This window comes from Streptomyces sp. NPDC030995, assembly GCF_055571215.1.
Genome location: NZ_JBVIFS010000037.1, coordinates 1 through 56,635, shown reverse-complemented (window position 1 = coordinate 56,635; position 56,635 = coordinate 1). Strand labels below are relative to the sequence as shown.

At 71.6% G+C, this 56,635-nt stretch carries 48 protein-coding genes, 1 tRNA gene and 4 pseudogenes (1 of these 53 cut by a window edge); 31 read left to right on the top strand and 22 right to left on the bottom strand.

The genetic code is table 11. The features are described 5' to 3' along the window. From ACZ45T_RS33970 to ACZ45T_RS33960, 3 genes are all read left to right on the top strand, one after another. Window positions 1–815 carry the 3' portion of a DUF1206 domain-containing protein gene (locus ACZ45T_RS33970; protein ID WP_468447981.1) on the top strand. Its footprint begins 49 nt before the window's first position, so only the last 815 of its 864 coding nucleotides appear in the window; its start codon lies beyond the left edge, outside the window; its stop codon occupies window positions 813–815. Window positions 816–1,301: 486 nt separating this feature from the next. Then, window positions 1,302–1,646 (top strand): hypothetical protein, encoded by a 345-nt coding sequence (locus tag ACZ45T_RS33965; RefSeq protein WP_468447980.1) that lies wholly within the window; start codon window positions 1,302–1,304, stop codon window positions 1,644–1,646. A gap of 183 nt (window positions 1,647–1,829) precedes the next feature. After that, window positions 1,830–2,219 carry a hypothetical protein gene (locus ACZ45T_RS33960; RefSeq protein ID WP_468447979.1) on the top strand — a complete coding sequence of 130 codons (390 nt, stop codon included), beginning with the start codon at window positions 1,830–1,832 and terminating at the stop codon, window positions 2,217–2,219. A gap of 634 nt (window positions 2,220–2,853) precedes the next feature. Here the strand turns inward: ACZ45T_RS33960 and ACZ45T_RS33955 are convergent. Beyond that, on the bottom strand, window positions 2,854–4,974 hold the full coding sequence (locus tag ACZ45T_RS33955; protein ID WP_468447978.1) for a SpoIIE family protein phosphatase: 2,121 nt from the start codon (window positions 4,972–4,974) through the stop codon (window positions 2,854–2,856). A gap of 482 nt (window positions 4,975–5,456) precedes the next feature. On the opposite strand from ACZ45T_RS33955, the gene ACZ45T_RS33950 reads away from it, so the two are divergent. From ACZ45T_RS33950 to ACZ45T_RS33925, 6 genes are all read left to right on the top strand, one after another. Continuing rightward, the gene (locus ACZ45T_RS33950) at window positions 5,457–5,660 is read left to right on the top strand and encodes a cold-shock protein (RefSeq protein ID WP_010982331.1); all 204 of its coding nucleotides are present in this window, start codon (window positions 5,457–5,459) and stop codon (window positions 5,658–5,660) included. A 223-nt stretch (window positions 5,661–5,883) separates the two neighbouring features. Beyond that, a complete protein-coding gene (locus ACZ45T_RS33945; RefSeq protein ID WP_468447977.1) occupies window positions 5,884–6,093 on the top strand; it encodes a hypothetical protein in 210 nt (69 codons plus the stop codon). A gap of 14 nt (window positions 6,094–6,107) precedes the next feature. Then, window positions 6,108–6,755 carry a hypothetical protein gene (locus ACZ45T_RS33940; protein ID WP_468447976.1) on the top strand — a complete coding sequence of 216 codons (648 nt, stop codon included), beginning with the start codon at window positions 6,108–6,110 and terminating at the stop codon, window positions 6,753–6,755. 530 nt (window positions 6,756–7,285) lie between these two features. Beyond that, the gene (locus ACZ45T_RS33935; protein ID WP_468447975.1) at window positions 7,286–8,617 is read left to right on the top strand and encodes a chloride channel protein; all 1,332 of its coding nucleotides are present in this window, start codon (window positions 7,286–7,288) and stop codon (window positions 8,615–8,617) included. A gap of 76 nt (window positions 8,618–8,693) precedes the next feature. After that, entirely contained in the window at window positions 8,694–10,316 is a 1,623-nt protein-coding gene (locus tag ACZ45T_RS33930) for a phospholipase D-like domain-containing protein (RefSeq protein ID WP_468447974.1), read from the top strand. Between the two features lie 107 nt (window positions 10,317–10,423). Further along, window positions 10,424–11,869, top strand: coding sequence for a glyceraldehyde-3-phosphate dehydrogenase (locus ACZ45T_RS33925; protein ID WP_468447973.1), 1,446 nt, complete (start codon window positions 10,424–10,426; stop codon window positions 11,867–11,869). A gap of 79 nt (window positions 11,870–11,948) precedes the next feature. Here ACZ45T_RS33925 and ACZ45T_RS33920 read toward each other — a convergent pair whose 3' ends face one another. The 3 genes from ACZ45T_RS33920 to ACZ45T_RS33910 form a co-directional block, all read right to left on the bottom strand. Further along, window positions 11,949–13,139, bottom strand: a complete 1,191-nt coding sequence (locus ACZ45T_RS33920; RefSeq protein WP_468447972.1) for an MFS transporter — start codon at window positions 13,137–13,139, stop codon at window positions 11,949–11,951. Between the two features lie 10 nt (window positions 13,140–13,149). Then, window positions 13,150–14,184, bottom strand: coding sequence for an NUDIX domain-containing protein (locus ACZ45T_RS33915; protein ID WP_468447971.1), 1,035 nt, complete (start codon window positions 14,182–14,184; stop codon window positions 13,150–13,152). 82 nt (window positions 14,185–14,266) lie between these two features. Then, a complete protein-coding gene (locus tag ACZ45T_RS33910) occupies window positions 14,267–14,938 on the bottom strand; it encodes a LysE/ArgO family amino acid transporter (protein ID WP_468447970.1) in 672 nt (223 codons plus the stop codon). A 69-nt stretch (window positions 14,939–15,007) separates the two neighbouring features. On the opposite strand from ACZ45T_RS33910, the gene ACZ45T_RS33905 reads away from it, so the two are divergent. The 7 genes from ACZ45T_RS33905 to ACZ45T_RS33875 all read left to right on the top strand — a co-directional run bounded on the left by ACZ45T_RS33905 (window position 15,008) and on the right by ACZ45T_RS33875 (window position 22,351). Continuing rightward, a complete protein-coding gene (locus ACZ45T_RS33905; RefSeq protein WP_468447991.1) occupies window positions 15,008–15,925 on the top strand; it encodes a LysR family transcriptional regulator ArgP in 918 nt (305 codons plus the stop codon). A 10-nt stretch (window positions 15,926–15,935) separates the two neighbouring features. After that, window positions 15,936–16,328, top strand: coding sequence for a TOBE domain-containing protein (locus ACZ45T_RS33900; protein ID WP_468447969.1), 393 nt, complete (start codon window positions 15,936–15,938; stop codon window positions 16,326–16,328). Between the two features lie 139 nt (window positions 16,329–16,467). Next, window positions 16,468–17,550, top strand: coding sequence for a magnesium/cobalt transporter CorA (gene corA / locus ACZ45T_RS33895; protein WP_468447968.1), 1,083 nt, complete (start codon window positions 16,468–16,470; stop codon window positions 17,548–17,550). A gap of 170 nt (window positions 17,551–17,720) precedes the next feature. Then, entirely contained in the window at window positions 17,721–18,554 is an 834-nt protein-coding gene (locus ACZ45T_RS33890) for a chitosanase (protein WP_468447990.1), read from the top strand. Window positions 18,555–18,881: 327 nt separating this feature from the next. Beyond that, window positions 18,882–19,235 carry a DUF805 domain-containing protein gene (locus tag ACZ45T_RS33885; RefSeq protein ID WP_468447967.1) on the top strand — a complete coding sequence of 118 codons (354 nt, stop codon included), beginning with the start codon at window positions 18,882–18,884 and terminating at the stop codon, window positions 19,233–19,235. Window positions 19,236–19,438: 203 nt separating this feature from the next. After that, window positions 19,439–21,658: an NADP-dependent isocitrate dehydrogenase gene (locus ACZ45T_RS33880; RefSeq protein ID WP_468447966.1), complete on the top strand. Its 2,220-nt coding sequence runs from the start codon at window positions 19,439–19,441 to the stop codon at window positions 21,656–21,658. A gap of 156 nt (window positions 21,659–21,814) precedes the next feature. Beyond that, the gene (locus ACZ45T_RS33875; protein WP_468447965.1) at window positions 21,815–22,351 is read left to right on the top strand and encodes a GNAT family N-acetyltransferase; all 537 of its coding nucleotides are present in this window, start codon (window positions 21,815–21,817) and stop codon (window positions 22,349–22,351) included. Between the two features lie 37 nt (window positions 22,352–22,388). On the opposite strand, the gene ACZ45T_RS33870 is transcribed toward ACZ45T_RS33875, so the two are convergent. From ACZ45T_RS33870 to ACZ45T_RS33855, 4 genes are all read right to left on the bottom strand, one after another. Next, window positions 22,389–22,850 carry a hypothetical protein gene (locus ACZ45T_RS33870; RefSeq protein ID WP_468447964.1) on the bottom strand — a complete coding sequence of 154 codons (462 nt, stop codon included), beginning with the start codon at window positions 22,848–22,850 and terminating at the stop codon, window positions 22,389–22,391. Between the two features lie 142 nt (window positions 22,851–22,992). Beyond that, window positions 22,993–25,242 (bottom strand): terpene synthase family protein, encoded by a 2,250-nt coding sequence (locus ACZ45T_RS33865; protein WP_468447963.1) that lies wholly within the window; start codon window positions 25,240–25,242, stop codon window positions 22,993–22,995. Window positions 25,243–25,255: 13 nt separating this feature from the next. Then, window positions 25,256–26,668, bottom strand: coding sequence for a family 2B encapsulin nanocompartment shell protein (locus ACZ45T_RS33860; RefSeq protein WP_468447962.1), 1,413 nt, complete (start codon window positions 26,666–26,668; stop codon window positions 25,256–25,258). A gap of 79 nt (window positions 26,669–26,747) precedes the next feature. Then, entirely contained in the window at window positions 26,748–27,773 is a 1,026-nt protein-coding gene (locus ACZ45T_RS33855) for a polyprenyl synthetase family protein (protein WP_468447961.1), read from the bottom strand. A 253-nt stretch (window positions 27,774–28,026) separates the two neighbouring features. Between ACZ45T_RS33855 and ACZ45T_RS33850 the strand changes: the two genes are divergently transcribed. Continuing rightward, window positions 28,027–29,442 (top strand): tetratricopeptide repeat protein, encoded by a 1,416-nt coding sequence (locus ACZ45T_RS33850; RefSeq protein ID WP_468447960.1) that lies wholly within the window; start codon window positions 28,027–28,029, stop codon window positions 29,440–29,442. Between the two features lie 7 nt (window positions 29,443–29,449). On the opposite strand, the gene ACZ45T_RS33845 is transcribed toward ACZ45T_RS33850, so the two are convergent. After that, the gene (locus ACZ45T_RS33845; protein WP_468447959.1) at window positions 29,450–30,577 is read right to left on the bottom strand and encodes a family 2 encapsulin nanocompartment cargo protein terpene cyclase; all 1,128 of its coding nucleotides are present in this window, start codon (window positions 30,575–30,577) and stop codon (window positions 29,450–29,452) included. A 272-nt stretch (window positions 30,578–30,849) separates the two neighbouring features. Here ACZ45T_RS33845 and ACZ45T_RS33840 point away from each other — a divergent pair, with 272 nt between their 5' ends. The 3 genes from ACZ45T_RS33840 (at window position 30,850) to ACZ45T_RS33830 (ending at window position 35,487) form a co-directional block, all read left to right on the top strand. After that, window positions 30,850–32,268: a family 2B encapsulin nanocompartment shell protein gene (locus ACZ45T_RS33840; RefSeq protein ID WP_468447958.1), complete on the top strand. Its 1,419-nt coding sequence runs from the start codon at window positions 30,850–30,852 to the stop codon at window positions 32,266–32,268. Between the two features lie 245 nt (window positions 32,269–32,513). Continuing rightward, window positions 32,514–34,130: a glycoside hydrolase family 71 protein gene (locus ACZ45T_RS33835; protein ID WP_468447957.1), complete on the top strand. Its 1,617-nt coding sequence runs from the start codon at window positions 32,514–32,516 to the stop codon at window positions 34,128–34,130. Window positions 34,131–34,275: 145 nt separating this feature from the next. Further along, window positions 34,276–35,487 carry an aminotransferase class V-fold PLP-dependent enzyme gene (locus tag ACZ45T_RS33830; RefSeq protein WP_468447956.1) on the top strand — a complete coding sequence of 404 codons (1,212 nt, stop codon included), beginning with the start codon at window positions 34,276–34,278 and terminating at the stop codon, window positions 35,485–35,487. Window positions 35,488–35,508: 21 nt separating this feature from the next. Here the strand turns inward: ACZ45T_RS33830 and cobF are convergent, their stop codons facing one another. Further along, the gene (cobF, locus tag ACZ45T_RS33825) at window positions 35,509–36,261 is read right to left on the bottom strand and encodes a precorrin-6A synthase (deacetylating) (RefSeq protein WP_468447955.1); all 753 of its coding nucleotides are present in this window, start codon (window positions 36,259–36,261) and stop codon (window positions 35,509–35,511) included. A gap of 18 nt (window positions 36,262–36,279) precedes the next feature. On the opposite strand from cobF, the gene ACZ45T_RS33820 reads away from it, so the two are divergent. Genes ACZ45T_RS33820 through ACZ45T_RS33805 form a run of 4 tightly spaced genes read left to right on the top strand, consistent with a single transcriptional unit; the run spans window position 36,280 to window position 39,575 of the window. Then, on the top strand, window positions 36,280–37,035 hold the full coding sequence (locus ACZ45T_RS33820; RefSeq protein WP_468447954.1) for a (Fe-S)-binding protein: 756 nt from the start codon (window positions 36,280–36,282) through the stop codon (window positions 37,033–37,035). Beyond that, window positions 37,032–38,501: a lactate utilization protein B gene (locus ACZ45T_RS33815; protein WP_468447953.1), complete on the top strand. Its 1,470-nt coding sequence runs from the start codon at window positions 37,032–37,034 to the stop codon at window positions 38,499–38,501. The genes ACZ45T_RS33820 and ACZ45T_RS33815 overlap by 4 nt, the downstream gene beginning before the upstream one ends. After that, entirely contained in the window at window positions 38,498–39,178 is a 681-nt protein-coding gene (locus tag ACZ45T_RS33810; RefSeq protein ID WP_468447952.1) for a LutC/YkgG family protein, read from the top strand. The genes ACZ45T_RS33815 and ACZ45T_RS33810 overlap by 4 nt, the downstream gene beginning before the upstream one ends. Before the next feature lie 4 nt (window positions 39,179–39,182). Further along, window positions 39,183–39,575, top strand: coding sequence for a VOC family protein (locus ACZ45T_RS33805; RefSeq protein WP_468447951.1), 393 nt, complete (start codon window positions 39,183–39,185; stop codon window positions 39,573–39,575). A 30-nt stretch (window positions 39,576–39,605) separates the two neighbouring features. Here ACZ45T_RS33805 and ACZ45T_RS33800 read toward each other — a convergent pair whose 3' ends face one another. Next, window positions 39,606–39,995, bottom strand: coding sequence for a DUF309 domain-containing protein (locus ACZ45T_RS33800; RefSeq protein ID WP_468447950.1), 390 nt, complete (start codon window positions 39,993–39,995; stop codon window positions 39,606–39,608). A gap of 202 nt (window positions 39,996–40,197) precedes the next feature. Here ACZ45T_RS33800 and ACZ45T_RS33795 point away from each other — a divergent pair. The 3 genes and pseudogenes from ACZ45T_RS33795 (at window position 40,198) to ACZ45T_RS33785 (ending at window position 41,715) form a co-directional block, all read left to right on the top strand. After that, window positions 40,198–40,271, top strand: a tRNA-Pro gene (locus tag ACZ45T_RS33795). Between the two features lie 377 nt (window positions 40,272–40,648). Further along, window positions 40,649–40,921: pseudogene (locus ACZ45T_RS33790) on the top strand (zinc ribbon domain-containing protein YjdM); the annotation flags it as partial. Window positions 40,922–41,046: 125 nt separating this feature from the next. After that, complete coding sequence (locus ACZ45T_RS33785) at window positions 41,047–41,715, top strand: helix-turn-helix domain-containing protein (protein ID WP_468447949.1); 669 nt, start codon at window positions 41,047–41,049, stop codon at window positions 41,713–41,715. A gap of 54 nt (window positions 41,716–41,769) precedes the next feature. Here the strand turns inward: ACZ45T_RS33785 and ACZ45T_RS33780 are convergent, their stop codons facing one another. The 3 genes and pseudogenes from ACZ45T_RS33780 to ACZ45T_RS33770 all read right to left on the bottom strand — a co-directional run. Next, a complete protein-coding gene (locus ACZ45T_RS33780; RefSeq protein WP_468447948.1) occupies window positions 41,770–42,459 on the bottom strand; it encodes a response regulator in 690 nt (229 codons plus the stop codon). Between the two features lie 93 nt (window positions 42,460–42,552). Further along, a complete protein-coding gene (locus ACZ45T_RS33775; protein ID WP_468447947.1) occupies window positions 42,553–42,831 on the bottom strand; it encodes a hypothetical protein in 279 nt (92 codons plus the stop codon). Window positions 42,832–42,875: 44 nt separating this feature from the next. Beyond that, a pseudogene (locus ACZ45T_RS33770) lies at window positions 42,876–43,067 on the bottom strand (regulator); the annotation flags it as partial. A 210-nt stretch (window positions 43,068–43,277) separates the two neighbouring features. On the opposite strand from ACZ45T_RS33770, the gene ACZ45T_RS33765 reads away from it, so the two are divergent. Next, window positions 43,278–44,168, top strand: a complete 891-nt coding sequence (locus ACZ45T_RS33765) for a potassium channel family protein (RefSeq protein WP_468447946.1) — start codon at window positions 43,278–43,280, stop codon at window positions 44,166–44,168. Between the two features lie 68 nt (window positions 44,169–44,236). Here ACZ45T_RS33765 and ACZ45T_RS33760 read toward each other — a convergent pair whose 3' ends face one another. The 5 genes and pseudogenes from ACZ45T_RS33760 to ACZ45T_RS33740 form a co-directional block, all read right to left on the bottom strand. Further along, window positions 44,237–46,807, bottom strand: coding sequence for a wHTH domain-containing protein (locus tag ACZ45T_RS33760; protein ID WP_468447945.1), 2,571 nt, complete (start codon window positions 46,805–46,807; stop codon window positions 44,237–44,239). Between the two features lie 48 nt (window positions 46,808–46,855). Continuing rightward, a pseudogene (locus ACZ45T_RS33755) lies at window positions 46,856–46,924 on the bottom strand (hypothetical protein); the annotation flags it as partial. Between the two features lie 37 nt (window positions 46,925–46,961). After that, window positions 46,962–48,674 (bottom strand): annotated as a pseudogene (locus tag ACZ45T_RS33750) (caspase family protein); the annotation flags it as partial. Beyond that, window positions 48,671–49,045, bottom strand: coding sequence for an effector-associated constant component EACC1 (locus ACZ45T_RS33745; protein WP_468447944.1), 375 nt, complete (start codon window positions 49,043–49,045; stop codon window positions 48,671–48,673). The gene ACZ45T_RS33745 and the pseudogene ACZ45T_RS33750, both read right to left, overlap by 4 nt. 229 nt (window positions 49,046–49,274) lie before the next feature. Beyond that, window positions 49,275–49,865, bottom strand: coding sequence for a cysteine hydrolase family protein (locus ACZ45T_RS33740; RefSeq protein WP_468447943.1), 591 nt, complete (start codon window positions 49,863–49,865; stop codon window positions 49,275–49,277). Between the two features lie 151 nt (window positions 49,866–50,016). Here ACZ45T_RS33740 and ACZ45T_RS33735 point away from each other — a divergent pair, with 151 nt between their 5' ends. Then, a complete protein-coding gene (locus ACZ45T_RS33735; protein ID WP_468447942.1) occupies window positions 50,017–51,018 on the top strand; it encodes a GlxA family transcriptional regulator in 1,002 nt (333 codons plus the stop codon). A gap of 31 nt (window positions 51,019–51,049) precedes the next feature. Beyond that, window positions 51,050–52,264, top strand: coding sequence for a glycosyltransferase (locus tag ACZ45T_RS33730; RefSeq protein WP_468447941.1), 1,215 nt, complete (start codon window positions 51,050–51,052; stop codon window positions 52,262–52,264). Window positions 52,265–52,369: 105 nt separating this feature from the next. Here the strand turns inward: ACZ45T_RS33730 and ACZ45T_RS33725 are convergent, their stop codons facing one another. Genes ACZ45T_RS33725 through ACZ45T_RS33715 form a run of 3 tightly spaced genes read right to left on the bottom strand, consistent with a single transcriptional unit; the run spans window position 52,370 to window position 55,345 of the window. Next, a complete protein-coding gene (locus tag ACZ45T_RS33725) occupies window positions 52,370–53,209 on the bottom strand; it encodes an ABC transporter ATP-binding protein (RefSeq protein ID WP_468447940.1) in 840 nt (279 codons plus the stop codon). Between the two features lies 1 nt (window position 53,210). Further along, window positions 53,211–54,284, bottom strand: coding sequence for a FecCD family ABC transporter permease (locus tag ACZ45T_RS33720; protein ID WP_468447939.1), 1,074 nt, complete (start codon window positions 54,282–54,284; stop codon window positions 53,211–53,213). Next, window positions 54,281–55,345, bottom strand: a complete 1,065-nt coding sequence (locus ACZ45T_RS33715) for a FecCD family ABC transporter permease (RefSeq protein ID WP_468447938.1) — start codon at window positions 55,343–55,345, stop codon at window positions 54,281–54,283. Before ACZ45T_RS33715 ends, ACZ45T_RS33720 begins: the two co-directional genes overlap by 4 nt. A gap of 145 nt (window positions 55,346–55,490) precedes the next feature. On the opposite strand from ACZ45T_RS33715, the gene ACZ45T_RS33710 reads away from it, so the two are divergent. Then, complete coding sequence (locus tag ACZ45T_RS33710; RefSeq protein WP_468447937.1) at window positions 55,491–56,507, top strand: ABC transporter substrate-binding protein; 1,017 nt, start codon at window positions 55,491–55,493, stop codon at window positions 56,505–56,507. Window positions 56,508–56,635 lie beyond the last annotated feature (128 nt).

The window sequence follows — 56,635 nt, the reverse complement described above, 5'->3', positions numbered from 1 at the left end:
CGCGGGGTGTGATCTACGTACTGGTGGGGCTGCTGGCCGTGCAGATGGGTTTCGGCGGCGACAGCGGCAAGGAGGCCGACCGGTCCGGCGCGGTGCGGACCATCGGCGAGCAGCCGTTCGGCCGGGTGCTGCTGTGGGCGCTGGTGGTGGGGCTGGCGGCGATGGCGCTGTGGCGGCTGTCCGAGGCCGCGTTCGGGCAGGCGGTGACGGGCGGCGATAAGTGGACCCGGCGCCTGGGCTCTTTGGGGCTGGCGGTCTTCTACGCCGTGATCTGTATCGGGGTGGTGCAGACCGCGCTGGTGGGCGGGTCCGCCGGTGGCCGTCCCGGCGATGAGACGTCGAAGGATTACACCGCCAGGGTGCTGACCTGGCCCCTCGGGCGGGTCCTCGTCGGCGTGGTCGGAGCCGTCCTGGTCATCGTCGGTGTGGTGATCGTGGTCCGCAGCCTGATGCGGAAGTTCGAGGAGAATCTCCGGACGGACGAGATGAGCCCGACGACGCGGCGGGTCGTCGCGGGGCTGGGCATCGTCGGCGGCGTGGCGACCGGCGTGGTCGCGGCTGTGGCCGGGCTGTTCGTCCTGCTGGCCGCCGTGCAGTTCGACCCCGCCCAGGCCAAGGGCATGGACGAGACGCTGCGTTCGTTCGCCGCCACACCCGCCGGGCCCGTCCTGCTGATCGCCGCGGCGGTCGGACTCCTGCTGTTCGGCCTCTACTCGTTCTGCGAAGCCCGCTGGCGAAAGGCTCCTGAGCACGGCGCCTCGGCAGAGCAGCCGACCGAGGTCCCGGGCTCGGAGACGCGCCCCAGTGCGCCCTAGCGAGGGCATCTCGTCTGATGCCGTGAGCCGGTTGTCTCCGTTCGGGCGCTTGCGCAGCGCGATCCGCCGCTCGCGGGCCGGGCGCAGGTGGGGGTGGGGCAGCGATATCGACCTGTGGCAGCTTTCGTTGGGGTTCGCGGCGCTCGGGTTCCTGACGCTGGTGCCGCTGCTGATCGTTGTGTCGGCGGCCGATCCGGCGAGCGGGCGGGGGTTCGCGCAGTGGCTGGGAGACGGGCTCGGCGTCTCGACGGCCGCCAGGGGGGAGGTCGAGCGGTTGTTCGCCCTGCCGGGCCAGGCATGGCGGACTACGACGGCGTTCGGCCTCGCCGTGCTCGCCGTGTTCGGTCTGTCGTTCGGGGCGGCGGTGCAGAGCGGCTACGAGAAGATCTGGGATCTGCCCCCGGCCCGCTGGTGGGCCAGGTGGCGACACGTGATGTGGCTCGCCGTCCTCATCGGGATCCTCTTCCTGTCCGCGATCACACCCCTGTGGCGGGATTCCTCGGCCGCGGGGTGGTCACTGTGGTCAGCGGCACCCTGTTCTTCTGGTGGTCCCAGCGGCTCCTGCTCGGCGGCCGCATCGCCTGGGCCACCCTGCTGCCCGGGGCCGTCGCCACCATGCTCGGACTGCTCGGCCTCAGACTCTTCTCCAGACTCGTGTTCTCACCACTGATCGCATCCAGCGCGGTCACCTACGGCCCCTTCGGAACCGTCCTGGTCATCCAGTCCTGGCTCGTCGGCGTGGGCGTCGTCGTGTTCGGCGGCGCGCTGGCCGGCCGACTGCTCCGCGACGAGGCCCCCCGCGTGGCACGTGCGCTCAAACGGCGAGAGTGAGGCTCAAACCCCGCACTCTGCCCTGCTCAGGGCAGTGCGGGCCTCGGACCGTCCGGTCGTCAGAACAGGAGAACCCTTGCGGCCTGACATGACCGCTCGGCGGGCAGGTGGGAGAATTTCACTACCACGGGTAGAGCGCACGTACGTGTGCGTCCATCCCGATACAGGACAGCAGGTCAGGCCATGACCAAGCAACCGAAGCCGTCCCAGCCCCGCGATGGCGAGGGCATCAGCCGGCACAAGGAAGCCAAGCAACACGGCTGGTCACCGGATGTGGACGAGACCACGCAGCAGGAGAACCCGAGCGCCCACCGCTCCTTCCACCCGGAGAAGTACGCCCCCGCCAAGGGCCCGGGCAGAAAGGTTTCCAAGGAAGAAGCGGGCAACCCCCACGGCAAGCCCTCCAAGAGCAGGGGCTCCCGCGGGGAGGACCAGAGCAAGGGCTCCGGCGACAAGGGCATGCACGACCTCGGCCCGCGAGGCCGCTCACAGCGCCCCAGCGGAACCAAGGACGCCTCCGCCTCCACCGGTGTGGACCCCCAGGACCCGCCCGGCACGCGCAGCGCCGGATAACGCACCGTCAAGCATCGTTCACCTCGCCGGAGGCCGGGACGTACACAGGTGCACTCGGCGGCTTTCCCCACCGCCCGGCGCCAAGGCGGGCCCGGCCCCGGTGACGGTGAGCGGCGGATGAACCATGTCAACGTCAAGCCATGAGGTGTTCGGCGCACCAGGCTGGGTCACCCTGATGGCCCAGGACGTTGCCTCGGCCCAGGAGTTCTACGGGGCCGAGATGGGCTGGGAGTTCCGCAGCACCCGGCTCGGCGAGGGTTCGCCGTCGCCGCCCGCGAGGGAGCCCCGGTCGCCGGTATCGGCGCACTGGCTCGTCGCCTGGGATTGCCGGTGGCGTGGACGCCGTACTTCGCCGTCGCGCCTCACCCGTCCAAACCTCGCCAGTCAGCCGCTGGATCGCTCTGAGCGACCCCGACGACGCACTGTTCACCGTCCTCGCACCACAGGACGCACCGCACTGACTCGACTGCTCAGCCGGGCTCGGCGCACCCTCGCCGGGTGCAGTGATCAACATCGGTGCGTTGCGTGTCAGGCGCTGCCCCGCCGGGCCGATGGTACGGGTCTGCCTGTCGGTCCGGGGCCGCCGCGTAGTACGGGCACACGAGAGCATCGACCGGCCATGGTGGCGGGCCGGTCAGGTCGGTGCGCTCGCCTCGTCGTTGGGCGTGTGGGGTCGTACATGGGCGATGACGAGGGCGACGTCGTCGGCGGCGTCGGGGTGTCGTAGTGCGGCCAGGAGCCGGTCGCAGGTCGCCTCCGGGGGGAGGCCGGGATCGGTGAGGAGGCTGAGCAGGAGGTCGAGGCGGTCGTCCAGGGCCTCGTCGCGGGTTTCGACCAGGCCGTCGGTGTACAGGACCAGCCGGTCGCCGGGGATCAGGTCGAGGACGGTGGTCTTGAAATCGGCGACGCCGAGGCCGCCTGCGCCGAGCGGCACGCCGACGGGGAGGTCGAGCAGTTCGGGGGCCTGTCCTGACCGGATGACGACGGGGGGCGGGTGGCCGGCGAGGGCGACGCGGCAGCGGGAGCGGTGCGGGTCCCAGGTGGCGTAGACGCAGGTCGCGATGGTCTGGTCCAGCCCGGCGGTGATGCGGTCGAGGTGGCGCAGGACTCGGGCCGGGTCGAGGCCGAGGTCTGCCAGGGTGCGGGTGGCCGTGCGCAGTTGTCCCATGGTGGCGGCGGCGTGGACACCGTGTCCCATGACGTCGCCGACCACGAGGGCGGTCTTGTCCTTGGGCTGAGGGATCGCGTCGAACCAGTCGCCGCCGATCCCGCTGGCCGCTGCCGCGGGCTGGTAGCGGTAGGCGATCTGGAGGCCGGCGGCCTGGGGTGGGGGGTGCGGGAGAAGGTGGCGCTGAAGAGTCAGGGCGGTGTCGGTGGCGTACTGGTACCAGCGGGCGTTGTCGATGGCGATGGCGGCGCGGGTGGCCAGTTCGCCGGCCAGAGCGACGTCGTCGTGGTTGAAGGGGATCGGATTGCGGGTGCGCAGGAGGCCGAGGACGCCGAGGACCTGGCCGCGGGCGGTCAGTGGCACGGCCATGTAGGAGTGCGAACCCTCTTGGGCGAGGAGGTCTGCGGCGGCCTCATCGCGCGCGATGCGCGCCAGGTCCGGGCGGGTGATGTGCGACACCAGGACGGGACGCCCGGTGCTCACGCAGCGTGTGACCAGACGCTCGGCCGGATAGGTGGTGCGCTCGCCCACCGGGTCGGCGGCGTGGGTGGCGTCCGTCTCGTAGGCCGCCGCTACCGCCAGGGCCATGAAGAGAGCCTGCCCCGTCCCAGGGCCGGGCGGCGTGGTCGCGCTGCCTTCCAAGACGGAGTCGAGGACGTCGACCGAGGCGACGTCGGCCAGGTCGGCCACGACGAGGCCGGCGAGTTCGCGGGCTGTTCGTTCCAGGTCCAGGGTGGTCCCGACCGTCACCGACGCCTGGGCGATGAGGTCCAGGCGCCTACGGGCCTCGGCGGCCTCTGTGGCTGCACGATAACTGTCGGTAACATCCACCACCGACAGGGCAACACCGATCACCCGGCCGCCGGGGTCCTCCAGCCGGTAGTACGAGCCCGACCAGGCATGCTCCCGGTCCGGGTCGGCGGGAGCACGCCCGACGGAGAACTGGTCCAGCAGCGGTACGCCCGTGTCCAGGACCTGGCGCATGGAGGCTTCGATCACGTCGGTGTCCAGGAACGGCAGCGCCTCGCGTACGGTCCGGCCCAGGTGCTTCTCGGCTGGCAGGCCATTGATCCGCTCCAGCGTCGGGTTGACCAAGACGTAGCGCAGGTCGGTGTCCAGCACAGCCAGCCCGAGCGGGGACTGCGCCACCAACCGCACCGACAGCGCCAGGTCGCGCTCCACGCCTCGCAGAACGGCCTCGTCGCAGGCGATCCCCAAGGCGTACACGCCTCCGTGTTCGTCCAGCAGCCGCATGTTGCGAAACTCCACCAGCCTTGTGGAGCCGTCCTTGTGCCGCACGGGAAACACCCCGGCCCAGGCGCCGCCACCGGCCATGACCTTGGCGAACAGCTCGAGGACCAGGTCGACGTACTCGTCTGCGACCAGCAGCTTGGCCGCGTACTTGCCCAGCGCCTCCTTGGCGGACCAGCCGAACAGATCCTGGGCCTGGGGGCTCCACAACGTGATCCGCCCCTCGGTGTCCAGGACCACCGCGGCCACGCTCAGAACGTCCAGCAGACCGCCGGGTTCGGAGGGAACCACTCCCACTGGGCCGGGCTCGGCCCGAAACGCCTCGGACGCGATCATGACCGGACCTCCTCAGCCACTGCGGCGGGCCTCGGACCCGACGATCCAGTCCCTCACTCGCCCCCGTCGGCCCTCCTCTCATCCTCCTCCCGCCGCCCCCGGGCGGCAGCCTCCGTCAGCGGCTGCCGGGCGGGCAGGCCCCCAGGGCTGCGGGGTGCGGGGGCCGGCGGAGGTGGCACGTCAAGAGCGGCCTGGTCCACGGCGCGGCGCGATCTGCCCCGGTTGACAGCTTCCACGCCGAGAGCGGCGAGACACGCACCCTGTCTGGAAGCCCGTCCGCGAAGTGCGGCGTAGGAGTGTTCTCGTGGTGCGAGCAGGACTGTCCGTGTAGCGTCAGCGCCAGCTGTCGTGGTTCCGAAGTACCGGTCGCCCGTGAGCACACGTGCACGGGCGATTTTGCTGTTCACAGTCTCTGAGGACCAGGGCGATCACCTCCGGCTCCCGCACGGTGCGGGACCGATTTCGAGTCCCTTGGAGGACACATGGCCAGCGGAACCGTGAAGTGGTTCAACTCGGAAAAGGGCTTCGGCTTCATCGAGCAGGACGGCGGCGGCCCGGACGTCTTCGCCCACTACTCGAACATCGCCAGCTCCGGCTTCCGCGAACTTCAGGAAGGCCAGAAGGTGAACTTCGACGTCACTCAGGGCCAGAAGGGCCCCCAGGCGGAGAACATCACCCCCGCCTGAGCCTTCCCTCCCTTTAACGGGCGCTGCTGTATCAGTGGCGTTGCCGTATGAAAGCCCGGCCGGCCCGGTTCTGCCGGCCGGGCTCTTCCATTCCAGAGGTGCGCTGTCTCTGGCCGCGATCTTCGCTCGTGAACGGGCCGGCCGCTGGCCCACTGAAACGGAGACGGGGCGTGCCTTCGCCCACCTCCCACTCGCCGATGAATCCGGGCTGGCCGCCCGCCGGATGCGCCAGGTCCTGGACGGCCGCGCCGACCGCGGCCGATACGTCGACGATCTGTCCGACGACGACGAGGAACTGCTGCGCAAGCTGCTGGACCTGGACGCTACGCGCCGCCCATGCGATACGCCGTCTGCCCTGCTCTTCCCGCTGCTGGCCGCGTTGGCCGCCCGGCCGCTGGGCGCCTGCCGCCACGTCTGGCCACCTGGACGCTGACCGTCGGCTCCCTGGTGCTGGCCGTCGGCGCGATCATCTACGCCATCCGCAGGACCCCTCGCCCGACCAGCCGGGACAAGGTCCCCCTCAAGATCCGCATTAAGCCCGTCCTCCGGGGCGATCTCGGCAAACTGCTGGGCGCGGTCGCCGCGTTCGAGGTCGGCAACGTCGCCGCCACCCTGCTGATCCTCCGGGCCTCGGACCTGCTGGCCCCCGAACACGGCACCAAGACCGCGACCACCATCGCACTCGGCCTCGACACCGCCTACAACATCGCCGCCACCATCGCCTCCGTGCCCGCCGGCCGGCTCTCCGACAGGCTCGGCGTCCGAGGCCCGGTCCTCGTCCTCGCCGCAGGGGTCGGGGCGTTCGCCTTCTCCTACGGTCTGTTCGCCGTCGACGCCACGGCCATCGCCTTCCTGGCGGGGTCCAGCGCAGCGTGTGGGGCGACGCCGTCCACAGCGACGGCGAGTTCCTCCGTGTCGAGAGCGACGCGGGCGACTGGCGGGCCCGCGCGGTCGTCAGCGCGACCGGCACCTGGATCCGCCCCTTCATCCCCGCCGTTCCCGGCCGCCGGGAGTTCTCCGAACGCCAGCTCCACACGGTGCAGTCCCCGGGCTCCACGTGCAGCAGCAGGAGCGCGAGCAGGGCCCGGCGCTTGAGCGCCGTCGGCGTGCGCGGCAGGCCGCCCCGGCGGATCTCCACCGGACCGAGGATCAGATACTTCGGCCCGTCGGCCTGCTCACCGCTTCCGCCGCCGCGGGCAGCGCCGCCCACCCAGGTTCTCGCCCGTTGGGCCAAACAATTCCCTGCCACCCCCCAATTGGGGCGCCGCCCCCCCGGCGTCGCCGGGTCCGTCTCATGCCACGCGCATGGGTTCGGGCCTGGCCGACGTCCTGTCACGGGGGCCGAATCGGCCAACCGGCACCGGCCGCGCCCGCTGTGCGCCCGGGCCCGCCGCGGCGACCGGACGACGGACACCAGCGGTACGGCGACCACCGCGGTCACCCGGCGCGCCGAGGGCCGAGCCGGCCGCACCGCGCGCCGTGCCGATCGCGTCCCCGGCGGCGCGTGCGGCCGGTCGGGTGGATCATCGAGGGAGGCGCGCCGTCGCCCGCCCGGGCCCGACATCCGGCACGGCGCAACCGCCCGCGAACCTTCCCTGCCCCACGGCCCAGGAAGGAAGACCCCCATGACGGAGCCGAGCCCCCGAACCCACCCGCCGGCCGACGGCGGGCAGCCCGCGGAAGGGGACGTCCTGCGGGTCCTGCTCCGCACCCCTGGATATCGCCGGACGCTCGTCTTCTGCGCCCTCATCGGCATCCCGGTGTCCCTCGCCGCCTTCTGGTTCCTCGTCGCGCTGCGCGAGCTGGGGCAAGCGCTGTGGTCGGACCTGCCGCACGCGCTCGGTTACGACACCCAGCCCTGGTGGTGGCCGTTCCCCCTGCTGCTGATCGCCGGGATCGTCGTCGGCCTGGTCGTCGCCCATCTGCCGGGTGCGGGCGGTCACATACCCGCAGCCGGGCTGAGCATGGGAGGCACCACCACGGCGGCCCTGCCCGGGGTCGTTCTCGCTGCCGTGGCCAGTCTGCCGTTCGGGGCCGTTCTGGGACCGGAAGCCCCGCTGATCGCGCTGGGCAGCGGCATGGCCCTGCTCTTCCGAGACCTCACGAGGGCTCCGCTCAGCCCGCAGAGCACGGTGTTGCTCGGCGTGGCCGGAGCCGCCGCGGCCATCTCCGCGATCTTCGGGAGTCCGCTGGTCGGCGCCATCCTGCTGATCGAGGTGGTGGGGGTGGGCGGGCCGCGGCTGTTCGCGGTCATGCTGCCCGCACTGCTCTCCAGCGGGGTCGGAGCCCTGGTCTTCACGGGCCTCGGGCGGTGGACCGGGCTCGAGGCCGGTGGTCTGTCGCTGAAGCCGGGGGTTCCCGTCCCCCGTCTGGACGGGGCGGATGTGGCCTGGGCGCTGGTCGTGCCCGTGGCAGTCGCCGCCCTGATGCACCCCGCGCTGTTCGGCGCCCGGCTGATCGCCGGATATGTGGCCGCGCGCCCCGTCGTACGGACCGTCCTGTGCGCGCTGGGCGCAGCCGCCTGCGCCGCCGCGTACGCGCTGATCACCGATCGCGCCCCCGACGAGGTCGCCTCGTCCGGTCAGGCCGCGCTGGCCGCGATGGTCGCCGACCCGCGGGCTTGGGGCATCGGCGGGCTGTTCGCCGTCCTGCTGCTGAAGGGCGTCGCCTACAGCCTCTGCCTCGGCAGCCTGCGCGGTGGCCCGGTGTTCCCCTCGCTGTTCCTCGGCGCCGCGATGGGTCTGCTGATGTCTCCCCTGCCGGGCCTGGGCGTCGTACCGGGCATGGCGGCGGGCATGGCGGCGGCCCTGACCATGGCCCTGCGGCTGCCGGTCAGCAGCGTGGTGCTCGTGGTGTTGGTGCTCGGCAGCGCCGCGATGACGCCCGTGGTGATACTGGCGGCCGTCGTCGCCTTCGTCATCGCGGAGCTGCTGCCGCGCGGGCCCGAGGTGGGCTAGGGGGCGTCTTGCCCGAAGTGGGCCGGTACAGGCCCGGGGCTAACCTGAGAGGGACCGCAGCCGAAGGTTCGATGCCGTGACGCAAGCCGACTGGCTTCTGGTATCCGGTGAGCGCGGCAACGCCGCGACACGCCTGGACGAGCGACGTCCGGGCGGACGGGCCTGGTCCGAGGGGAACCGGGCGTCGTACCTCGTCCACGGCGCCACCTACTTCGCGGAGCTCCTGGCGGGCATCCGCGCGATGCGCGCGGGCGACCTCCTCCTGTTCACCGACTGGCGCGGAGATCCCGACGAGCGGCTCGACGGCCCCGGTACGGAGATCGGCAGCGTCCTGTGCCGGGCGGCGGAGCGGGGTGTCATCGTCAAGGGGCTGCTGTGGCGCTCCCACCTGGACAGCCTCCGCTTCAGCCAGGAGGAGAACCTCCGCTTCGCCGAGGAGATCGATGCGGCCGGCGGCGAGTGCCTGCTCGACCTGCGGGTGCGGCCCGGCGGCTCCCACCACCAGAAACTGGTGGTGCTGCGCCATGACCGGCGCCCGGAGCAGGACGTCGCCTACATCGGCGGAATCGACCTCTGCCACAACCGCAACGACGACGCCGCGCACCGCGGCGACCGCCAGTCGCTGCCCCTGGCCCCCGAATACGGGCCGCACCCGCCGTGGCACGACGTTCAGGTCGCCCTGCGCGGGCCCGTCGTCGGCGACATCGAGGCTGTCTTCCGTGAGCGGTGGGAGGACCCGGCGCCGCTCAGCCGCAGCCCGCTCACCCGCCTGCGGGAGCGGATGCACCGCGAGGACGTCAGCGCGGACAGCCTGCCCGCGCAGGCGGCCGATCCGCCACCTTGCGGGACGCACACCGTGCAAGTGCTGCGGACCTATCCGAACCGTCTGCTGCGCGGCTACCCCTTCGCCCCCGACGGCGAGCGCAGCATCGCGCGCGGGTACCTCAAGGCGCTGCGGCGGGCCCGGGCACTGATCTACCTCGAGGACCAGTACCTGTGGTCCCCCCGCGTGGTGGCCTGCTTCGCCCGGGCGCTGCGCAGGTACCCGCAGCTACGGCTGGTCGGGGTCATCCCGACGGTCCCGGAGCAGAACGGCCGGCTGACCCGGCCCATGAACCTGATCGGGCGGATCACGGCCCTGGACGAGCTGCGCCGCGCCGGCGGCGACCGGGTCGCGGTGTACGGCCTGGAGAACCATGCCGGAACCCCCGTATACGTGCATGCCAAGGTGTGCGTGATCGACGACGTGTGGGCCTCCGTCGGCTCCGACAACATCAACCTCCGTTCGTGGACGCACGATTCCGAACTCAGCTGCGTGGTGTACGACGAGAGCCCCGACCCGCGGTGGCCGGCCGACCCGGGAGGTCTCGGCGACGGCGCGCGTGCCTCGGCCCGGGAGCTGCGCCTGGAGCTCATGCGCGAGCACCTGGACATCCCGGCCGACGGCGCGGCCGGGCAGCAGGCGCAGGACGCGCTGTGCGACCCCGTGGCCGCCTGCGGCGCCTTCGCGGAGGCCGCTGCCGCGCTGGAGGCCTGGTACGAGGACGGCTGCCGCGGTCCGCGGCCGCCGGGCCGGCTGCGCTGCTACGTTCCACCCGATCTGCCCGTGACGCAGAGAGTGCTCGCGACGCCTCTGCATCACGTTCTGGTCGACCCGGACGGCCGCCCGCTGCGGTTGCGCCGCCGCAATGCGTACTGAACCGGCACAAAATCGAACGCCGCTGCCCTGTGTGGCGGGTACCGCCTGAATGGCCAAAACGGAGGGGGGTTAGCATATGAGCACCGCCTAGCTCGAAAGATAATCCTGTGACTGTCAATGAGGACTCGTTCACCAGCTGGAAGCACCGCGAGGAGATCGCGGAGTCGATGATCCCGATCATCGGGAAGCTGCACCGGGAGCAGGACGTCACGGTCCTCCTCCACAGCCGTTCCTTGGTGAACAAGTCGGTGGTCAGCATCCTCAAGACCCACCGATTCGCACGGCAGATCGACGGTGAGGAGCTCTCGGTCACCGAGACGCTGCCGTTCCTGCAGGCTCTCACCACGCTCGATCTCGGCCCGTCCCAGATCGACATCGGCATGCTCGCCGCGACGTACAAGAACGACGACCGCGGTCTCTCGGTGGCGGACTTCACCGCCGGGGCCGTCGCCGGTGCCACGGGCGCCAACAAGGTCGAGCGCCGCGAGGGTCGCGACGTCGTCCTCTACGGCTTCGGCCGCATCGGCCGCCTCGTCGCCCGCCTGCTCATCGAGAAGGCCGGCTCCGGCAACGGTCTGCGCCTGCGCGCCATCGTCGTCCGCCAGGGCGGCGACCAGGACATCGTCAAGCGCGCCTCGCTGCTGCGCCGCGACTCGATCCACGGCCAGTTCCAGGGCACCATCACCGTGGACGAGGCGACGAACACCATCGTCGCCAACGGCAACGCGATCAAGGTGATCTACGCGAACGACCCGTCCGAGGTCGACTACACCGCGTACGGCATCAAGGACGCCATCCTCATCGACAACACGGGCAAGTGGCGCGACCGCGAGGGCCTCTCCAAGCACCTGCGCCCCGGTATCGACAAGGTCGTCCTGACCGCCCCGGGCAAGGGCGACGTCCCGAACATCGTCCACGGCGTCAACCACGACACCATCAAGCCGGACGAGCAGATCCTTTCCTGCGCGTCCTGCACCACCAACGCGATCGTCCCGCCGCTCAAGGCGATGGACGACGAGTACGGTGTGCTGCGCGGCCACGTGGAGACCGTCCACTCGTTCACGAACGACCAGAACCTGCTGGACAACTACCACAAGGCCGACCGTCGGGGCCGCTCCGCGCCGCTCAACATGGTCATCACCGAGACCGGCGCCGCCTCCGCGGTCGCCAAGGCGCTGCCCGACCTCAAGGCGCCCATCACCGGCAGCTCGATCCGTGTCCCGGTGCCGGACGTCTCGATCGCGATCCTCAGCCTGCGGCTCGGCCGCGAGACCACCCGCGAAGAGGTCCTGGACTACCTCCGCAACGTGTCGCTGAACTCGCCGCTGAAGCGCCAGATCGACTTCACCACCGCTCCCGACGCCGTCTCCATGGACTTCGTCGGCTCGCGCCACGCGTCGATCGTCGATGCCGGAGCCACCAAGGTCGACGGCGACAACGCCATCCTCTACCTGTGGTACGACAACGAGTTCGGCTACTCCTGCCAGGTCATCCGTGTCGTCCAGCACGTATCCGGCGTGGAGTACCCGACCTACCCGGTGCCGGCGGTCTGATCCCCGCGCACCGTGTGACAGTGACGGTCGCCCCGCCCACGAGCACCCGCTCGTCGGGCGGGGCGCCGTCGTTTCCCGCTCAGGTGCCCGCCCGTACCGGCCGCCGCAGGAGGTAGCCGGCCGCGGTCAGGACCAGGACGGCCATACAGGCGATGAACACCAGCCCGGCGCCCTCCAGGCCGAGCGGGCCCGCCAGGACCCCGACGCCGATCACCGGCACCGAGATGCCCGCGTAGGCCACCACGAAGAGCGTCGAGATCACCGCCGCGCGCCGGTCCGCGGGAGAGGCCCCGGCCACCGCGGACAGTGCTCCGCGAAACGCCAGCCCCTGCCCGGCCCCGCCGACGAGCGCGCTCGCCACCACCAGCGGCAGCAGCTCCCACCGCAGCGCGGCCGCGAGCAGCGCCAGCCCGGCCAGCAGCCCGAAGCAGCCCAGCGGCAGCGATCGCCCCACCCCGACCCGGCCGACCGCCAGCTGTCCGGCGGTCGAGGCGAAGAAGGCCAGCGCGACGACCAGCCCGCTCACCGCGCGGTTGTGCACGTCCAGGGACTGCGCGAGGAACGACGGGCTGACCGACGTGAACACCCCGAACAGCGCGAAGCCGACGAACGAGGCGATCGCGGCCGGCCCGAACACCGACCGCACCTGCGGCGGCAGACCGGGCCGCTGCGGACGTACGGTGCTCAGCGGCCGCCGCTCCCGCACGGTCTCCGGGAGCCCCAGCAGCACGGCCGTCGAGCCGGCCACCAGGGCGAGGTGCACGACGAACGTCAGGTACAGCGGCCAGGCGGCGTACTGCGCGAGCACCCCGGCGAGCAGCGGACCGCAGCCCAGCCCGCCCATGTTGGCGGCCGTCGCCACGAACGTGGCCCGGGAGGCGCCGCCGGGGGGCGCCAGCTCCATCACGTACGCCGTGGCGGCCCCGGTCAGCAGTCCCGCGGACAGCCCCGACAGCAGCCGCCCCGCGTACAGCCAGCCGAGCGCGGTGGCGCACAGGAAGCAGACGGCGCTCGCAGCGGCGAACCCCAGGCCCGCCAGCAGCACCGGGCGCCTGCCCACGGCGTCCGAGGCGTTGCCCGCGAGCAGCAGTACGCCGATGACCCCGAAGGCGTAGACGGCGTACACGACGGTGACCACCAGCTCGGAGAACCCGAACTTCTCCTGGTAGAGGCCGTAGAGCGGGGTCGGCAGGGTGGTGCCGGCCATGCACACGGCGAACACCGTCCCGCCGAGCAAGCACTGGCGCCACCTTCGGCGATCACCGTCCATGCCGCCGACGTTAACCCCGGCCCGCGTGGAGTTCCACCGGGCCGCCGCCCGTCGCGCGGGCGGTGAGGCAGGCGGTGATCTGGCGCCGCAGAGCGGGCTTGACCAGCGTGCGGAGCTCGGCGGGGGCGACGGTGCGCCACTGGAGGAGTTCGGTGGAGTCCAGCCGGATCCGGGCGAGGGTGGGGGCGTCGAGGACGCCGCCGTCGTAGAGGAAGCGGATGCGGGCCGGACGCCCCGGCTTGTGGGACCAGTTCACGGCGAGGAGGCGGCCCGGGGCGAGGTCGAGGCCGAGCTCCTCGTGGACCTCCCGCCGGGCGGCGGCGCGCGGGGTCTCGCCGAGGTCGCTGTCGATGCCGCCGCCGGGCAGGTTCCAGCGGTCGGTCCTGCCGTACGCGGGCTGGACCAGCAGGATCCGGCCGTCGGCGGCGGTGAACACCACGCTCGCCGCGGTCACGGCCTTGGGACGGTTGGCCCGGTGACTGGCCGCGTCGAGGGCGCCCGAGTGCTCCAGGGCGGAGCGCCGGGCCGGGTCCAGGCCGGCCGGGGAACCCGGCTGGGGCACACCGTCGACGAGGTGGGCGAAGGAGCCGGTGTGCAGGGCCGCCAGCGCGGCGCGCAGCCGCGGTGCGATCCGGGCGGGCAGCACCGCGCACGCCTCGTCCGGCCGGAGCCAGCGCGCCTCGGTGATCTCGCCGTCCGGGAAGGAGATCGCCGCGGCCTCCTCCGGTGACAGCGGACCGACGAGGTGGACGTGCACGACCAGGGAGCGGCCGAGCGGGCCGGGCGGCCGGGAATCCACCGCGAGCAGCCGCCCGACCGGCAGCCGCAGGTCGAGCTCCTCCGCCAGCTCGCGGGCCAGCCCCTGCTCGGGGGTCTCGGTGTCCTCGACCGTGCCGCCCGGCAGCTCCAGGTCCGCCTTGTACGAGGTGGTCAGTACGAGGACCCGCCCGCGCGTGTCGAGGACGATCCCGGTGGCGGCCATCAGCGGGGCCGGCTGAGCGGCGTAGTACGCGCGCACCTCGTCGGGGGAGGGGCGGTGGGGCACGGGGGTCTCCTGAGGTCGGGGCGTCGGCACGGGCACCGTGCCGGGACTGCCGACGCTACTGCGGGTGACCGGCCTCGGGACCTCAGGCGCGGGCCACGAGGAGCCCGCCCATGGTGACCATCGTCGCGGCGACGAGCCCGTCCAGGACCCGCCAGGCCGCGGGGCGGGCGAGGAGGCCGCTCAGCAGCCGGGACCCGTAGCCCAGGGCGCCGAACCAGGTCAGGCTGGCCAGGCAGGCCCCGATGCCGAAGGCCCAGCGCAGGTCGCCCCGGTCGGCGGCGAGGGAGCCGACGAGCAGGACGGTGTCCAGGTAGACGTGCGGGTTGAGCCAGGTCATGGCCAGGCAGGTCAGCACGGCCCGGCGGCCGGAGCCGGGGGCGGCTGCGGGAGTGGAGCCGGGGGCGAACCCGGGGGCGGACCCGGGTGCGGCTCCCTCCGCGGTGAGGGCGGCGCCCGGGGCGGGCCGCAGCACCCGGCGGGCCGCGAGGACTCCGTAGCAGATCAGGAACCCGCCCCCGGCCAGGCCGACCACGGTCAGGGCGGCCGGCCAGGCCGTCACGAAAGCGCCGACGCCGGCCACCCCGAGGGCGATGAGGAGCGCGTCGGAGACGGCGCAGACGGCGACCACCGCGAGGACCGCGTGGCGGCGCGCGCCCTGGCGGAGCACGAAGGCGTTCTGCGCGCCGATGGCGACGATGAGGGAGAGTCCGGTGCCGAAGCCGGCGAGGGCCGCGGTGGTGAAGCCGTGTGTCATGCCTCCGACCGTAGACAGAGGGGGGTTTTCAGTACAGCTAAAGATTTTTACGTACCATTAACACTCGTGATGGACGAGCTTCCCCTGGACCAGGTGCGCACGCTGCTCGCCGTGGTGGACGAGGGCACCTTCGACGCGGCGGCGGCCGCCCTGCACGTGACCCCTTCTGCCGTCAGCCAGCGGGTCAAGGCGCTGGAGCAGCGGACCGGGCGGGTGCTGCTGATGCGGACGAAGCCGGTGCGGGCGACGGAGTCCGGGGAGGTGGTGGTCCGGTTCGCCCGCCAGCTGGCCAGGCTGGAGCGCGACGCACGGGCCGAGCTGGGGATGGCCGAGGGCATGGGCCCGGTCCGGCTGCCGATCGCGGTGAACGCGGACTCCCTCGCCACCTGGTTCCTGCCGGCGCTGACGCGGGTGCCGCAGGAGCCGCCGGTCTGCATCGAGCTGCACCGCGAGGACGAGTCGCACACGACGGCGCTGCTGCGGGAGGGGCAGGTGATGGCGGCGGTGACCTCCTCGCCGGACCCGGTGGCGGGGTGCAGCGTACGGATGCTGGGGCTGGCGCGGTACCTGCCGACGGCGAGCCCCGGTTTCGCGGCCCGGTACCTGACGGGGGCGCTGGAGCGGGACCTGCGGGAGGCGCCGACGATCGTGTTCGACCGCAAGGACGACCTCCAGGACGCGTTCGTACGGTCGCTGGCGGGGGACGCGACGGTCGGCGCCGGGCCGGTGCGGCACTCCATCCCGACGTCGGAGGGGTTCCGCGACGCGGTGGTCGCGGGGCTGGGGTGGGGGCTGGTGCCCGAGCAGCAGGCCGGGCCGCTGGTACGCACGGGGGAGCTGGTGCTGCTGGCGCCGCGGCGGCCGATGGACGTGCCGCTGTACTGGCAGCAGTGGAAGCTGGACTCGCCGGCCCTGTCGATGGTGGCGGACGTGATCGCGGCGGCGGCCGGGGAGGCGCTGCGACCCCCTTCGCCGGGTGGCCTCTAAGCTGCGGACCATGGAGTCCTACACGATCGGCCAGGCGGCGCGGCTGCTCGGCGTCAGCGTCGACACCGCCCGCCGCTGGGCCGATGCCGAACGGTTCCCCACCCGCCGGGAAGGCACGCGGCGGATGGTGGACGGCCCCGACCTGGCCGCGTTCTGCGTCGAGGTCGCGCAGGAGGGCGGCGAGGGCGAGGAGACCCCGACCACCTCGGCGCGCAACGCCTTCCCCGGGATCGTCACCGGGGTGAAGCTGGGCACGGTCGACGCGCAGGTGGAGATCCAGGCCGGGCCGCACCGCATCGTGTCGCTGCTGACGCGGGAGGCGGTGGAGGAGCTCGGGCTGGTGGTGGGCGCGCGGGCCACGGCGCGGGTGAAGTCGACGAGCGTGTTCATCGACCGGGGCTGAGTATCGACCGGGCTTGAGCACGACCGAGCCCGATCGCGACCGGGCCTGAGCATCGACTCGGCATGAGCCGGTTCGGGGGCGGCCCGGCGGCGATGGCAGACTGGCCGGCGATCCACCGAAAGGGAATACGCCGTTGTCCATGTTCAGCAGCCTGCGCCGGGCCGTGCGCCGCGGCTACCGGCGCGCCGTCGACCTCAGCCACCCGGCCCGTTCCCCGCTCGGCAGCTCGGTGGTGAACTGCGTGGTCTACCGGGACGGCGTACGGCAGGACGACTGCGCGGAGGTCGAGGAAGCGCTGCGCCGGGTCCGCAAGGCGGGCGACGGCTTCGTCTGGATCGGCCTGCACGAGCCGGCCCAGTCGGAGCTGGCCGGGCTCGCCGAGCTGTTCGGCCTGCATCCGCTCGCCGTAGAGGACGCCGTGAACGCGCACCAGCGCCCCAAGGTGGAGCGCTACGACGAGACGCTGTTCTCCGTCTTCAAGACCGTGCGCTACGTGGAGCACGAGGAGCTGACCGCGACCAGCGAGGTGGTGGAGACCGGCGAGCTGATGGCCTTCACCGGCGAGGACTTCGTCATCACCATCCGGCACGGCGGCCGCGGCACCCTCGGCCCGGTCCGCGAGGAGCTGGAGGCCGCCCCGGACCAACTGGCCAAGGGGCCCGCGGCGGTTCTGCACGCCATGGCCGACCACGTGGTCGACGACTACGTGGCCGTCACGGACGCGGTGCAGAACGACATAGACGCCGTCGAGACCGCGGTGTTCAGCGAGGCCGGCGGCCGCGGCGACGCCGGCCGGATCTACCAGCTCAAGCGTGAACTCCTGGAGCTCCGGCGGGCGGTGGCCCCGCTGGGCCGCCCGCTCCAGCAGCTGGCCACGCAGCCGATACCGGTCATCCCGCCGGAGATCCGCGCGTACTTCCGGGACGTGGCCGACCACTTGACCCGGGCCACCGAGCAGATCGGCGCCTACGACAACCTCCTCGACTCCATCCTCCAGGCCCACCTCGCGCAGGTGACCGTCGCGCAGAACGAGGACATGCGCAAGATCACGGCCTGGGCGGCGATCGTCGCCGTCCCGACCATGGTCTGCGGGGTCTACGGCATGAACTTCGACCACATGCCCGAACTGCACTGGACCTACGGCTATCCGCTCGTCCTCGGGATCATGGCGGTCGCCTGCTTCGTCATCCACCGGGGCTTCCGCCGCAACGGCTGGCTCTGACCCCGGATCGACCCCGGATCGAACCGCCTGACCCCGAGCGAGAGTTGACGCCCCCATTCCGTGCGGGCGCGGGTCTTGAGCTGCCGTGAACTCTGGTAGTAAAGTTTCCTAACGAAATCGGGACGCCTCAACTACCCCACGGAGGCCTTGTGTTCACCCCCCACCGCAAGATGCTGGCGACCGGCGCCCTGCTCGGCAGCGCGCTCCTCGCCGTACCCGTCACCGCCCACGCCACCGCCGCCGGCCCTGACTCCGCCCCCACCGCGGAGACGGCAACGGCGGTGGCGGCCGCGGCCGTTGGACTCGACGATCCGGCGAAGAAGGAAATCGCCATGAAGATCGTCTCCAGCGCGGAGAACTCCTCGCTGGACTGGAAGGCGCAGTACAAGTACATCGAGGACATAGACGACGGCCGCGGCTACACGGCCGGCATCATCGGCTTCTGTTCCGGTACCGGCGACATGCTCGACCTCGTCGAGCACTACACCCAGGTCAAGCCCGGCAACGTCCTCGCCAAGTACCTCCCGGCCCTGCGCAAGGTCGACGGCACCGACTCGCACGCCGGTCTCGACCCGAACTTCACCAAGGACTGGGCGAAGGCGGCCCAGGACGCGGAGTTCAGGAAGGCGCAGGACCACGAGCGCGACCGGGTCTACTTCAACCCGGCGGTGAAGCAGGGCAAGGCCGACGGGATCGGCGTACTCGGCCAGTTCATGTACTACGACGCCATCGTCATGCACGGTGACGGCACCGACTCCACCAGCTTCCGCAACATCCGCAAGCGCGCGCTGTCCAAGGCCAAGCCCCCGTCCCAGGGCGGCAACGAGACCGCTTACCTGAACGCCTTCCTCGATGCCAGGGTCTGGGCGATGAAGCAGGAGGAAGCGCACAGCGACACCAGCCGCGTGGACACCGCGCAGCGGGTCTTCCTCAAGAAGGGCAACCTGAACCTCAACACGCCGCTCGACTGGAAGGTCTACGGCGACTCCTTCCACATCGGCTGACGACCGCGGCGCGGCCCGGGACCGGAGTCTCCTCCCGCCCCCTCCCTCCGGAACCGGGCCGCGGTGTCGCGGTGGGGTAACGATGTGGGTAACGATCGAGACGGCTCCCGGGGCGTCAAGTAGGCGCACCGCGTGCATGTTTCGGACTTCGCGGGACATGACGCCCCTCCGGGGCTCCGCAACTGCGGATCCGGTGCCGGAAATCATGCCGTGCGGCCGATTTGGGTCCCCGTCAACTGGCTTGACCGCGACGTAAGGGGGGCATAAGTTCTGCCCCGGCTTGCTCCAGCAGGACGGGCCCGACGAACTGTCCTCTGGGGGGACCCCATGAATCACTACACCGACGTCCTGAAGAAGTACGCCGTCTTCTCCGGCCGCGCCCGCCGCCAGGAGTACTGGATGTTCACCCTCTTCCAGGTGGGCATCGCCGTCGTCCTCGCGATCCTCGACTTCGCGCTGGGCACCTACCCGCTGCTCGTCGGTCTGTACCTCCTCGGCACCTTCGTGCCGACCCTGGCGCTCACCGTCCGCCGCCTGCACGACCTCGGCAAGTCCGGCGCGTGGTACTTCATCGGCTTCGTTCCGTTCATCGGCGGCATCTGGCTGATCGTCCTGACGGCCACCGCGGGTCAGCCGACGCCGAACCAGTACGGCCCGGACCCCAAGGCCGTCCACGCCTGATCAGGCCCGTATGCCTGAAATGCCTGAGCGCCGCCCTGGCTGGAAACAGCCGGAGGCGGCGCTCTCGCCGTTTGCGGGGTCCGCGTGACGCGCATCTCCCCGACCTCGCGCCAGGGGGCTGTCCAGACCAGCCCGATCACGAGATATCTTGATGTCGAGCAATGTTGCAGACGAGAGACGCAGACTGTGGAGCGGAGCATCCGGTGACTGACTCGACCATCATCTACACGCACACTGACGAGGCCCCGGCCCTCGCGACGTATTCGTTCCTGCCTGTGATCCAGGCGTACGCGTCGACGGCCGGTGTGAATGTCGAGACCCGTGACATCTCCCTGGCCGGTCGGATCATCGCCAGCTTCCCGGAGTACCTCCAGGAGAGCCAGCGGATCGCCGACGCCCTGGCCGAGCTGGGCCAGCTGGCGAAGACGCCGGAAGCGAACATCATCAAGCTGCCCAACGTCTCGGCCTCGATCCCGCAGCTCAAGGCCGCGGTCGCCGAGCTCCAGGGCCAGGGCTACGCCCTCCCGGACTACCCGGACGACCCGAAGTCCGACGAGGAGCGCGAGATCCGCGCCCGCTACGACAAGATCAAGGGCAGCGCCGTCAACCCGGTCCTGCGCGAGGGCAACTCCGACCGCCGCGCCCCCGCCTCGGTCAAGAACTACGCGAAGACGCACCCGCACCGCATGGGCGCCTGGACCCCCGAGTCCAAGACCAACGTCGCCACCATGGGTGAGAACGACTTCCGCTCCACCGAGAAGTCCGCCGTGATCGCCGAGGCCGGCACCCTGCGCATCGAGCACGTGGCCGCCGACGGCGCCACCACCGTGCTGCGCGAGTCCGTACCGGTCCTCGCCGGTGAGGTCGTGGACGCGTCCGTCCTGCACGTCGACGCGCTGCGCACCTTCCTGAACGACCAGATCGAGCGCGCCAAGGCCGAGGACATCCTGTTCTCCGTGCACCTCAAGGCCACGATGATGAAGGTCTCCGACCCGATCATCTTCGGCCACGTGGTCCGCGCCTTCCTCCCGAAGACCTTCGCCCGCTACGGCGAGACCCTCGCCGCCGCCGGCCTGTCCCCGAACGACGGCCTCGGCGCCATCCTGAACGGCCTGGGCGCGCTGCCCGACGGCGACGCGATCAAGGCTTCCATCGACGCCGAGATCGCCGAGGGCCCGGCCCTCGCGATGGTCGACTCCGACAAGGGCATCACCAACCTGCACGTGCCGTCCGACGTCATCGTCGACGCGTCCATGCCGGCCATGATCCGCACCTCCGGCCACATGTGGGGCCCGGACGGCGCCGAGGCCGACACCCTCGCCGTCCTCCCGGACAGCAGCTACGCCGGTGTCTACCAGGTCGTCGTCGACGACTGCCGCGCGCACGGCGCCTTCGACCCGTCCACGATGGGCTCGGTGCCGAACGTCGGCCTCATGGCCCAGAAGGCCGAGGAGTACGGCAGCCACGACAAGACCTTCGAGATCGCCGCCGCGGGCACCGTCCGCGTCGTCGACGCCGCGGGCAACGTGGTCCTGGAGCAGGAGGTCGCCGCCGGTGACATCTTCCGCGCCTGCCAGACCAAGGACCTGCCGATCCAGGACTGGGTCAAGCTCGCCGTCACCCGCGCCCGCGCCACCGGCAACCCGGCCGTCTTCTGGCTGGACGAGGGCCGCGCGCACGACGCGCAGCTGATCGCCAAGGTCAAGACGTACCTGGCCGACCACGACACCGAGGGCCTGGACATCAAGATCCTCTCCCCGGTCGAGGCCACCGCCTTCTCCCTGGAGCGCATCCGCCGCGGCGAGGACACCATCTCGGTGACCGGCAACGTGCTGCGCGACTACCTGACCGACCTCTTCCCGATCCTGGAGCTGGGCACCAGCGCCAAGATGCTGTCGGTCGTCCCGCTGATGAACGGCGGCGGCCTCTTCGAGACGGGCGCCGGCGGCTCCGCCCCGAAGCACGTCCAGCAGCTGGTCAAGGAGAACTACCTGCGCTGGGACTCGCTCGGCGAGTTCTTCGCGCTGGCGGCCTCCTTCGAGCACCTCGCCACCACCACCGGCAACGCCCGCGCCCAGGTGCTGGCCGACACCCTGGACCGCGCGACCGGCACCTTCCTCAACGAGGACAAGTCGCCGAGCCGCAAGCTGGGCGGCATCGACAACCGCGGCAGCCACTTCTACCTCGCCCTGTACTGGGCGCAGGAGCTGGCCAAGCAGACCGACGACGCCGAGCTGGCCACGGCCTTCGAGGCGCTCGCCAAGACGCTGGGCGAGCAGGAGCAGACCATCGTCGCCGAGCTCATCGCGGTGCAGGGCTCCCCGGCCGACATCGGCGGCTACTACCAGCCCGACGCCGCGAAGGCCGCGGCGATCATGCGCCCGTCCGCGACCCTCAACCAGGCGCTCGCGATCCTCGGCTGATCTCCGCAGCCGTACTCACGCGTCCGTGACGTGCTCCGCCCCGGCCGGCCTCGTGCCCGCCGGGGCGGACCCGTATCCAGGACGCGCCTCGCACGGCGTGGCGCCGCCCCCGAAAGTCGATTGCGGCCCGGGTCCGCAAGCGGCTAGGAAGGGCCGGTGATCAGCGGACAACTGGCCGGCCTGCGCGCCCGCCTCCCCGAGGACGTACCCGTTCTGCACACCGAGCTGTACGAGGACGTCGTGACGCGCTCCCGCGCCGACTCCAGGCCCTGGAGCCCGCGGCCGGCCACCGGCGGCCACTCCCCGTACGAGCCCGGCGGGCCCTCCGAGGACGCGGCGCTCTTTTCCGTGGTCGAACTGGCCTCCGGCGAGCTTGCCGGCGAGGCCCTGCTCTGGGGCATCGACACCCACAACCGCAGCGCCCACCTCGGCATCTCGCTGCGGCCGGCCATGCGCGGGCGGGGACTGGGCCGGGAGGTGGTCCACCTGCTGTGCCGCTACGGATTCACCGTGCGCGGCCTCGGCCGCCTCCAGGCGGAGACCCTCGCCGACAACGCGGCGATGATCCGCGCCGCGACCGCCGCGGGCTTCGTACAGGAGGGCCTCCTGCGCCGCTCGGCCTGGGTGTACGGCGGCTTCGAGGACGAGGTCGTCCTGGGACTGCTGGCCGGGGAGTGGACCGACACTCCCTAGGTGCGCAGGCACTGCCTAGGTCTACAGGCCCCCGGAGTCAGAGCCGGTGGATCCACTCCTGCTCGAACGCCAGCGGGGTCCGCCCGGAGGCCAGGATCCGCAGTCCGGGGGCCACGGCGAGCAGTTTCCGCAGCCAGGCCAGGGCGTCCGGGCCGAGCTGCTCGGCGCCGTCGAGGACGAGCAGCATGTCCCGTTCGGCCAGCCACGAGGCGGCACACGCCGTCCCGCAGGGCGGGGCGGGCGGGCTGGGTAAGCAGTCCAGCTCGGCCGTCAGTTCGCGGACGCCGTAGCCGCCGTGCAGCGGGTCCATGGCGACGACGGCCACCCCGTCGTAGAAGTTGGACGCGAGCCGTCGCGCGATCTCCCGCACCAGCAGGCTCCGCGGCTCGCGGAACCCTCCCGCCACGGTCAGCACCCGCCCGCGCCGGACGGCGGTGAGCAGGCGTGACATCTCGGCGGACGTCGCCGGCAGCGTCGCGGTGGACCCGTGTTCCCCCATCGGCACGATGCCCCCCCATTGCATCCGTGACCAAGCGCGGCAAGAGGGTTGTTTCGAGCCGCGTGACGACGATTATGCGCCGTTTGAGCCGTAAGGCCAGGGGAATGTCGCATTCCGTCGCCCGCGCGCGCCGCCCCGCAGGTCAGGCCCACGCGACGTGGTGCGGAGCCGTGGGGAGCCGGCGCTCCGGGCCCGGACGGGGCGCAGCGGCCGCGCCCCTCGCCGCAGCGGGGCGGTGCGCGTGGTGGCGCTTGAGGTCCTCCTCCCGGTAGCGCCGCGCGCAGACGTGCCAGACGTGTATGGCGGCCATCCACTGCCTGAGTTCCCGCACGCTGCGATCCACCGCCGCACGGGCCGCAACGTCCAGCCCGTAATCCGCGTACATGACGGGGAGTTCCTTCTCCACCACGTGCTCGAACTGCTTCATCCGCGAGGTCATCAGATCGTTCGCGATCCGCAGTGCCGTCGGATAGTCGCAGTCGAAGAAGTTCTCCACGACGATCAGGAGGTTGTGGAGCTCGCCCTCGTACTCGGCCTCCTTCTGGTAGGAGAACACGTCGTTCATCACGGCCGAGTAGTCGAAGGCTGCGGCATGCAGGGACTGCATGGCCGAACTCTCGTAGACCTTCTCCGGCACGACGTCCATGTGCGCGGTCCGCGCGAGCGCGATGGTCATCGGCGATCCGAACGTCACCCGGCGCATCTCCATGTAGTCCACCGGGTCCGGTACCCGGTTGGCCGTCTGGTTGTCCAACTCCCACAGCCAGCTGTCCAGCACCTCTTCCACGGCCGCCCGAAACATCTCGCGACCGCGCGGAGGCATGGGCGCGGCCGTGCGCCTCCACAGATCCGCCAGCCCCCGCTCCATGGCATCGGCCGGGGGAGGCGGCGCCGTCAGGTCCAGTGGCATACAGGCGCGCAGCCGGTCGGTCTGCGTTTTGGCGGCGGCCAGGGCGCGGGTGGTGCCGAAGACCAGCGGATAGGCGTCGTCGGCGTACGTGCCCCAGCTCAGCCAGCCCGCACTGATGTCCAGCGCCTCCGCAGAACAGTCCGGGTCCATGCCCGCCGAGCACAGCGCGAAATCGAAGTCCCGGGCCTTCTCCTCGCACCACAGGCCCTCCGCGAAGAACCCCATGTGCCGGTTCCACTCGATGAGCCGCTCCCGGGCGCCGTCCAGATGTGGACTGAGCACGTTGCGGAAGGGCATGTAGAACGCCGGGATCACCGAAGGTCCCACTGGATGCGGGACGTTGCCGTGCCGGCGTACCCGCCGCGCGCCGCCGGTCAGCCCCAGCAGCGCCTTGATGTTGGCGCCGGTGGTCCCCAGCCCCGTGGGGCCGCGCAGCCACCCGGGCAGGTCCGCGCCGGTCCGGCCCGGGCGGCGGTTCATGTACCGGCTGGAGCGCATGTGCCACTCGTGGCCGCCGGACTGCCAGTCCTGGAGCCCGCGGGCGTAGGTGAGGACCGCGAGGACCTCGGCCGGCTCCAGGCCCTTCTCCGCGAACAGCACGGGCAGTTCGGTGAAGAAGGTGTTCTCGAACTGCTGGAGCCGTGAGGTGAGCATGTTGTTCAGCTGGTCCGCGGCCTCCTGAGTGGTGCAGCCGAAGAACCTCTCCAGGACCAGCACCCCGTTGCTGAGCTCCCCTTCCTTCCCGATCTCCCGTTGGTAGGAGAACAGGTCGTTGCGGAAGTGCACCGAGTCGGCGAACGAGTCGCGCAGGACGCGCAGCGCCCGCTCCCCGGAGACGGAGGGGGGCACCTCCACACCCACCGCGTGTTCGACGATCCCCGCAGACCAGGGCGCCCCGCCGACCTTGCGGCGCTGCTCGACGTACTCCATCGGGTTGGAGACCCGGCCGATGTTGATGTTGTCGAGCTCCCACAGCGACTCGCCCAGCAGGTTGCGGGTGCTGACGGTGAACCGCCCGATCCAGTCCGCCGAGTGGCCGGGCACCGTACGGCGCCACAGATCGGCCAGGCCCGCCTCCACCGGATTGGTGGGTTCCGGCATCGGCGCGCGGGGATCGGCGGGCATGAACGGCGCCAGCCGCTCCAGCGCGTCCCGCCCGGCCGTCCGGTCGCCGGAGCGCTTGAAGCGTTCCAGGAACCAGTCGTCGAAGAAGAACACCCACACGTACCAGTCGGTGACGAGCGAGAGCATCGGGCCGTCGCACTCGGGGTGGGTGTAGGCACACAGCAGTGCGTAGTCGTGCGCCTCCAGGTCGGCGGTGCCCCAGACGCCCGAGCCCTCCAGCATCCCCAGGTCTGCCGCCCAGGCGCGGGTGTGCGTCCGGGCCTCCTCCAGATGGGGATTGAGGCGGGCGGGATGCGGAAGGTAGAACTCGGGCAGCTCGAAGGGCTGCTGCGGGGCTGTCTCCTGCCCATCGGTCATGACGTCGGCCCCCTCAGTCGTCGAAACGGGAGATCTCTACGTTCTCCAATACACCGACGGCCTCGGGCACCAGGATCGCTGCGGAGTAGTAGGCGGTGACCAGGTAGGAGATGATCGCCTGCTCGTTGATGTTCATGAACCGGACGGACAGGCCGGGCTGGTACTCGTCGGGCAGCCCCACCGGGTGCAGCCCGATCACGCCTTCGTTCTCCTCGCCGGTGCGCAGGACGAGGATGGAGCTGGTCCGCTCCTTCGTCACCGGGATCTTGTTGCAGGGCAACAGCGGCACTCCGCGCCAGGAGGGCAGCCGGTGCCCCCGGAACTCCACGCTGTCGGGGTACAGGCCTCGCCGGCTGCACTCCCGGCCGAAGGCGGCGATGGTGCGCGGGTGGGCGAGGAAGTACTGGGACCCGCGTCGGCGGCTGAGGAGCTCGTCCATGTCGTCGGGGGTGGGCGGGCCGGTACGGGCGTAGATCCGCTGCTCGTAGTCGGCGTTGTGCAGGAGCCCGAACTCCGCGTTGTTGATCAGCTCGCTCTCCTGGCGCTCTTTCAACGCCTCGATGGTCAGGCGCAGCTGCTGCTCCGACTGGTTCATCGGCTGGTTGTAGAGGTCGGCGACCCGGGAGTGCACACGCAGCACCGTCTGCGCGACGCTGAGTTCGTACTCGCGCGGGCTCAGGTCGTAGTCCACGTACGTGCCGGGCAGCATCACCTCGCCGGTGTGGCCGGCGGACAGGTCCACGGCGTCGCTGCCCTTGCGGCCGATCCGCTCGGCCTCCAGATAGGCCTCGGCGTGCCGGCGCAGGGCGGCGGAGCTGTTCAGCGCCGCGTCCCAGTCGCCGCGGTTGAAGGTCATCGTCACCACGTCCGTCTGGGCCCGCGCCGTGAACTCCCAGCGGGCGTCGGGCAGGGGGTGGTGGCCGAAGTGGTCGCCGTCGCTCAGCACGTCCAGGCTGGCCTCGTCCCCGTAGGCGCTCGCGCTGAGCCGCTCGATCCGGCCGTGGGCGATGAGGTAGATCTTGTCGACGGGTTCGCCGCGCCGGACGATGACGTCGCCCTTGCGGAACTCCTCCTTCACGAACCGGTCGGCGATCGCCTTGACCACCTGGTCGTCGGGGAAGTTCCGGAGCATCCCGAGCTCGCGCAGCATCGCCGGGATGACGCGCAGTTCGGTGCCGGTCTTCACGAAGGTGATGCGCCCGTCGCCGAGGGTGTAGCTGACGGTGCGGTTCACCCGGTAGGTGCCGCCGCCGGTCTGCACCCACGGCAGGATCCTCAGCAGCCAGCGCGAGCTGATCCCCTGCATCTGCGGGGCGGACTTGGTCGTGGTGGCCAGATTCCGGGCGGCCTCGGTGCTCAGGCTCTGCCGGGCGGCGGCGGTCAGGTGCTCGGTGGCGCTCGATTCGGCGCTGGGGTCGACGGGCATGGCAGGTCTTCCTCTCAGTCGGTCTTTCTGGAGGCCGCGCGGGTGCCGGGCGCGGCGCCGGGGGCGCGGACCACCGCGGTCAGCGCTCCCTCCGGGTGATCAGCTCGCACAGCGACACCAGCCCGGCGGTCGCCGCCGGGTCGGGGATGGCCCCGGCCAGGCACTCCAGCGCCTGCGCCGCCCGCAGGGCCGCCTCGTGCCGCGCCCAGTCACGCCCGCCGGCCCGCTCGACCAGGGCCGTCGCGCGGGCGATCCCGTCGGCGTCGAGCGAGCGGGCGTCGGCGTACAAGGCGGCGAGTTCGGCGGAGGCCGCCGTGCCCGACAGCAGCGCCGCGACCACCGGCATGGATTTCTTGCGGGCCGCGAGGTCGGCGCCGACCGGCTTGCCGGTGATCCCGGGGTCGCCCCAGATCCCGAGCAGGTCGTCGATCAGCTGGAAGCTGACCCCGATGCCCCGCCCGAAGGCGTCGAGGGCGGCCGTGACCTCCGGCGGGGCGCCGCCGTACAGGCCGCCGAGGGCGCAGGCGGCTCCCAGCAGGGCCCCCGTCTTGGCCTCGGCCATGACCATCGCCTCGGTCAGGGTGACCGTCGTGCGGGCCTCGAAGGCGCAGTCCTCGTACTGGCCCTCGCACAGCTCGGTCACGCAGTCCGACAGGCGGACCACCGCCTCGGTCCGGTCGGCGACCAGCCGCACCGCGAGTGCGGCCATCGCATCGCCCGCGACGATCGCCCCGGCGCTGCCGAACACCGTCCAGGCGGTGGGCCGGTGGCGGCGCACCGGATCCCGGTCGATGACGTCGTCGTGCAACAGGGTGAAGTTGTGGACGAGTTCGGCGGCCGCGGCGGCCCCGAAGGCGTTCTCGACCCGGCCGCCCACCGCCCGCGCCGCGGCCAGTACCAGGGCCGGCCGTATCGCCTTACCGGCCCCGGCGGCGGCCGGGGCCCCGGTGTGGTCGCGCCAGCCGAGGTGGTACTCGGACACGGCCCGCACACCGCTGGGCAGGGAGCGCACCGCCGCGCGCATCAGGGGCTCCACCGCCGCCCGGGTGCTGCCGAGCAGGGCGGCGGTGGCGTGGCCGTCCAGGTCCTTCACGTACGGAGTCATCGGGTGTACGCACCTCCTGCGCAGCGGGCCGAGTGGGGGTGGCGTGCGGAGTGACCGGAAGGGGCGGTCCCACTCCCTGCGATCTGCTGTGCTCCCGTACGCCAGGGCCACGCGGTGTGACCGTGTGCCGCCCGGCGCACACGTCTTAGTTAGGGGCAGGACGGCCTCACCCGGTACAGCCGTCCCGGCCCCGCCGTGTTGAATGTCCGACCGCGTTGAATGGATGGACACGTGTACGAGCTGGGCGGTTCTGATGGCCAAGCGTGAACCCAACGGACGACTCCGCACTCTCCTCACCGACGCGCGCTGGAGCGGGCAGGACTTCGCGCGCGCCGTCAACCGCGTGGCCGCCGAGACCGGCCTCACCCTGCGTTACGACCGGACCTCCGTCTCGCACTGGCTGGCCGGCACCCGGCCTCCCGCGCACGTCGTCGCCCTCGCCGCCGAGGCGTTGAGCCGGCGGACCGGGCGGCGGGTCAGCCCGGCCGATACCGGGCTCGCCCGGCCCGTCGGCGTCCGCGCGCGGGACCGTCCCGGCGCCGGGCCGCGCGGCGCGGACGTCCTCACGGCGGCCGCGTCGGCCGGAGCGGGGCCGGGCGCGGACGCGCGGCCTGCGGACGCAGAGGGTGACGACGGGCGGACCGCGGACGCCCCGGGCCTTGCCGAGGCCCTGTTGGCCCTGCTGGGCGAGATCCCCGTCTACTCCTCCGGCTGGCGGCCGCGGAACTGGCCGTCGCCGGGCCGGGCCGGCGAGGCCGGGGCTCCCGAACGGCCGTCCGGGCGGATCGGCATGCACCACGTGGAGGCCGCCGAGGCGGTCCTGCCGGTCTTCCGCAACGCCGACATGATGTTCGGCAGTGGCCTGGCCCGGCCCGCCCTGACCCGCTACCTCGCCACCACCGTCTCACCCTGGCTGCGTGCCGGCGCCGCCCCCGCGGTACGGCACCGGCTGCTGGGCTGCGCCGCGCGGCTCGCGTACACGGCCGGGTTCCTGTGCTTCGACGGCAACCAGCAGGGCGTGGCCCAGGCGTACTACCGGGCGGGTCTCCGGCTGGGCCAGGAGGCCGGGGACCCGCAGTGCTGGGCGCCCGTCTTGCGGGCCATGAGCGTGCAGGCCCACCAGCTGGGCCACCGCAAGCAGGCGTGGGAGCTGGCGGAGGCGGCCGCCCGGGAGGCGGGGCGGCTGCCCTCCCTCCAGGCCGCGTTCGTGACCGGACAGCTGGCCGTCGCCGAGGCGGGCTGTGGCGACCGGCGGGCCGCGCTGGCCCACCTCGGGGAGGCGCAGCGGCTGTTGGAACGGTCGGCGGGGCAGCAGGCGGCCATAGGTGACTACCATCAGGCCGCGCTCGCCCATCAGCAGGCCGAGGCGCTGGCGGCCCTCGGTGATCCGCGGGGTGCGATCGCCGCGCTCGGCACCTCACTGCGGCACCGCCCGCCGGCCGAGCGCCGGGCGCGGGCCGTTACCCTGGCCAAGCTCGCCGAACTCCACCTGGCTCAGGGTCATTTGGAGCGGGCCTGCGTCACCTGGCACGAGATGCTGGACTCGGTACCGCAGCTGGATTCCGCGCGCGTCGACGACGCGCTGCGCCGGCTGCGCGGCCGCCTCCGGCCCGTACGCGGCAACAGCACCGCACAAGCGCTGCTGGCCCGGGCCTGCGCCCTTCCGTAGCGTCGGCTCACGCCGGCCCGTGGTAGCGGGGGCTCGTGGCGTGCCACTCCTTCGCCCCGCCCATCCAGTTCCAGACACCTTCCAGGAAGCGGCCGAGGGCCGGTGAGCCGAGGGCGGCCAGCGCTGCCGACTCCGCCTCGACGGTGCGCATCACCTCGTCGTGGATGGCGGCCGTCCGGTTCACCGCCTCCTGCGGCGAGCAGTGCTCCTCGGCCGCGATCAGATTCGGGAGGCTGGTGTCGGCGGGATCCTCGCGGGCCATCGAGTAGAGGTCGTTGAGCAGGCAGCTGGCCACGCCCGCGTACATGTACGTACGCCGCACCCGGACGTCCGCGAACTCCTGCGCGGGGACCTCGTAGCCGCCGACCGGGTCGGTCAGGACCATGCAGGGGAAGAAGCCGTTCTCGTACCGGTGCACCAGGTACTCCCAGACCGGCGGCCTGCGGCCGGACATCCGCCACTCGGCCTCATGGCCGTACCCGACGAACATCACGGCCAGCTGGTAGCGCAGGCGGGTCACCTGGGTCGGGGAGGCGAACTCCGCGAGGTGCTCCAGGCAGGAGCGGAAGGCGCGCACCACGGGCTCGCCCGCCACCCGCTCCTCGAACTGCCGCTCGTAGCGGGGTGGTAGCCGCACCGGGTCCACCACGGCGTGTGCGAGCGCCGCGCGCATGCCGATCAGCCCGGGATCCGCGTCCTCGCCCTCGTCGACCCAGTGGTCGTCCACGGACCACTCGGCCAGCCCGCACTTGGCGGCCGCCAGCAGCCGGTCGGGGTCGTCGCAGTCCGGGTGCGCAAGCATCATCAGCCGGCCGAAGTGGCACGAGCGCAGCCTGTCCAGGCGTCCCGCGTAGATCCCGATCTCGGCGGCCCACCGGACGAGCCGTTCGTTGACCAGTTCCGCCAGCGCCGAGTCGTCGCGTACGGCGTCGGGGCAGTACAGAGGGGGGATCACGATGCCCGACCCCGTATCCGTCGGGGTGCCCGCGTCCGGGCGGGGGGCGCGACCGGGGGCAGCCCGAGGGGGCGAGGCGCCCAGGCCGCTCCGGCCGCCGAGCAGCCGACTCAGGACCTCCGCCGGATCGGCGCCCGCCGTGCGGGGGTCGACGGGGGCGGGGGCGGGGGCGCGGTCCATGGATCCTCCTGCAGGTCGGCACACCCACCCATGGAGCGGGCGCCGCCCCCGGGCCCGGTAGGGCCGGTGTGCCGTCCGCCTGTTGCAGATCCGGCGGCGTTGAAAGCCTGCACTGGTGTCCGTACGCCCGGGGGTTCGTACTGGCGTGCAGGGCTTCAACTGCCCGGCATTTTCAACAGCCCCCGGACCGGAGCGGCTACCGCGCGTGATGCCCGTCGCCCCACCGTGAGCGTGCAGCACGCTCCGTGGACCGACGCTGGGAGGAACCCCGCATGACCGCAGAGGCGCAGCCATCCCAGGACCCCGCCGACGACCGGCAGCTGAGCCTGACGACCGCGGCGGCCCGCAACCTCGCGACCACCACCAAGTCCGTTCCCCAGATGCAAGGCATCAGCTCGCGCTGGCTGCTGCGCATGCTGCCCTGGGTGGACCTCGGCGCCGGCACCTATCGCGTCAACCGCCGGCTGACGCACGCCGTCGGACGCGGCCGGGTCTCCTTCATCCAGGCCGGCGCGGACGACGTACGCATCCTCGCCCCGACCCTCACCGAGCTCCCCACCCTCAAGGGATACGACGACAGCGCCGTACTCGAGGAACTGGCCCGGCGCTTCGTCAAGCGCGACCTGCGCGCCGACGACGTCCTCGTGGAGGCCGGCGCCCCCGTGGACGAGGTGTTCATCATCGCCCACGGCCGCTTCGAGAAGCGCGCCCGGGGCAAGTACGGTGGAGCCGAACTCCTCGGCGTGGCCGCCGACGGCGACCAACTCGGCGACGACGCCCTCGACCAGACCGACCCCAGCTGGTCCTACACCGTCCGGGCCGCCACCGCGGGCACCGTCATGGTGCTGCGGTGGAGCGCCTTCCAGGAGGTACTGGGCCGTGCGGCGAGTCTGCGGTCCCACTTGGAGCAGTACAGCGAGAACGGCCGCCGCCCCGTCAACCGGCGCGGCGAGGCCGACATCGAGCTCTCCTCGGGCCACGCGGGCGAAGCCCTGCTGCCCGCCACCTTCGCCGACTACGAACTGCGGCCGCGCGAGTACGAACTCAGCCTTGCCCAGACCGTCTTGCAGATCCACACCCGGGTCGCCGACCTCTACAACGACCCGATGAACCAGTTCGAGCAGCAACTGCGCCTGACCGTTGAGGCGATGCGCGAACGCCAGGAGTCCGAGCTCCTCAACAACCGGGACTTCGGCCTCCTGCACAACGCGGACTACGGGCAGCGCATCAGCACATGGTCCGGCCCGCCCACCCCCGACGACATGGACGACCTGCTCAGCATGCGCCGCGGCACCAGGTTCTTCCTCGCGCACCCCAAGGCCATCGCCGCCTTCTTCCGCGAGTGCAACAAGCGCGGCCTCGCCCTGGACACCGTGGAGGTCCACGGCAAGCAGGTGCCGTCCTGGCGCGGGATCCCCCTGCTGCCCTGTGGCAAGATCCCCGTTGTGGACGGTCACACCAGCACGATCCTGGCCCTGCGCACCGGTGAGGACAACGGAGGCGTCATCGGTCTGCGCCCGGCGGCGATCCCGGAGCAGATCGAACCGGGCCTCAACGTCCGCTGCATGGGCATCGACCAGAAGTCGGTCATGTCCTACCTGGTGAGCTCCTACTACTCGACGGCGATCCTCGTGCCTGACGCCATCGGGATCCTGGAGAACGCCGACATCGCCGCCACCCGCTCCTCCTGACTCCATGTCTCAAGCCCGCCACCGCAAGGTAGGCGGGAATCTCCCGGCTTCGGCCGGGAGAGCGCTTTAATGCTGTGCAGCCCCCACTCGGGGGACACATGCGGGGAGGGACCAGGATGACGGTGGACCGGAGAGCAGGGCGACGGGCGAGACGGGGGGAGCCGCAGGGGGAGCGGGCGGCCCGGCCCGTCTCGCACCGGCGTCGATCCGGCTTCCGCGGCCGCAGGCCACTGCTGGCCCTGCTGATGTCAGCCTTCCTCCTGGTCGGTGTCTGCGCCGCCACCGGCATCGCCTGGGACCCCTTCAACGGAACCTCCGCCCAAGGCTCTTCGACCCCCGGCATCGACGTACCCTGGTCCGCCGACCCCGGCCCCGGCGCCGCACCCGGCGCCACCGGTACGGCCACCCCGCAGCCGGACAAGAGCGCGCCGCCCACCAAGGGCGCGGCCGCCAAGGGCAATCCCAAGGGCGCGGTGGACACCGGGGCCGAACGCCCCGCCGGCGCCCTGCCCTTCGACATGCCCCAGCCCGCCGCCCTGCGCTCCGGCGAAGCGGGCAAGAAGCTGGTGTTCGCCCACTACTTCACCCCGTACCCGCTCTCCCTCGACAACGCGCACGCGGACGAGGACTACTACACCCGCAACTACCTGAGCCCCGACGGCGAGAACGGCAAGCACGGGAAGTACGGCGGCCTGCTGCGCGACCGGCCGCTGCCGGTCGCCCCGAAGAGCGGCGACTGGGAGTACGCCAACCTCCAGCAGGAGGTACGCACGGCCCGTGCGGCGGGCATCGACGGCTTCACCCTCGACCTGCTCTCCCTCTCCGGCCGGAACTGGGACCGCTCCAACCTGCTGATGGCGGCGGCCCGTTCGGTGGACCCGGCATTCAAGATCATGCTGATGCCGGACATGACCTCGCTGAAGACCGACGACCCCGGGGTGCTCGCCGACGCGATCGCCACGCTCGGGGGCGGGGCCGCTGCGCACCGGCTCGCCGACGGCCGGCTCGTCGTGTCCCCCTTCAAGGCGGAGGCGAAGAGCGCGGCCTGGTGGACCCAGGTCATCGGCATCCTCCAGTCCCGGCACGGCATCCGCACCGCCTTCGTCCCGCTCTTCCTCGACTTCGGCGCCCACAGCGGTGAGTTCGCCCCCATCAGCTACGGGTTCTCCGAGTGGGGCAGCCGCAGCTACGTCGGCCAGGAGAGCTCCACGCGCGACGTCCAGCGGGCCCACGGCATGGGCAAGATCTGGATGCAGCCCGTGTCGGTCCAGGACGCCCGCCCCAACCAGGGCATCTACGACGAGGCGGGCAACACCGCGACCCTGCGCTCCACCTGGACGCACGCCATCGAGGACGGCGCCGACTGGGTGCAGCTCACCACCTGGAACGACTACTCGGAGGGCAGCCAGTTCGCGCCTTCCCTGCACAACGGATACGCCTACCTGGACCTGACCTCGTACTACCTGACCAAGTTCAAGACGGGCAGTTGGCCGAAGATCGTCCGCGACACCCTGTACCTCTCCGCGCGCACCCAGTTCGCGGCCGCCGATCCGACGGGCGACCAGTCGCTGCTGATGTCGCTCCGCAAGGGGAGCGCTGCGCCCCGGGACCGGGTGGAGGTGCTCAGCTTCCTCGCCGAGCCCGGGGTCGTCCGTACGACCGTCGGCTCCGCCAAGGACACCCACGAGGCCCCCGCCGGGCTGCACTCCGAGCTGCTGCCGCTGAAGGCGGGCACCAGTTCGGCGCAGGTCCTGCGGGGCGGGAAGGCCGCGGCGAGCGTGGAGCTGCCGTACCGGGTGGACCACAAGGTGGAGGTCCAGGACCTCCAGTACTACGCGGCGACCAGCGGGCGGGAGTCCTAGGGGGTGTCTTGCCGATCAGGCCGGGCTCGCGGTACGCGGGCTGCTCTCCCACGGCTGCCAGGCTTCCGGCGGCGGTCTTCCGGCTTCGGCGGCGGCGGGAGATGATCCGGGGGACAGCCTGCCGCGCCGCAATCACGGAGGTCCTGTGACCGAGCCGACCCACCCCCCGGCCCCGGAGCTCTCCCCGGAGTTCTCCCCGGAGCTTTCCGCGGGGCTCGCCTCGGGTGTCCCCGCGGAGTTCCCCGGCGGGCAGGCCCTGTTCCGCCTGGATCCCGGCGTCGCCCATCTGAACCACGGCTCCTTCGGCGCGGTCCCCGTACCCGTCCAGGAGTGCCAGGCCGCGTTCCGCGCCGAGGCCCACGCCGACCCCGACGCCTTCTTCATCGCCGTCCCCGACCGGATCGCCGCCGCCCGCGCCCGGATCGCCGCGCACCTCGCCGCCGACCCCGACGGGATCGCCTTCATCTCCAACGCCACCGAGGGCGCCAACCTCGCCCTCGACGCCATTCCGCTCGCCGACGGCGACGAGATCCTGGTGACCGACCACGGCTACGGCACCGTCGTCGCGGCCGCAGCCCGCCGCGCCCCCGTCACCACCGTCGCCCTGGACCCCCACCTGCCCGACGAGGACGCCGTACGCGAGAGCGTGCTGGCCGCGCTGACGCCCCGTACGAGGGTGGCCGTGCTCGACCACGTCAGTTCCCCGACCGCCCGGCTCATCGCCTCGCCCCGGCTCCTCGCCGACCTCCGCGCACGCGGGGTCACCACCGTCGTCGACGGCGCCCACGCGCTCGGCATGCTCGCCGACCCCCTCGCCGGCGGCGCCGACTTCTGGTTCGGGAACCTCCACAAATGGGGCTACGCGCCCTCCGGCAGCGCGATCCTCGCCGTCGCCCCGCAGCACCGGAGCCGGATCCGGGCGCTCGTCCCGTCCTGGGAGGACCAGCACGGTTTCCCGCGCTCCGTCGAGAACCGCGCCACCGCCGACTACACCGGCTGGCTCGCCGCCCCCGACGGGCTGGACCTCCTCGAACGCCTCGACGCGGCCAAGGTCAGGGCGCACAACAGCGCCCTCGCCGCCCACGGTGCGGCGCTGCTCGCCGAGATCCCCGGGCTCGTGCCGCTCCCGCACACCGACGGCCTCGCCATGCGCGCCCTGCGCCTGCCGCCGGGCGTCGCCGAGACCCCGGAGAGCGCCCGCGCGCTGCGCGAGGAGCTCGCGGCGCGGCTGCGCATCCGGGTGCTGATCTGGCCCTGGCCGGGCGGCGGCGGCATCCGGGTCTGCGGCCAGATCTACAACAGGGCCGCGGAGTACGAACGCCTCGCCGCGGCCCTGCCCGACCACCTGGTGCCGTGACCACAGCACCAGCCAGGTACGTCAGCCGCGCCTGAGCAGGTAGGTGTCCATGATCCAGCCCTTGCGGGCGCGGGCCTCGGTGCGCAGCTCCTCGATCCGCCCCGCGACCTCCGCCAGCTTGCCCGAGACCAGGATCTCGTCCGGGGTGCCCACGTAGGCGCCCCAGTAGATGAAGAGGTCCTGGTCGAGGTGGGCGGTGAAGGCGTGCCGCGCGTCCAGCATCACCACCACGTCGTCCACGTCCTGCGGCCAGCCCTCGGCGAGCCGCCGCCCGGTGGTGATCTGGACCGGGCGCCCGACCCGGTTCAGATTGGTCTTGTGCCGTGCCAGCAGCGCGGAGATGCTGCTGATGCCGGGCACGACCTCGTGCTCGAAGGCCACCCGGCCGCGCTCCAGCACCTCGTCGAGGATCGCGAGGGTGGAGTCGTAGAGCGAGGGGTCGCCCCACACCAGGAACGCCCCGGTCTCGCCCTCCGCGAGATCCTCCGCGATGAACCGCTCGAAGAGCTCGGCCCGCGCGCTGCGCCAGCCGTCCACGGTGGGGGTGTAGTCGGCGGGGGTCCGGTCCCGGTCCGGGTCGCGGCCCTCCACCAGCCGGTGTCCGGGGCGGGCGTGCGCGTCGAGCATCGCGCGCCGCAGCCCGGTCAGATCCGCCTTCTCCTCGCCCTTCTCCAGGATGAGGAATGCGTCCGCCGCGCCGATCGCCCTGACCGCCTGGAGGGTCAGGTGGTCCGGGTCGCCCGCGCCTATGCCGATCACTGAGAACTTCTTCACCCCGCTATTCTGCCCGTCATGCGTGTCGCCCTGTTCGTCACCTGCGTCAATGACGCGCTCTACCCCCGGACCGGCATCGCCGTCGTACGCCTCCTGGAGCGGCTCGGCGTCGACGTGGACTTCCCGGAGGGCCAGAGCTGCTGCGGCCAGCCGCAGTACAACACCGGCTACCGCCGCGAGAGCGAACCGCTCCTGCGGCGCACGGCGGAGGTCTTCGCGGGCTACGCGTACGTGGTCACGCCCTCCGGGTCCTGCGCCGCGATGATCCGCGAGCACTACCCGCGGATCGGGCGGAAGGCGGCGGGGGAGGGGCGCGGCAGCGCACTCGCCGAGGCGGCCGAATCCCTCGCGCCGCGCGTGTACGAGCTGACCGAGTTCCTGGTCGACGTGCTCGGGGTGACCGACGTGGGCGCGTACTTCCCGCACACCGTCACCTACCACCCCTCCTGCCACGGCCTGCGGGGCCTGGGCCTGGGGGACCGGCCGCGGCGGCTGCTCGCCGCGGTCAAGGGTCTGGAGCTGGTCGAGCTGCCCGGCGCCGAGGAGTGCTGCGGCTTCGGCGGCACCTTCGCCGTCAAGAACCCGGACGTCTCGACCGCGATGGGCGCCGACAAGATCGCCTCCGCGGCCGCCACCGGCGCCGAGGTGCTGTGCGGCGCCGACAACTCCTGCCTCGCCCACCTCGACGGGCTGCTGCGCCGCGCGGACGCCCCGCTGCGGGCCGTGCACCTCGCGGAGATCCTGGCGTCGACCGAGGAGGAACCGCTGCGGTGAGTGGTACGTACCTGGGCATGCCCGCCTTCCCCTCGGCCGCGCGGGAGGCCGTACGGGACGAAGTGCTGCGCGCCAACCTCCGCCACGCCACGCACACCATCCGCGACAAGCGGGCCCGGGCCGTGGCCGAACTGGAGGACTGGGACCGGCTGCGGGCCGCCGGGAAGGCGATCAAGGACCATACGCTCCGTCACCTCGACCGCTACCTGTTGCAGTTGGAGGAGGCCGTCACGGCCGCCGGCGGCACCGTGCACTGGGCGGCGGACGCGGACGAGGCCAACCGGATCGTGACGGATCTCGTACGGGCCACGGGGGAGCGGGAGGTCGTCAAGGTCAAGTCCATGGCAACCCAGGAGATCGGGCTCAACGAAGCCCTGGAGGCCGCCGGCATCGCCGCGTACGAGACCGACCTCGCCGAGCTCATCGTCCAGCTCGGCCACGACCGGCCCTCGCACATCCTGGTCCCGGCCATCCACCGCAACCGGGCCGAGATCCGCGACATCTTCCGCACCGAGATGGGCCGTTGGGGCCGCCCCGCCCCCGAACCGCTCGGCGACGACCCCCGTGAGCTGGCCGAGGCGGCCCGCCTCCACCTGCGCGAGAAGTTCCTGCGCGCCAAAGTCGCCGTGTCCGGCGCCAACTTCATGGTCGCCGAGACGGGCACCATGGTCGTCTTCGAGTCCGAGGGGAACGGCCGGATGTGCCTGACCCTGCCCGAGACCCTGATCTCGGTCGTCGGCATCGAGAAGGTCGTCCCGTCCTTCCGCGACCTGGAGGTCTTCCTCCAGACGCTGCCGCGCTCCTCGACGGCCGAGCGGATGAACCCGTACACGACCATGTGGACCGGCACCACGGACGGCGACGGGCCCGCCGCCTTCCACCTCGTCCTCCTCGACAACGGCCGCACCGACACCCTCGCCGACGAGACCGGCCGCCAGGCGCTGCGCTGCATCCGCTGCTCCGCCTGCCTCAACGTCTGCCCGGTCTACGAACGTGCCGGTGGCCACGCCTACGGCTCCGTCTACCCCGGCCCCATCGGCGCCATCCTCAGCCCCCAACTCCGCGGCACCGGCAGCGAGATCGACGCCTCACTGCCCTACGCCTCCACCCTGTGCGGGGCCTGCTACGAGGTCTGCCCAGTCGCCATCGACATCCCCGAGGTCCTCGTCCACCTGCGCGAACGGGTGGCCCAGGGCGGCCCGGTGACCCGCGAGGGCATCCGCGTCACCATCCGCCCCGCGCACGGCCACACCGCCGAACGGGCCGCCATGCGCGCCGCCCGGCTGCTCCTGGACCGGCCGCGGGCCCTGCGCGCGGGCGAGCGCCTGCTGGCCCGGGCCCGCCGGCTGGCGCCCCGCAGACTCCCCGGCCCCGGACGGGCCTGGACCGACACCCGCGAACTTCCCTCCGTCCCCGCGGAATCCTTCCGCGACTGGTGGGCGCGAGAACGGGGGACGGGGCAGTGACCAGCAAGGACCGCATCCTGGCCCGCATCCGCCGGGCAGCCTCCGGCCCGGACACCGACGCCGGCACCGACGCCGGCACCGGCACCGACACCGGCACCGGCACCGGCACCGAGATCCCCCGGGACTACCTCCGGGTCCACGGCGTCCGCACCCCGGACGAGAGCGCCGACCTGCTCGCCGCCCACCTCGCCGAGTACCGGGCGAAGGTCCACCGCACAGACGAGGACGGCCTTTCGGACCTGCTCATGCGGCTCCTGGCCGAGCACGGCACCCGGACGGTCCTCGTACCGCCCGCGCTGCCCCCGCACTGGCTCGCGGCCGCCGACCCGACCCGCGTCCACGACCGAGCCGTCTCCACCCCGGCCGATCTGGACGGGGTCGACAGCGTGGTCACCGGCTGCGCCCTGGCCATCGCCGAGACGGGCACCATCGTCCTCGACGGCGGACCCGAACAGGGGCGCCGGCGCATCACCCTGATCCCCGACCACCACATCTGCGTGGTCCGCGTCCCCGAGCAGCTCGTGGACTCCGTACCGCAAGCCCTCGAACGCCTCGACCCGACCCGCCCGCTGACCTGGATCTCCGGCCCGTCCGCCACCAGCGACATCGAACTCGACCGCGTGGAGGGCGTTCACGGCCCCCGGACCCTGGAGGTGATCCTCCTCGGCGCACAATAAGGGCATGCCATCCCACATCGCCCTCACCGCCCTCGTGGTCCGCGACTACGACGAGGCCATCGACTTCTACACCCGCGCCCTCGGCTTCGACCTGGCCGAGGACACCGCGCGCCCCGACGGCTCCCGCTGGGTCGTGGTCCGCCCGCCGGGCGCCACGGAATCCGCCCTCCTGCTGGCCCGCGCCAAGGACGACGCCCAGCGCGCCCGGGTCGGCGACCAGACCGGCGGCCGCGTCGGCTTCTTCCTCTACACGGACGACTTCGCGCGCGACCACGCCCGCATGACCACCGAGGGCGTCCGCTTCCTGGAGGAGCCGCGCCACGAGGCGTACGGCTCCGTCGCCGTCTTCGAAGACCTGTACGGCAACCGCTGGGACCTGCTCCAGCCCGCGTCGTAGGCCCTGGCCGGGCCGGGCGATCAGGCGGGGTCAGGCAGGGCCCGGCGGGCCGGTGAGCCGGGGCGCTTCGCCGGCGGCGTCGATCCGCTCCCCGGCCTCCACCCGGCCCGCCAGTTCCCGGGCCCACCCGACCAGCCCGGCCACGTCGATCCCGTACGCGTCGTGAACCCCGGCGAGGGCACCGGCTCCGCGCAGCAGCAGCCGCGCCCCGCCGACCGCGTTGCCGCGCGCGGAGTGCGTCAACCCGACGGCGAGTTGCGCGAGGCCCCGCCAGAGCGGGGCCTCCGCCTCGGGCCCGGACTTCCAGGCATCCTCGAACACCTCGTGCGCGTGGAACGGCATCCCGGCCTCCAGCAGCCGCTGCGCCTCCCGCACCGTCTCCCCGGGCGAGCGCACCACCCCCTCGGGCTGCCGCTCCACCCCCGGCGCCCCGTACGGCAACGGCCGCCCCAGCCCATCCCTGGGCCGCGCACTGCGCGCCCGCCCCTCAACGTCCCGATCCCGTGCGTCCACCACTCCATCCTCCCCCGCGCCGATTACCCGTGCATACGCACCCCTCGGCGTGGGGTAATGTTCTGCATGTGCCGCCGAGCACGGGGAAACCCGCAGGTCGAAGGCACAACGGGACGTGGCGCAGCTTGGTAGCGCACTTGACTGGGGGTCAAGGGGTCGCAGGTTCAAATCCTGTCGTCCCGACTTTTCGAAGTCGCAGGTCAGGGGCCGTTTCAGAGCAATCTGAAACGGCCCCTTGATCGTTTTCAGGCGCCAGTCGACCAGCGACCCGCTCGAGCGCGCCAGTTGGCGCCGACGATCGGCGCCGACGTGCTCTTGCCCTGCCCGGTGCCGCCGTGGACCTCACGTCGTTCGCGCTCCAGTCCGGAGCGGGTGTGACCAACGCCCCCAAGGGCTGGACCACTTGTGCGACACCGGCCGGTATGTGGCCGAGGCGGTTTGGTGCAACCAGCAGGCCGGCAAGGCCCACACGGTCGGCGCCTGCGGCTACCTGCGGACGAAGCGCCTCAGAGATGTAACGAATTGCAGAAGTTTGCAATTCGAATATCCTGGTCCGCCACCACGAGCGGGTTCCCGCCGCGGCCGGGGCGGATGACGCGAGCGCCTCCGGTGAGCGGGTGATCAAGGACTCCGTCGGGAACGTGCTGAACGACGGCGACACCGTGACCGTCGTCAAGGCCCTCAAGGTCAAGGGCAGCCCGTCGGGGATCAAGGCGGGCACCAAGGTGCGCAACATACGCCTGGTCGACGGGGTCGACGGCCACGACATCGACTGCAAGATCGATGGTTTCGGCGCCATGCAGCTCAAGTCGAGCGTGGTCAAAAAGGCCTGATCCGTTGGGGTCCCCGGAAGCCGTGCCGGACGTCCGCGGCGTCGGAGCCCGGCTTCTCCCGGTTGCGGCGGCGCAGGTCCGCGAAACCCTGGAAGAGAACAATGTCCCGAGAGGGCGTGAGGATCATGGGCAGGACGCGGTCACGGCCGACGCCCACTGGGCGCACTGATCTGGGGCGGCGCATCGCCACCCGGCGCGAGGAGCTCGGTCTCACCCGAGAAGAGGTGGGCAAGCGCTGCGGGGCGGATGCCTCGTACGTCGAGTACATGGAGGATCACGCCGCGTCCCCGGCGATCGGCTCCCTCCTGCGTCTGGCCGACGCGCTGGGGACGACCGTCGCGGAACTGACCGGGGCGACGACCGAGTCTCCGCCCGGCAGGGGGACGGCCCTGCGCAATGTGCGACTGATCGCGCTGAGCGACGAGGAATCCCTGCGTCAGCTGTCGACTCACGGCATCGGCAGGATCGGCGTCGTCACTCCGCAGGGTCCGGCGATCTTCCCGGTCAACTACGTGATGGCCGGCCGGGACATCGCCTTCCGGACCCTGGGTGACGCGGTGCTCGCGCGGGCCGACGGGACGGAGGTGGCTTTCGAGGTCGACCACATCGACGACGCCACCAGGCTGGGCTGGAGCGTCCTGGCCGTAGGGGATGCGGAAGGCGTCACGGACGCGGAGGAACTCGGGCGGCTGGACGCCCTGGCGCGCTCGCTGCCGTGGGCGGGCGGGCCCCGCATGCACTGGATGAAGGTCAGGCCGGCACGGGTCACCGGGCGGCGCGTGGTGGAGCAGTGAGAAGGCTGCGCGCCGTCGTGCAACCCGGATGAAGGCACGTCGCGCGCGTTGGGTTCAGCGCCGGTCTTTGTCGTGCTCGTGGACCTGGGCGGCGATGACGGCGGCCTGGACCCGGCGTTCCACGCCCAGCTTGCCGAGCAGCCGGGAGATGTGGTTCTTGACGGTCTTCTCGGAGAGGTAGAGCCGCTTGGCGACTTGCACGTTCGTCAGGCCCTCGCCGATCAGTTCGAGCACGGCGTGCTCCCGCTCGGAGAGGGCGGGAAGCCGCTCGTCCTCCGGTGGCTTCGCGGCCTCGGGTTCCCGCAGGGAACGCATGAGGCGGGCGGTCGTCGCCGGATCCAGCATGGACCGCCCCGTGGCGACCGTCCGTACCGCCGAGACCAGGTCGGACCCCTTGATCTGCTTGAGGACGTACCCGGCCGCGCCGGCCATGATCGCGTCGAGCAGCGCGTCCTCGTCGTCGAACGAGGTCAGCATCAGGCAGGCCAGCTCCGGCATGCGCGAGCGCAGCTCACGGCACACCGTGATCCCGTCGCCATCGGGCAGGCAGACGTCCAGTACGGCGACATCCGGGCGCAGCGCCGGTCCGCGGGCCAGCGCCTGCTCGGCCGTGGAGGCTTCGCCGACGACCTCGATGCCGGGCTCGCCGTCGAGCAGATCGTGCAGGCCGCGGCGTACGACCACGTGGTCGTCCAGGAGGAACACCCTGATGGGGGTCGTCGCTGACGCTGCTGTGTCGGACATCCAGGCCCCTGCGGTCGGCCGCTCTCCGTACGTCTCGTGTGTCGGCGGCCGCACCCTGCGAGGCGCGGGCAGAAGCCCTCCTGACGGGCGGCGTCACGCGGCTGCGCCGGCGCCGTCGCGGCCTTCGAGATCCATGCGTACGTCCACGACGCCTTCGACCGCACGGACGGCCCGGGCCAGCAGCGGCACCAGGGCGCGATCCCGCAGGGGCCCCGCAGGGTGACGACACCGTCCGACACGGCGCACTCGAGCCGCGCCGGGGGAGCGAGCCCTGCGAGAACCGCGTCGCGGATCCTTGTACGAGGCCTCACGGCCGACGGCCACGGCCGTACGGGTCATGACGTCGCCGACGGTGTACCGGGACGCGGGCATCGCGCGCTCCTCCTCGGGTGTCGTGCTCCTGCGTGCCGGCCTGCTCACAGATGGGTGCCGCTGCCGTACGGCGCGTACAGATCGAGCAGCCGGACACGGGAGGTGTGGAGCCGTTGGGCGAGCACCTGGGCGACCCAATGCCCGATCGCGGCGCCGAAAGCGGGGTCGGCTTCCATCGTCGCCAGGACGGCTGCCGCGTCGAATTCGTGCGTGCGCACAGGTGTCGTCGCCATCGCCTTCATTGTCGGAGGCCGCTTCGCGTCCGGGGATGGGCCGATCGGCCCTCAACGTGGCCCCAAGGGGACCAATGGGCCCCGGGGCAGAGCTGGGGGAGGAAGTCCTCGTTACAGGCATGGCATGGCACGGCGTGGTACGGCGCGTGCTCCGGCGAGCGGAGGTGGTCGTGCGGGAGCCTGGGAGGGGTGCGACAGGACGAGGGGTGCCGGATGGAGTGGCTGGTGTCGGTCGCGGGCGCGGCCCTGGTTCTGCTCATCCTGCGGGACGTGTTCCACACGCTGTGGCATCCGACGCGCCACGGGGGGCTGAGCCGCCTGGTCATGACGGCGCTCTGGCGGCTTTCCTCCGTCTTCTCCTCCCGGCGCGGGGCTTCCGGTCTCGCCGGCCCGCTCGCCATGGTGTTCGTCGTCGCCCTGTGGGCCGTGACGGTGGTGGCGGGGTGGGCGCTGATCTACTGGCCGCACGTGCCCGACGCGTTCGTCTACGCGGGCGGGCTGCGCCCCGCCGAGTACGGGAGCCTGCTGGATGCCGTGTACATCTCGCTGGTCACCGCTTCCACGCTCGGCCTCGGCGACATCGCGCCGGCCGAGGGGTGGTTGCGCGTTCTCGCCCCGCTGGAAGCCATGGTCGGTTTTGCACTGCTGTCCGCGACGGTCTCCTGGACCCTGGGCATCTATCCGGCGCTGGCCCGCCGCCGGGCGCTGGCACTGCGGCTCTCCCACCTCCGCCGTACCCATCCGGCGCGGGAGCAGGTCGACTCCCCGGCCGGGGCCACCATGCTGGACAGCCTCGCCGCGCAGTTCTCCGTCGTAGCCGTCGACTTCCTCCAGTACGCGGAGTCCTACTACTTCCATGACGTCGACGACCGGACCTCCCTCGCCCACCAGATCGACTACGCCCTGGACATCGCCGAGCAGGCCGCGGGCGCCCGCCACCCGGACGCCCGGCTCGGCGCCGCCGTGCTGCGCACCGCGCTCGAAGACCTCGCCGACATCCTGGACGAGCGCTTCCTGCACACCCGCGGCCCGTTCCAGCAGACTCTCGACGCCTTCACGCGCGATCACGGCCGCCGGGCGGGCGCGTCGCGCGCCGATCAGTAGGGCCAGGGCCAGGGCCAGTCGCCTGCCCGGCGAACGCGACGAGGCCACGGCGGTCTGCCGCCTCCGCCTTACGGTGACTCGTCCGCGGGGGTCGCCGTTTCCGGAACGGGCACGGCGCGCTCGGTGGTTGACGGGACCGGAGCAGGGGCCCCGGCGCTCAGGGTGATGAAGTCAGGCAGTCGGTACCCGAGCTCTTTCAGGCGGGTGGCGATGGCGTGGGGGGACCCGTTCGTGACCTTGGCGGCATCCAGGATGTGAGCGGGGTGGACCGGATCGTCGTGGTCGAGCCAGGGTGCTTCGGCGTCCAGATCACGGCTGACGATGCGCAGGTCGTCCGGTTCGGGAAGAGGCAGGTGGGTGGCGTGAGTGCGCAGGCCGAACTGCGTCAGACGGTAGGTGATGTGGTCGACAGTACGACCGGTCACTGAGGCGGCCTGCACGATTCGAGAGGGATGAACCCTTCTGTCGAGGTCCAGCCAAGGTGCTCGTCCACTGCTTGTCCGGCTGAGGATGAGCAGGTCGTCAGGTTCGTGTGGTGGTACCGGATGAGTGGGCGTGCGGTAGCCGAGCTCGGTCAGGCGGCTGATGACCTGGTCGGTGGTGCGTCTGATCGTGGTCGCCGCTTGGATGACGTGAGCGGGATGCACCGGTTGGGCGGGGTCGAGCCAGGGCGCGCCTCCTGTGAGGTTCTCGCTGATGAGGAAGCGGTCGTCGGCTTCGAGGTGTGGCAAGGGTATGGCGGGGGTGGGGAAGCCGAGTTGCCGCAGGCGGGCGGTGACCTCCTCGGCGGTCCGTCCGGTCCTGCCGGCGGCCTGCGCGATGTGAGCGGCACTGACAGTGTTCTCGGGGTTGAGCCAGGGGCTCTCCGCGTCCAGGTCGCGGCTGAGGATGAGCAGGTCGTCAGGTTCGTGTTGTGGTATCGGAGGGGTGGGCGTGCGGTAGCCGAGCTTGGTCAGGCGGCTGATGACGTGGTCGGTGGTGTGTCTGGTCTTGGCCGCTGCTTGGACGATGTGAGCAAAATGCACCGGTTCGCCGGGGTCGAGCCAGGGCGCGCCTCCTGTGGCGCTCTCGCTGATGAGGAAGCGGTCGTCGGCTTCGAGATGCGGCAGGGGTGGGGCGGGGGCGGGCAAGCCGAGTTGCCGCAGGCGAGCGCTGACCTCCTCGGCGGTCCGTCCGGTCTTCCTGGCGGCCCGCGCGATCAGCCCGATGCTTACGTTCGAGACATGGGAGAACGCTGACCCGATCCGGTACCGATTTGGTACGGATGTATCCCATGCCGGTATCAGAAGGTAAATATCGGATGGTACGGGGAGAATGGAGGCGGAGGGTCTCACGGTGACAAACCCCGGGAAGAAGCCCGCGTCCGTCAGAGCTTCCACCCTGAAGTTGTCGACCCTGAGGTTCTTCCCGCGAAGCGACCAGCGATCATCCTCCTCGGAGGCCGGATGCATGCCGGCGTCCTCCGGGAAATATCCACATTTGGTGATGTCCACCTCTCGGCCCGCAATGAGCCATGGGCTGAAGCGGACTCGCACCGCTTCGGCAAAGATCTCGTCGGCGAGCCCTGGACTCTCGTCGAGGACCTGAGCCAGCCAGCCGTGCCGGAACACGGCGTCCTTCGCGCCGAGCAGGCTGGGAATCTCCTGACGCAGCAGCCGTTCGATCTCAGTGGTGTCCGCGTCGATCACCCGCCGTCGGTCCACGGTCAGGCGGGGCGTGTGCCGCCCCGACAGGTTCACCACCGCACCGAAGCGGTGTTCGCCGGCCCACAGGCCGTCGGCCAGTACCGCTCCGTTGGTACTGCACCACCACACCGCGGGTGTCGAGCCGGCCACCGTGACCGCCCCGTCCTTGCGAACGGCGTCCGGGACGTGGGGATCGCCTGAGCCCAGTGGGGCCTTGTCGGAGAGGACGTTGGCCTCCCAGATCTGCGTATCGCCTTGGTCGTCGCTCGCTGTGACATCGAAGTCGGACAGCCACAGGATGCGGCGCAGAACGTCGACGCAGGACACGACGTCGGACGACCGAAGCCTGAGCCGCACGCTGGTGTAGGCCTCGGAGCAGCGCTCCAGACGCTGGATGCGGAACAGGGAGCCGGGGCCTGCGATCTCGACGCGGAGATGCTCGGCAGGCAGTCCGTCAGGGGTGAGGCGGCACGTGGTGACGGTGATGTCGTCCGCCAGCATGAAGTAGCTGAGCACACCCACGCCGAACTGGCTGTTGGGGTACATGAAGATGTCGTGGTCCTCCCATCTTGCATGCTCCTCGATGTACTCCGGCAGGTCCGCGAATCGCATGCCGGCGTGCGAGAAGACATCCCGGAGTTCGACCTCTCCCATGCCGATCCCGTTGTCACGGCATTCCAGGTAGGGGCCCTTCTCGTCGACGCCCTGAGTGAAGGTGATCTTGCCTTTGTACGGTGCCGGCTGGGCACCGGTGGCCCGCAGGTATTTCGTACGCGCCTCTCGGTAACGGCAGGCGTCCAGGGCGTTCTGGTACAGCTCGCGGATGGCGAGGGCAGGATCTCCGTACAGCTCCTCACCCATCAACAGTTCCTGGATGCGGTCGTCGGCCAGCCGGAAGCGCAGTTCGGTCGACTCGTACGCCCAACGGCCGCTTGCCTCGGCGGCCGGGGTCACCTGTTCGGCGGTGACGTGCAGCGGCAGGTTGCGCAGCAGTGTCGGCCGCTCCTCGTCCCCGGTGCTGATGTCGATCCGGGCGAGGAGGGTGTCGAGGGCGGCGGCGTGCTGGCGCAGGCCGAGGTCGACGGCGAGGTGGCTGCAGGTGGCTGCAGGTGGCGCTCAGGACCCGGGTCCGGCCGTTCGATTCCCATCGGAAGCCGTCCAGTGTGGCGTGAAGGCCCGGCAGGTCCACCGCGTAGCCGATGCCGATGTGGTCCACCAGCATGTCGGGAAGGGCGATCGGGTCGATGGCGAAGCGATGGGCGATGCGCAGCAGTTCCGCCAGCTGGTGGGCCCGGACCCGCTGCGCGGTCTCCGCCACTCCCATGTTCCGGGGCCTGGCGGCGGCCTCCTCGGGCAGCCCGGGGAGCTGGGGGGCGCGCAGGAGCTGGGCCAGCAGCCGGGGCTCCAGCACATCCTCGACGAGCCGTTTCTCCCTCGGCGAGCACTTGCCCAAGGGCACCGCCAGGCGGTCCAGCAGGGTTTCCACCGAGGCGGGATCGTAGAGCCTTGCCTGCCGGACGAGCCAACGGTGGAAGAACCACCAGCCGATCGCCTCGGCGGCGTCGCGGTCCTTGCTCCGCAGAGCCTGGCGCACCAGCCGGGGTTGGCGCCGCAGGAACAACTCGTAGCTTCGCCGGGCCGGGGAGGTGTTCTGCGCGCAGGCGAGGTTCGTGGGGTCGATCGCGCTGTAATGGGTGGAGTTGTGCTTCCAGAACGCGGCGTGCAGGTACGGGTGCGTGACGAGGAGGAACACCTCCGCGGCGGAGAGCTCCAGCTCCTCCGGGCGCAGACTGCTGTCGAGCAGCAGGCTGTCGGTCCACTCGGCGAGCCGGTCGGTGAAGGACAGTGGCTGCCACGGGTCGCCGGCGAGCGCCGCGCTGTCCCGCGCTGTCGTCATGGCGGCCCGTGCGGCCAGAGCGGTGGCGGTGTCGCGCAGCAGGGGCAGCCCGCGCTCGTCGGCGACGAAGTTCCACAGAGGGTGGTCACGAGCCGCCGTCACCCACTCGTGTTCTTCGGAAGGAGACGCGACTCCGTACCCTGCACTGCCTTCCGGCGCACCCGTGTAGGCCCGATTGCGGGCGATCACGATCTGGTGACCGAGGTCGCGGGTGCTCATCCTGGGCTGGGGTACCCGCAGGCCCTCGACCGTCCTGCCCTGCAGCCTGGTGTGCAGGGCATTGAAGACGTCGGTCATGGTGAGGTCGCGAAGATGCTCACCCCGGCGCCCGCCCGTCAGCTCGCCGCTGAGCCCCTCGCGCAACAGCCCGATCAGTTCCATGGTGAAGATGCTGCCGTCCGGCAAGCACAGGGAGCGTTCCGTCTCCGCGGCCGAGGTCAGGACGCAGGCACCGGTGATCTCCATGTCCAGCTGCGTCGGGGTCTGGTCGTCCGACATGGACAGTGCCCGGCCGCTGAAGCAGCAGTCGATGATGACGACTTTTCGCTGCGCGGTCGACCCCGAGACGAGGTCGCGGATTTCGTTGTACTTCACCGAGTGGTAGGGGCGTTGTGCGCTGGAGTCGCGCGTTGCGAGGAGGAACGAGCGATCGCGTCCGCCGAAGTGCCCGTGTCCTGCGTAGTAGACCAGGAGGAGGTCGGTGGCCTCGGTCGCGGCGTCGTGCAGGGCGTCCAGCAGCTGCTGCTGCGTCCCGTCGTGCGCTACGACGGTGCAGTCCTCCTCGGCCAGTCCGCTGACATCGTCGCTGGTGAGCAGCTGGCGTAAGGCCGGTACGTTGTGCCGGACGCCGTCGAGCCGGGCCAGCTCGCGGAAATCGTGGACGCCGAACAGGACGGCTCGCGATCGGCCGGCGTCGGAGGTCACTCGTCCGATCCCGTGGCCTGGTCGTCATTCAGTCGGCGCAGCAGATCGGCCAGTTGCTCCGGCGAGAGGTGGCCGATGTTCACGGTGCTGTCGCCGTGCACCAGGCTCTGGCCGCCGGCCTCTGCGTCGGCGCCGGATCCCCGCTGCTCGTTGCCCTTCACGGAACGCCAGGTCACGTAGGCGAGGGCGAAGTTCGCCACGTCGACCGCGCTGCCCAGGATCACGTCCAGCGCCTCCAGCGCGCCCATCGTGGGGCCGTGTCCTGCCACCGCGGTGACCTGCAGCCGGGCGGTACCAGGATCCTTGGCCAGCCACGACTGAAGGTCAACGAGTGACTCCTCGTCACCGTTCGCCGGAATGCGAAACTTCATCCCCCACCGTCCCGGATGTGTGAACCTGCAACAGTGGCAGCGAGCTTAGCCATGGCGGCGCCCGAAGAAACCGGATCGCGCCAATCCGACCTGAGTGAACCCGCATGCTCCGCCCGTACGCCGCCGTGCGCCCCGAGTGCGCTCGGCGCACCGGCGGGCCCGGACTGCCTCGGTCGTCCGGGCCCGCAGGTGCGGCGAGACCGGATCGCCCGGTCCCTGGCCCCCGGTCTCAGCTCAAGGCGGAGGGGGACGGGACGACGATTCCGTAGAGGTCGGCGATCGTCGCGAGTGCGGCGTGGTGGATCCGGTCGGCGGTGAGGTCGGCGACCACGGTCTGCAGGGGGCGGGTCGCGCAGGCGTCGGCGACCACCGTGGGCTGGTTGCCGCGCAGGAAGGCGCCCTCCGCGGTGAAGGTCACGCACATGTTGGTCATGAAGCCGGCGAGGATGAGGTTCTTGTTGCCGGCGGCGTCGACGTGTTCGCCCAGGTCCGTGTCGACGAAGCCGTTGGGGACGCTCTTGACCACGACCGGTTCGCCCTCGACGGGGGCCACGCTGGGGTGGATCCGGCCAATCTCGGTGCGGATGTCGTACGGGGTTCCCTCGCCGCCGTCGTTCACGACGTGGATGACCTTCGTACCGGCGCTCCGGGCCCTGGCCAGCAGTGCGGTCGCGGAGTCGAGGGCGGACTGCCATCCCGTCAGCTCCATCACGCCGCGGGTGTAGGTGTTCTGGTAGTCGATCAGGATCAGCGTCCCGTCGGCGAGTGACGCGGGGGTCTGGTCGAAGCCGCTCAGCTCACGCAGGGTCGTCGTAGCCATGTGAGGTGCCCTTCTGGGGAGTCGTGTCGAAAGGTGAGGGCCGCCGCGCGGTGGCTGTGCAATGAACGCTACGATCGGCCGGTCGTGTCGGCAATGTCATCCAACTTGCAGATACGGACATCGAGGCATCGCCCGGCCGAACGGAGACACCTTGAGCACCGTCAGACGATTCGTCGTGGTCGTCCTCTTCGAGGGCGTCGACCTGCTGGACGTCACCGGACCTCCGGAGGTCTTCTCCCTGTTGCAGCGGGAGGTGGGTGAGGCGACGGGCTACGAGGTCGTGCTGGCCGCCGCGAGCATGGACCCCGTGACCACCGCCGCCGGCGTCCGTGTCCTTCCGGACGTCACCTTCGAGGAGGTGTCGGGCAGGAGCATCGACACCCTCCTGGTGCCCGGCGCGGTCGAAGTCGACAGCCGGCGCCGCGTGCGCGCGGTCACCGATCCCGCCGTGGTCGCATGGGTGAAGACCCTCGCCGGCACGACAAGGCGCGTCGCCTCCGTCTGCGTGGGGGCGCACATCCTCGCGGAGGCCGGGCTGCTGGACGGCAAGCGCGCCACGACCCACTGGTCGACCGCGCAGCAACTCGCCGCCGATCACCCCGCGGTCGAGGTCGACGCCGATCCGATCTTCATTCGCGAGGACCACGTGTGGACGGGCGCGGGCATCAGCGCCTGCCTGGACCTGTCACTCGCGCTCGTCGCCGACGATTTCGGCGAGGCCGTCGCCCTGCGCGTCGCCCGGCAGCTCGTGATGTACCTGAAACGGCCGAGCGGCCAGAGCCAGTTCAGTGTCCCGCTGGAGCCGATCTCGACCACGCGACGCATGGACGACCTCCGCCACTACATCACGCGCAACCTCGCGGAGCAGCTCACCGTCGCCGATCTCGCCGGGGAGGCGCACGTGAGCGAGCGACAGCTCACCCGCATCTTCAAGACCGAAATCGGCATGACCCCGGCCGCCTACATCGAAGCGGCCCGCGTCGAAGTGGCGCGCAATCAGCTGGAGTCCACGGACGCCACCTTGGAACGCATCGCGTCCACCTGCGGATTCAACACGACCGACACCCTCATCCGGGCGTTTCGGCGGAAGCTCAACACGACACCGACCGAATACCGCAATCGCTTCAGGTCATCCGTCCACAGCGGAGAATAGAGGTCTACAACCTGCGGAAATGGAGTCACACATGCGTGTGTTGTTGTCGACGTACGGGTCGCGCGGGGGCGTCGAGCCGATGGCGGGACTCGCGGTCCGGTTGCGGGAGCTCGGCGCGGAGGTACGGGTGTGCGCGCCGCCCGACGAGGAGTTCGTGGAGCGGCTGGCCGAGGTCGGTGTGGAGCTGGTGCCGACCGGCGCGCCGGTGCGCCCGCTGGTGACCACGGTGATACCGGGTTCGGCGGTGGGACTGGCGCAGCGTGCGGCCGAGTTGATGGCCGCGCAGTTCGGCGCGGCCGCCGCGGCGGCCGAGGGATGTGACGCCCTGGTGGCGACCGGGCCGTTGCCGGCCACCGCGGCCGCACGGTCGGTGGCCGAGAAGCTGGGCATCCGCTACGTGCACGCGAGCCACCAGCCGGTCAGCCTGCCGTCGCCGTACCGCCGCCCGCCCGCGCGGCGGGGACAGCCGTTGCCGCCGGGCGCGACAGACAACCGGGCGCTGTGGGACCTGGACGCCCAGATCGCGAACACGATGTTCGGCGAGATGCTCAACACCCAGCGGGCGTCGGCCGGCCTGCCACCGGTGGACAACGTCCGCGACTACGCCTTCTCCGGCCGGCCCTGGCTGGCCACGGACCCGGTCCTGTCCCCGTGGCAGCCGACGGGCCTCGACGTGGTGCAGACCGGCGCCTGGATGCTGGACGACGAACGCCCGCTGCCCACCGAGCTGGAGGCATTCCTGGACGCCGGCGCACCGCCGGTCTACGTGGGCTTCGGCAGCATGCCCATGAGTGGAGCGGAGGACCTCGCCCGGGTGGCGATCGAGGCGGTCCGCGCGCAGGGCCGCCGTGTGGTCCTCTCCCGGGGCTGGGCCGAACTGGGCCCGATCGACGACCAGGACGACTGCTTCGTCGTCGGAGAGGTCAACCATCAGGCGCTGTTCCGGCGGGCGGCCGCCGTCGTACACCACGGCAGCGCGGGCACGACGACGACCGCCACCCGGTCGGGCGCGCCCCAGGTGGTGGTGCCCCAGGGGGCGGACCAGCCGTACTGGGCCGGGCGGGTGGCCGACCTGGGCATCGGCGTGGCGCACGACGGTCCGACTCCGACCGTCGAGTCCCTGTCGGACGCGCTCCGGGCGGCCCTGACCCCCGGGACCGGCGCACGGGCAACCGCCGTGGCCGGCACGGTCCGTACCGACGGCGCGACGGTCGCCGCGAAGCGGCTGCTCGACGAAGTCGGCTGAGAGGGGCCGCCCGCGTCCGCGTGGAGCGACGTGAGACGACGTGAGTCGACGTCAGGCGATGCCAGGCGGGCGATGCCCGGCGATGCCTGGCGACGTCAGGCGACGTCAGGCGATGTCGGTTCGGCGACCGCCCATCGGGATGACCAGGGGGGTGCCGGCGACCGGGCATTCGATGACCGCGGCCCGCAGGCCGAAGACCTCGTGGACCAGGTCCGGTGTGACGATCTCGGACGGCGAACCGGCGGCGATCACGCGGCCGTCGCGCATCGCGATGAGATGCCCGGCGTAGCGGCAGGCGAGGTTGAGCTCGTGCAGGACCATGACCACCGTGCGGCCCTCGGTGCGGTTGAGGTCCGCGACGAGCTCGAGGACGTCGACCTGGTGGGCGAGGTCGAGGTAGGTCGTCGGCTCGTCCAGCAGCAGGGCCGGCGTGTGCTGGGCCAGGGCCATCGCGATCCACACGCGCTGGCGCTGGCCGCCCGACAGCTCGTCGATGGACCGGGTCGCCAGTTCCGCCGAACCCGTCGCCGCCAGGGCGGCGTCCACCGCGGCCTCGTCGGAGGAGGACCACTGGCGCCACCACCGCTGGTGCGGGGTGCGGCCGCGGGCCACCAGGTCGCGTACGGAGATCCCGTCCGGCGCGCTGGGGGTCTGCGGCAGCAGGGCGAGCCGCAGGGCGAACTCCCGTGCGGACAGGCCTGCGATGTCCTCGCCGTCCAGGTGGACGGCGCCGCCGGCCGGCTTGAGCAGCCGGGCCAGGGCCCGCAGGGCGGTGGACTTGCCGCAGGCGTTCGGTCCGACCAGCGCGGTCACCTTTCCGGCCGGGATGTCGAGGTCGAGGTCCTCGGAGACGATCCGGTCGCCGTAGCCCAGGCGCAGCCCGTTCGCGCGCAGTGCGGTGGGCGAGACGGCGGCGGGCTGGGTCTCGGTCAGCGGGGCGGTCAAGTCAGCCTCCCTTTCCGGCCCGGTTGGTACGGGCGAGGAGTAGCAGCAGGTACGGAGCGCCCACGGCGCCGGTGAGCACGCCGACGGGCAGTTCGGTCGGGGCGAGGACGAGCCGCGCGCCCAGGTCGGCGAGGATGAGCAGCACCGCTCCGGTCAGCGCGCTGGTGACCAGCGGGATGCCCGCGGTGCCGGTGAGCCGCCGCGCGATCTGCGGGGCGCCCAGGGCGACGAAGGCGATCGGCCCGGCCGCCGACGTGGCCAGCGCGGTGAGGCACGTGGCGAGGATCAGCAGCGCGATCCGGGCGTGCCGCAGCGGGATGCCGAGGCTGCGCGCGGTGTCGTCGTCGTACTGGAGCAGTTGGTACGGGCGCGCGAGCGCGAGGGTCAGCGGCAGGAGCACCGCCAGCGCCAGCCCGGCCCACTGGACGTGTTCGTAGCCGCGCCCGTTGAGGCTGCCGGTGAGCCACACCATCGCGCGGGAGGCCTGGTCGATGTCGGCGCGGGCCAGCATCCAGCGGGTCAGGGCGATCAGGGCGCCGTTCGCGGCGAGGCCGACGAGGACGAAGCGGTAGCCGGTGATGGTGCCGTCCCGGTACGCCAGCAGGTAGATGGCGACCGAGGTCAGCAGGGCGCCGGCGAGGGCCCCGAACGGCACCGCCCCGAAGGTGCCGGCGCCGGCCGCGGTGACTCCGCCGATGAGGATGGCGCCCACCGCTCCGGCCCCGGCACCGGCCGCGATGCCGATCAGGTCCGGGCTGGCGAGCGGGTTGCGGGTGACGGCCTGGAACACGGCGCCGGCCAGCCCGAACGCGGCCCCCACCAGCAGCGCGGTCAGGGCGCGCGGCAGGCGGAGCTGGTGGACGATCAGGTCGGCGGCGCCGGATCCGGTCCCCAGTACCGAGCCCAGTACGTCGCCGACCGGGATCGCGAAGGTGCCCAGCGAGACCGAGGCGACCAGGCCCGCGAATCCGGTCAGGACGAGGGCGAGCACCATGAGCGCGACGCGGGGCGGCACGGCAACGCCGACGGGTCCGATCTCGAACCGCATGCGCCGCCCGGTCTTCTGACGGCTCATCGGGTGTGCTCCTTGAGCTTGCCGCGCTTGACCAGCAGCGCGAGGAACGGGGCGCCGAGCAGCGCGGTCACCACGCCCGCCTCCAGTTCGCCGGGCCGGGCGACCATCCGCCCCACCACGTCGGCGGCGAGCATCAGCGAGGCCCCGCCCAGCGCCGAGCAGGGCACCAGCCAGCGGGCGTCGGGCCCGGTGAAGGCCCGTACGACGTGCGGGACGACCAGGCCGATGAACGTCACGGGACCGGCCGCGGCGACGGCCGCGCCGGTCAGCAGGACCACCGCCAGCGCGCCCAGGGCGCGGGTGGACTTGACCGGGGTGCCCAGCGAGCTGGCCAGGTCGTCGCCGAGCGCGAGCGCGTTGAGCCGGCCGCTCAGCCCGAGGGCCAGGGCGAGCCCGATGACGACGAACGGGAGCAGTTCCATCCCCAGTTGGGCGTCACGGCCGGCCAGGGAGCCCACCGCCCAGAACCGGTACTGGTCCAGGGTGCTCACGTCGAGAAGGATCAGCGTGTTGGTGCCCGCGTCGAGCAGTACGGTCACGGCCGCGCCGGCCAGGGCGAGTTTCGCGGGAGTGGCGCCACCGTAGCCGGTGCCGCCGACGGCGTAGGCGATGAGACCGGCCAACGCTCCGCCGAGGAAGGCGAACCAGATGTACTGGTACGAACTCGTCAGCCCCAGCATGCCGATGCTCGCGGCGACCGCGAACGAGCCGCCCGCGCTGATGCCGATCAGCCCGGGGTCACCGAGCGGGTTGCGGGTGATGTCCTGGGCCACCGCGCCCGCGGCGCCCAGCGCGAGGCCGACGAGCAGCCCCAGGAAGGTGCGGGGCATGCGCAGTTCACGGACCACCACGGCGTCGCCGGCGTCACTGCCGGTTATCGCGGCCAGGACGTCGGAGAGCGGCACGGACTTGGTGCCGATCGCCAGGGAGGCGCAGACCATGGCGGCCAAGGTCGCGAGCAGCGCCGTGAGCACCAGGGTTCGGGAGAGAACTCGTGGAGGTGGCGGAACGGTTGGGGCGTGGACCGCGGCGGCGCCGGCGGTGACGGGCTTCAGAGACACTTACACAAGGTAAGGGATGCCTAACCGAATTTCCCCCGCACCCCCCGTCTGGATTTGGCCACGCAGAGCGGCTACTCTTCACAACGCGTTTACTCAGGCAAGCCTTACCTAAGAACAAATGTTCCCTCTGGAGAACTGAGAACTGATGAACACCTTCACTCAGCGTCGCCGTCCGGGCCGGATCGCCGCTGCCGTGCTCACGGCGGCCATGGCCCTCTCGCTGGCCGCCTGCGGCGGCAACAGCGACGACAAGAAGTCGGCCGCCGAGTCGTCGAAGCCGTCCGCCGCCGAGTCGGCCGGCTTCCCCCGCACCGTCACCCACGACAAGGGCAAGACCGAGATCAAGGCCAAGCCCAAGCGCGTGGTGGCGCTGGACAACAGCCTGGTCGAGGCAGTTGTCGCGCTCGACGCGCCGCTGGTCGGCGGCATCGGATCGTACCGTGACCAGAAGGGCTTCCCGGCCTACCTCGGTGACGCGGTGAAGGACACCAAGGACGTCGGCCCGCTCGACAGCCCCAACCTGGAGGCGATCGCGGCCCTCAAGCCCGACCTCATCGTCTCGGCGACCGTCCGTCACGCCGACTTCTACGACCGGCTGAGCCAGATCGCGCCGACCGTGTTCGTCAAGACCACCGGCCCGATCTGGAAGGAGAACATCACCTCCCTCGGTGAGGCCCTGGGTCAGGAGGAGAAGGCCGCGGGCAAGCTGACGGCGTACCAGACCCGCGCCAAGAAGATCGGTGACGCGATCAACGCCAAGGGTGGCGGCGCCAACGGCAAGCCCACCTTCTCGGTCGTCCGCTTCCTCGACGGTCCGACGCGCATCTACCTGCCCAAGACCTTCAGCGGCATCATCCTGAACGACATGGGTCTGACGCGGCCGGAGAACCAGCGCGACGAGGCGAAGTTCAACATCGAGATCAGCGAAGAGCAGATCCAGCAGGCCGATGGCGACCACATCTTCATGACCACCTTCTCGGGCGGCGACGAGCGCAAGAAGAAGTTCCTCGCCAACCCGCTGTGGCAGCGCCTGAACGCGGTCCAGAAAAACCAGGTCCATGAGGTCGACGACGCCATCTGGATGACCTCGGTCTCCCTCCAGGGCGCCGACGTGGTCCTCGACGACCTGGCGAAGGCCTTCCAGGTGGACCCCGCCAAGTAAGCGGCACCCGCCTTCCCGACGGGCCGGGCCCCGGGGGGGGGGGGGGGGGGGGGGGGGGGGGGGGGGGGGGTTTTTGGTTTTTTTGGGGGGGGGGGGGGGGGGCTCCTTTCCCCCCGCCCCCCTCCCTA

Coding starts and splice junctions, on each gene's coding strand:
- ACZ45T_RS33740 (WP_468447943.1), bottom strand. CDS start 49,865: ATGGCTACGACGACCCTGCGTGAGCTGAGCGGCTTCGACCAGACCCCC.
- ACZ45T_RS33805 (WP_468447951.1), top strand. CDS start 39,183: ATGCCATCCCACATCGCCCTCACCGCCCTCGTGGTCCGCGACTACGAC.
- ACZ45T_RS33730 (WP_468447941.1), top strand. CDS start 51,050: ATGCGTGTGTTGTTGTCGACGTACGGGTCGCGCGGGGGCGTCGAGCCG.
- ACZ45T_RS33870 (WP_468447964.1), bottom strand. CDS start 22,850: ATGGGGGAACACGGGTCCACCGCGACGCTGCCGGCGACGTCCGCCGAG.
- ACZ45T_RS33835 (WP_468447957.1), top strand. CDS start 32,514: ATGTCAGCCTTCCTCCTGGTCGGTGTCTGCGCCGCCACCGGCATCGCC.
- ACZ45T_RS33850 (WP_468447960.1), top strand. CDS start 28,027: ATGGCCAAGCGTGAACCCAACGGACGACTCCGCACTCTCCTCACCGAC.
- ACZ45T_RS33960 (WP_468447979.1), top strand. CDS start 1,830: ATGACCAAGCAACCGAAGCCGTCCCAGCCCCGCGATGGCGAGGGCATC.
- ACZ45T_RS33910 (WP_468447970.1), bottom strand. CDS start 14,938: ATGACACACGGCTTCACCACCGCGGCCCTCGCCGGCTTCGGCACCGGA.
- corA (WP_468447968.1), top strand. CDS start 16,468: ATGTTCAGCAGCCTGCGCCGGGCCGTGCGCCGCGGCTACCGGCGCGCC.
- ACZ45T_RS33950 (WP_010982331.1), top strand. CDS start 5,457: ATGGCCAGCGGAACCGTGAAGTGGTTCAACTCGGAAAAGGGCTTCGGC.
- ACZ45T_RS33780 (WP_468447948.1), bottom strand. CDS start 42,459: ATGTCCGACACAGCAGCGTCAGCGACGACCCCCATCAGGGTGTTCCTC.
- ACZ45T_RS33855 (WP_468447961.1), bottom strand. CDS start 27,773: ATGACTCCGTACGTGAAGGACCTGGACGGCCACGCCACCGCCGCCCTG.
- ACZ45T_RS33820 (WP_468447954.1), top strand. CDS start 36,280: ATGCGTGTCGCCCTGTTCGTCACCTGCGTCAATGACGCGCTCTACCCC.
- ACZ45T_RS33845 (WP_468447959.1), bottom strand. CDS start 30,577: ATGGACCGCGCCCCCGCCCCCGCCCCCGTCGACCCCCGCACGGCGGGC.
- ACZ45T_RS33745 (WP_468447944.1), bottom strand. CDS start 49,045: ATGAAGTTTCGCATTCCGGCGAACGGTGACGAGGAGTCACTCGTTGAC.
- ACZ45T_RS33935 (WP_468447975.1), top strand. CDS start 7,286: ATGACGGAGCCGAGCCCCCGAACCCACCCGCCGGCCGACGGCGGGCAG.
- ACZ45T_RS33710 (WP_468447937.1), top strand. CDS start 55,491: ATGAACACCTTCACTCAGCGTCGCCGTCCGGGCCGGATCGCCGCTGCC.
- ACZ45T_RS33920 (WP_468447972.1), bottom strand. CDS start 13,139: ATGGACGGTGATCGCCGAAGGTGGCGCCAGTGCTTGCTCGGCGGGACG.
- ACZ45T_RS33890 (WP_468447990.1), top strand. CDS start 17,721: ATGCTGGCGACCGGCGCCCTGCTCGGCAGCGCGCTCCTCGCCGTACCC.
- ACZ45T_RS33860 (WP_468447962.1), bottom strand. CDS start 26,668: ATGCCCGTCGACCCCAGCGCCGAATCGAGCGCCACCGAGCACCTGACC.
- ACZ45T_RS33840 (WP_468447958.1), top strand. CDS start 30,850: ATGACCGCAGAGGCGCAGCCATCCCAGGACCCCGCCGACGACCGGCAG.
- ACZ45T_RS33900 (WP_468447969.1), top strand. CDS start 15,936: ATGGAGTCCTACACGATCGGCCAGGCGGCGCGGCTGCTCGGCGTCAGC.
- ACZ45T_RS33955 (WP_468447978.1), bottom strand. CDS start 4,974: ATGATCGCGTCCGAGGCGTTTCGGGCCGAGCCCGGCCCAGTGGGAGTG.
- ACZ45T_RS33905 (WP_468447991.1), top strand. CDS start 15,008: ATGGACGAGCTTCCCCTGGACCAGGTGCGCACGCTGCTCGCCGTGGTG.
- ACZ45T_RS33775 (WP_468447947.1), bottom strand. CDS start 42,831: ATGCCCGCGTCCCGGTACACCGTCGGCGACGTCATGACCCGTACGGCC.
- ACZ45T_RS33765 (WP_468447946.1), top strand. CDS start 43,278: ATGGAGTGGCTGGTGTCGGTCGCGGGCGCGGCCCTGGTTCTGCTCATC.
- ACZ45T_RS33945 (WP_468447977.1), top strand. CDS start 5,884: ATGCGCCAGGTCCTGGACGGCCGCGCCGACCGCGGCCGATACGTCGAC.
- ACZ45T_RS33720 (WP_468447939.1), bottom strand. CDS start 54,284: ATGAGCCGTCAGAAGACCGGGCGGCGCATGCGGTTCGAGATCGGACCC.
- ACZ45T_RS33785 (WP_468447949.1), top strand. CDS start 41,047: ATGGGCAGGACGCGGTCACGGCCGACGCCCACTGGGCGCACTGATCTG.
- ACZ45T_RS33885 (WP_468447967.1), top strand. CDS start 18,882: ATGAATCACTACACCGACGTCCTGAAGAAGTACGCCGTCTTCTCCGGC.
- ACZ45T_RS33865 (WP_468447963.1), bottom strand. CDS start 25,242: ATGACCGATGGGCAGGAGACAGCCCCGCAGCAGCCCTTCGAGCTGCCC.